The sequence below is a fragment of the Psychrobacillus sp. 05T411 genome, assembly GCF_056396485.1.
Map to the genome: position 1 here is coordinate 1 of NZ_JBFTLO010000025.1, position 44,188 is coordinate 44,188.

46 protein-coding genes, 1 pseudogene and 1 other annotated feature are annotated in these 44,188 nt (G+C 37.2%); of the genes and pseudogenes, 7 read left to right on the plus strand and 40 right to left on the minus strand.

Annotated features, from left to right (window positions below):
* Positions 1–291: 291 nt before the first annotated feature.
* The 33 genes and pseudogenes from ileS to AC1DFT_RS16355 form a co-directional block, all read right to left on the minus strand.
* Entirely contained in the window at positions 292–3,042 is a 2,751-nt protein-coding gene (ileS, locus tag AC1DFT_RS16195; protein ID WP_478159911.1) for an isoleucine--tRNA ligase, read from the minus strand.
* A gap of 77 nt (positions 3,043–3,119) precedes the next feature.
* Positions 3,120–3,344, minus strand: a binding site (T-box leader).
* 53 nt (positions 3,345–3,397) lie between these two features.
* Positions 3,398–3,907, minus strand: a complete 510-nt coding sequence (locus AC1DFT_RS16200; RefSeq protein WP_478159913.1) for a DivIVA domain-containing protein — start codon at positions 3,905–3,907, stop codon at positions 3,398–3,400.
* Positions 3,908–4,003: 96 nt separating this feature from the next.
* Positions 4,004–4,792 carry a YlmH family RNA-binding protein gene (locus tag AC1DFT_RS16205; RefSeq protein ID WP_478159915.1) on the minus strand — a complete coding sequence of 263 codons (789 nt, stop codon included), beginning with the start codon at positions 4,790–4,792 and terminating at the stop codon, positions 4,004–4,006.
* Positions 4,793–4,839: 47 nt separating this feature from the next.
* Positions 4,840–5,103 (minus strand): YggT family protein, encoded by a 264-nt coding sequence (locus AC1DFT_RS16210; protein ID WP_478159917.1) that lies wholly within the window; start codon positions 5,101–5,103, stop codon positions 4,840–4,842.
* A gap of 19 nt (positions 5,104–5,122) precedes the next feature.
* A complete protein-coding gene (locus tag AC1DFT_RS16215) occupies positions 5,123–5,599 on the minus strand; it encodes a cell division protein SepF (protein ID WP_478159919.1) in 477 nt (158 codons plus the stop codon).
* On the minus strand, positions 5,596–6,288 hold the full coding sequence (locus AC1DFT_RS16220; RefSeq protein ID WP_478159921.1) for a YggS family pyridoxal phosphate-dependent enzyme: 693 nt from the start codon (positions 6,286–6,288) through the stop codon (positions 5,596–5,598). Before AC1DFT_RS16220 ends, AC1DFT_RS16215 begins: the two co-directional genes overlap by 4 nt.
* A 77-nt stretch (positions 6,289–6,365) precedes the next feature.
* Positions 6,366–6,605: a YlmC/YmxH family sporulation protein gene (locus AC1DFT_RS16225; protein ID WP_478159923.1), complete on the minus strand. Its 240-nt coding sequence runs from the start codon at positions 6,603–6,605 to the stop codon at positions 6,366–6,368.
* A 106-nt stretch (positions 6,606–6,711) separates the two neighbouring features.
* Positions 6,712–7,494 (minus strand): RNA polymerase sporulation sigma factor SigG, encoded by a 783-nt coding sequence (gene sigG / locus AC1DFT_RS16230; protein WP_478159925.1) that lies wholly within the window; start codon positions 7,492–7,494, stop codon positions 6,712–6,714.
* A gap of 90 nt (positions 7,495–7,584) precedes the next feature.
* The gene (gene sigE / locus AC1DFT_RS16235) at positions 7,585–8,292 is read right to left on the minus strand and encodes an RNA polymerase sporulation sigma factor SigE (RefSeq protein WP_478159927.1); all 708 of its coding nucleotides are present in this window, start codon (positions 8,290–8,292) and stop codon (positions 7,585–7,587) included.
* Entirely contained in the window at positions 8,292–9,134 is an 843-nt protein-coding gene (locus AC1DFT_RS16240) for a sigma-E processing peptidase SpoIIGA (RefSeq protein ID WP_478159929.1), read from the minus strand. Before AC1DFT_RS16240 ends, sigE begins: the two co-directional genes overlap by 1 nt.
* 988 nt (positions 9,135–10,122) lie before the next feature.
* A complete protein-coding gene (gene ftsZ, locus AC1DFT_RS16245; RefSeq protein WP_478159931.1) occupies positions 10,123–11,283 on the minus strand; it encodes a cell division protein FtsZ in 1,161 nt (386 codons plus the stop codon).
* A 42-nt stretch (positions 11,284–11,325) separates the two neighbouring features.
* Entirely contained in the window at positions 11,326–12,618 is a 1,293-nt protein-coding gene (ftsA, locus tag AC1DFT_RS16250; RefSeq protein ID WP_478159933.1) for a cell division protein FtsA, read from the minus strand.
* Positions 12,619–12,729: 111 nt separating this feature from the next.
* Complete coding sequence (locus AC1DFT_RS16255; protein ID WP_478159935.1) at positions 12,730–13,080, minus strand: small basic family protein; 351 nt, start codon at positions 13,078–13,080, stop codon at positions 12,730–12,732.
* A gap of 3 nt (positions 13,081–13,083) precedes the next feature.
* Entirely contained in the window at positions 13,084–13,803 is a 720-nt protein-coding gene (locus AC1DFT_RS16260) for a DUF881 domain-containing protein (RefSeq protein WP_478159937.1), read from the minus strand.
* A gap of 21 nt (positions 13,804–13,824) precedes the next feature.
* Positions 13,825–14,415: a DUF881 domain-containing protein gene (locus tag AC1DFT_RS16265; RefSeq protein WP_478159939.1), complete on the minus strand. Its 591-nt coding sequence runs from the start codon at positions 14,413–14,415 to the stop codon at positions 13,825–13,827.
* A 109-nt stretch (positions 14,416–14,524) separates the two neighbouring features.
* The gene (locus AC1DFT_RS16270; protein WP_478159941.1) at positions 14,525–15,325 is read right to left on the minus strand and encodes a cell division protein FtsQ/DivIB; all 801 of its coding nucleotides are present in this window, start codon (positions 15,323–15,325) and stop codon (positions 14,525–14,527) included.
* A gap of 1 nt (position 15,326) precedes the next feature.
* Positions 15,327–16,382, minus strand: a pseudogene (locus AC1DFT_RS16275) (FtsW/RodA/SpoVE family cell cycle protein); the annotation flags it as partial.
* Between the two features lie 55 nt (positions 16,383–16,437).
* A complete protein-coding gene (gene murD / locus AC1DFT_RS16280; RefSeq protein ID WP_478159943.1) occupies positions 16,438–17,793 on the minus strand; it encodes a UDP-N-acetylmuramoyl-L-alanine--D-glutamate ligase in 1,356 nt (451 codons plus the stop codon).
* A gap of 1 nt (position 17,794) precedes the next feature.
* Positions 17,795–18,766: a phospho-N-acetylmuramoyl-pentapeptide-transferase gene (gene mraY / locus AC1DFT_RS16285; protein ID WP_478159945.1), complete on the minus strand. Its 972-nt coding sequence runs from the start codon at positions 18,764–18,766 to the stop codon at positions 17,795–17,797.
* Positions 18,767–18,831: 65 nt separating this feature from the next.
* Complete coding sequence (locus AC1DFT_RS16290; protein ID WP_478159947.1) at positions 18,832–20,697, minus strand: penicillin-binding transpeptidase domain-containing protein; 1,866 nt, start codon at positions 20,695–20,697, stop codon at positions 18,832–18,834.
* A 112-nt stretch (positions 20,698–20,809) separates the two neighbouring features.
* Positions 20,810–22,975, minus strand: a complete 2,166-nt coding sequence (locus AC1DFT_RS16295) for a penicillin-binding transpeptidase domain-containing protein (protein WP_478159949.1) — start codon at positions 22,973–22,975, stop codon at positions 20,810–20,812.
* Positions 22,976–23,010: 35 nt separating this feature from the next.
* Positions 23,011–23,379: a cell division protein FtsL gene (gene ftsL, locus AC1DFT_RS16300; RefSeq protein ID WP_478159951.1), complete on the minus strand. Its 369-nt coding sequence runs from the start codon at positions 23,377–23,379 to the stop codon at positions 23,011–23,013.
* Positions 23,380–24,330 carry a 16S rRNA (cytosine(1402)-N(4))-methyltransferase RsmH gene (gene rsmH / locus AC1DFT_RS16305; RefSeq protein ID WP_478159953.1) on the minus strand — a complete coding sequence of 317 codons (951 nt, stop codon included), beginning with the start codon at positions 24,328–24,330 and terminating at the stop codon, positions 23,380–23,382.
* Positions 24,331–24,343: 13 nt separating this feature from the next.
* Entirely contained in the window at positions 24,344–24,775 is a 432-nt protein-coding gene (gene mraZ, locus AC1DFT_RS16310; protein ID WP_142608601.1) for a division/cell wall cluster transcriptional repressor MraZ, read from the minus strand.
* Positions 24,776–24,963: 188 nt separating this feature from the next.
* Positions 24,964–26,580, minus strand: coding sequence for a bacillithiol biosynthesis cysteine-adding enzyme BshC (gene bshC / locus AC1DFT_RS16315; protein ID WP_478159956.1), 1,617 nt, complete (start codon positions 26,578–26,580; stop codon positions 24,964–24,966).
* Positions 26,581–26,753: 173 nt separating this feature from the next.
* Entirely contained in the window at positions 26,754–27,143 is a 390-nt protein-coding gene (locus AC1DFT_RS16320; protein WP_478159958.1) for a DUF3397 domain-containing protein, read from the minus strand.
* Positions 27,127–28,017: a ketopantoate reductase family protein gene (locus AC1DFT_RS16325; protein ID WP_478159960.1), complete on the minus strand. Its 891-nt coding sequence runs from the start codon at positions 28,015–28,017 to the stop codon at positions 27,127–27,129. The genes AC1DFT_RS16320 and AC1DFT_RS16325 overlap by 17 nt, the downstream gene beginning before the upstream one ends.
* Positions 28,018–28,076: 59 nt before the next feature.
* Positions 28,077–29,618 carry an acyl-CoA carboxylase subunit beta gene (locus AC1DFT_RS16330; RefSeq protein ID WP_478159962.1) on the minus strand — a complete coding sequence of 514 codons (1,542 nt, stop codon included), beginning with the start codon at positions 29,616–29,618 and terminating at the stop codon, positions 28,077–28,079.
* Positions 29,619–29,657: 39 nt separating this feature from the next.
* Positions 29,658–29,870 carry a biotin/lipoyl-containing protein gene (locus AC1DFT_RS16335; protein WP_478159964.1) on the minus strand — a complete coding sequence of 71 codons (213 nt, stop codon included), beginning with the start codon at positions 29,868–29,870 and terminating at the stop codon, positions 29,658–29,660.
* A 221-nt stretch (positions 29,871–30,091) separates the two neighbouring features.
* A complete protein-coding gene (locus AC1DFT_RS16340; protein WP_478159966.1) occupies positions 30,092–30,490 on the minus strand; it encodes a transcriptional regulator in 399 nt (132 codons plus the stop codon).
* A gap of 64 nt (positions 30,491–30,554) precedes the next feature.
* Positions 30,555–31,310: an enoyl-CoA hydratase/isomerase family protein gene (locus tag AC1DFT_RS16345; RefSeq protein WP_478159968.1), complete on the minus strand. Its 756-nt coding sequence runs from the start codon at positions 31,308–31,310 to the stop codon at positions 30,555–30,557.
* 348 nt (positions 31,311–31,658) lie between these two features.
* The gene (rpmF, locus tag AC1DFT_RS16350) at positions 31,659–31,832 is read right to left on the minus strand and encodes a 50S ribosomal protein L32 (RefSeq protein WP_093263953.1); all 174 of its coding nucleotides are present in this window, start codon (positions 31,830–31,832) and stop codon (positions 31,659–31,661) included.
* 24 nt (positions 31,833–31,856) lie between these two features.
* Positions 31,857–32,396, minus strand: a complete 540-nt coding sequence (locus AC1DFT_RS16355; RefSeq protein WP_478159971.1) for a YceD family protein — start codon at positions 32,394–32,396, stop codon at positions 31,857–31,859.
* A gap of 124 nt (positions 32,397–32,520) precedes the next feature.
* Here AC1DFT_RS16355 and AC1DFT_RS16360 point away from each other — a divergent pair, with 124 nt between their 5' ends.
* Complete coding sequence (locus AC1DFT_RS16360) at positions 32,521–33,735, plus strand: nucleotidyltransferase (protein ID WP_478159973.1); 1,215 nt, start codon at positions 32,521–32,523, stop codon at positions 33,733–33,735.
* 4 nt (positions 33,736–33,739) lie between these two features.
* On the opposite strand, the gene AC1DFT_RS16365 is transcribed toward AC1DFT_RS16360, so the two are convergent.
* Positions 33,740–34,786: a SepM family pheromone-processing serine protease gene (locus AC1DFT_RS16365; protein ID WP_478159975.1), complete on the minus strand. Its 1,047-nt coding sequence runs from the start codon at positions 34,784–34,786 to the stop codon at positions 33,740–33,742.
* 93 nt (positions 34,787–34,879) lie between these two features.
* Here AC1DFT_RS16365 and AC1DFT_RS16370 point away from each other — a divergent pair, with 93 nt between their 5' ends.
* Entirely contained in the window at positions 34,880–35,755 is an 876-nt protein-coding gene (locus tag AC1DFT_RS16370; protein WP_478159977.1) for a hypothetical protein, read from the plus strand.
* Between the two features lie 82 nt (positions 35,756–35,837).
* Here AC1DFT_RS16370 and coaD read toward each other — a convergent pair whose 3' ends face one another.
* From coaD to AC1DFT_RS16385, 3 genes are read right to left on the minus strand one after another with little or no spacing between them, the layout of a single operon-like run.
* Positions 35,838–36,323 carry a pantetheine-phosphate adenylyltransferase gene (coaD, locus tag AC1DFT_RS16375; RefSeq protein ID WP_478159979.1) on the minus strand — a complete coding sequence of 162 codons (486 nt, stop codon included), beginning with the start codon at positions 36,321–36,323 and terminating at the stop codon, positions 35,838–35,840.
* Between the two features lies 1 nt (position 36,324).
* The gene (gene rsmD, locus AC1DFT_RS16380; protein ID WP_478159981.1) at positions 36,325–36,894 is read right to left on the minus strand and encodes a 16S rRNA (guanine(966)-N(2))-methyltransferase RsmD; all 570 of its coding nucleotides are present in this window, start codon (positions 36,892–36,894) and stop codon (positions 36,325–36,327) included.
* Between the two features lie 16 nt (positions 36,895–36,910).
* Entirely contained in the window at positions 36,911–38,329 is a 1,419-nt protein-coding gene (locus AC1DFT_RS16385) for a hypothetical protein (RefSeq protein WP_478159983.1), read from the minus strand.
* Positions 38,330–38,372: 43 nt separating this feature from the next.
* Between AC1DFT_RS16385 and AC1DFT_RS16390 the strand changes: the two genes are divergently transcribed.
* Complete coding sequence (locus AC1DFT_RS16390) at positions 38,373–38,768, plus strand: DUF7147 family protein (RefSeq protein WP_478159985.1); 396 nt, start codon at positions 38,373–38,375, stop codon at positions 38,766–38,768.
* Between the two features lie 12 nt (positions 38,769–38,780).
* On the opposite strand, the gene AC1DFT_RS16395 is transcribed toward AC1DFT_RS16390, so the two are convergent.
* Positions 38,781–39,053 carry a YlbG family protein gene (locus AC1DFT_RS16395; protein WP_478159987.1) on the minus strand — a complete coding sequence of 91 codons (273 nt, stop codon included), beginning with the start codon at positions 39,051–39,053 and terminating at the stop codon, positions 38,781–38,783.
* 135 nt (positions 39,054–39,188) lie between these two features.
* Here AC1DFT_RS16395 and AC1DFT_RS16400 point away from each other — a divergent pair, with 135 nt between their 5' ends.
* Entirely contained in the window at positions 39,189–40,091 is a 903-nt protein-coding gene (locus AC1DFT_RS16400) for a glycerophosphodiester phosphodiesterase family protein (RefSeq protein ID WP_478159989.1), read from the plus strand.
* 41 nt (positions 40,092–40,132) lie between these two features.
* Here the strand turns inward: AC1DFT_RS16400 and AC1DFT_RS16405 are convergent, their stop codons facing one another.
* Positions 40,133–40,582: a YlbF/YmcA family competence regulator gene (locus tag AC1DFT_RS16405; protein ID WP_478159991.1), complete on the minus strand. Its 450-nt coding sequence runs from the start codon at positions 40,580–40,582 to the stop codon at positions 40,133–40,135.
* Between the two features lie 85 nt (positions 40,583–40,667).
* Between AC1DFT_RS16405 and AC1DFT_RS16410 the strand changes: the two genes are divergently transcribed.
* Positions 40,668–41,165 carry a PaaI family thioesterase gene (locus tag AC1DFT_RS16410; RefSeq protein WP_478159993.1) on the plus strand — a complete coding sequence of 166 codons (498 nt, stop codon included), beginning with the start codon at positions 40,668–40,670 and terminating at the stop codon, positions 41,163–41,165.
* Here AC1DFT_RS16410 and AC1DFT_RS16415 read toward each other — a convergent pair.
* Entirely contained in the window at positions 41,114–42,520 is a 1,407-nt protein-coding gene (locus tag AC1DFT_RS16415; RefSeq protein ID WP_478159995.1) for a UDP-N-acetylmuramoyl-L-alanyl-D-glutamate--2,6-diaminopimelate ligase, read from the minus strand. The two genes, AC1DFT_RS16410 and AC1DFT_RS16415, sit on opposite strands and share 52 nt — an antisense overlap.
* A gap of 162 nt (positions 42,521–42,682) precedes the next feature.
* Here AC1DFT_RS16415 and AC1DFT_RS16420 point away from each other — a divergent pair, with 162 nt between their 5' ends.
* Both AC1DFT_RS16420 and AC1DFT_RS16425 read left to right on the plus strand, forming a co-directional pair.
* Complete coding sequence (locus AC1DFT_RS16420) at positions 42,683–43,414, plus strand: amino acid kinase family protein (protein ID WP_478159997.1); 732 nt, start codon at positions 42,683–42,685, stop codon at positions 43,412–43,414.
* A 585-nt stretch (positions 43,415–43,999) separates the two neighbouring features.
* Positions 44,000–44,188 (plus strand): hypothetical protein (locus tag AC1DFT_RS16425; RefSeq protein ID WP_478159999.1); only part of this gene is annotated, 189 nt, incomplete at its 3' end.

The window sequence follows — 44,188 nt, forward strand, 5'->3', positions numbered from 1 at the left end:
GCCAACGCCAACACGATGTTGGTCACGAAGGCGTTGCCACACGATGTGGCGTTCTTAGCCTTTGTTCCTCTGCCTGAGTAAGATGAGACTTCACAACGTACGCGCAAGCGGCGGTGAAGGCTCATCACTCACCCCACGGAAAGCGTCCGTCCTGCTGCGAAAATCATAGCGGTCGCTAGTCAACGCACTACCACGCAGTATCCCTACACCGTGCTTAATATAAAATATATGCTTTACAATTTCTTAGAACATAAAAAAACGTGGTCCTACTAAAAGGACCACATTTACTAATTACATATAATTTTCTTCTACAACATCTGCACAGCGCGTACATAATGTTGCATGTTTTTCATTTGTACCAACCGTTTCCGAAATAGTCCAGCAGCGTTCACATTTTTCGCCATCTGCTTTTTCAACTAATACCGAAGCATGCTCCAGTACAAGACTATTTTCAGCAGCAGTTTCTACTAACTCAAATTTTGATACGATAAACAACTGTGCAAAATCAATTGCATCTGTTTCAAACAACGATTTATATTCATCTTTCACATATAAAGTTACTTTTGCTTCTAATGATTTACCAATTGTTTTTGCATTACGTGCTTCTTCTAATGCTTTTAACACATCGTCACGTAAGTCCATAATCTTCGTCCATTTAGTAGCTAGTTCTTCGAAATCTGGATATTGTACCGCATCCGGCATATCCGTTAATTGAATACTTGCTTCTGTTTCATACTCTAAATAAGACCAAAGCTCATCTGTCGTATGCGGTAAAATCGGTGTCATTACTTTTAACAATGTAAGTAAAGTATCATACATTACTGTTTGCATCGCACGACGATCTGGATGATTTTCTCCGTAAATGTATACAACATCTTTCGCAACATCTAAATAGAAGGAGCTTAACTCACCCGCAACAAAATTGTTTACAGCGTGGTAAACTGCTGCAAAATCGTAGCGATCATATGCCGCGCGAGCTGTTTTTAATACATCCTGCAATCGCATGAACACGTATTTATCCATTTCGCGTAAGTTTTCATATGCAACACGATCTGTTGTAGGGTTAAAGTCTGTCACGTTACCATGTAGGAAACGGAATGTGTTACGAATTTTACGATATACTTCTGAAACTTGTTTCAACATGTCCATTGAAATTCGAACGTCGCCTGTATAATCGACCGATGCAACCCATAATCGTAAAATATCTGCGCCGTATTGGTTCATTACTTTAGATGGAAGAATTACATTTCCAACTGACTTACTCATTTTGCGACCTTCTCCGTCTAAAACGAAGCCGTGAGAAAGCAATCCTTTGTACGGTGCGTATCCATTAATCGCAACACTTGTAATAAGTGATGAGTTAAACCAGCCACGATATTGGTCAGATCCTTCTAAGTATAGGTCTGCTGGATATTTCAGACCACGCTCTACGAGTACTCCTTGGTGAGAAGACCCTGAGTCGAACCAAACGTCCATAATATCGTTTTCTTTCGTAAAGTGACCATTTGGACTACCTGGGTGTGTAAACCCTTGTGGTAATAAATCTTTCGCTTCTCTTTGGAACCAAATATTAGAACCATGCTCGCGGAACAATGTAGAAACATTCGCAATTGTTTCTGGCGTGATGATTGGCTCTCCGTTTTCCGCGTAGAAAATTGGAATCGGCACACCCCATGCACGTTGACGAGAAATAACCCAGTCTCCGCGGTCGCGAATCATATTGTACAGACGTGTTTCACCCCATGCTGGTGTAAACGCTGTTTCGCGAACTGCTTGTAATAATTCATCACGGAATGCATCAATAGAAGCAAACCATTGTGGTGTTGCACGATAAATAACTGGTTTTTTCGTACGCCAGTCATGTGGATAAGAATGCGTAAAGAAAGTTAGTTTTTCAAGTCGTCCTAGTTCTTTTAATTTTTCTGTTACGACTTTGTTTGCATCGTCATAAAATAATCCTTCAAAGCCAGGCGCTTCATCTGTATAGCAACCGCGATTATCTACAGGGCTTAAAATATCTAGACCATATTGTTTTCCGATTAAATAGTCATCTTCCCCGTGGCCAGGTGCTGTATGAACGCAACCAGTACCAGCATCTGCCGTTACATGCTCCCCTACCATGACAAGAGAATCACGATCATAAATTGGATGCTTGGCTACAACGTATTCTAGGTCTGAACCTTTTACTTCTTGTAGCACTTCATATGCTTCCCACTCTAAAGTTTCCGCTAATGATGTTAGTAAGTCTTTTGCTACAATGAACTTATTGTCCGCGACTTGTACTACAACATAAGTGAATTCTGGATGCACGGAAATACCTAAGTTTGCTGGAATTGTCCAAGGAGTTGTCGTCCAGATGATGAATTTTGCATCTGCTGGTACAACATCTTTTGCATCTTTTACTTCGAAGCTTACATAAATAGATGGTGATTTTTTGTCTTGGTACTCAATTTCTGCTTCTGCTAGTGCAGATTCCGAAGATGGTGACCAGTAAACTGGTTTTAAGCCTTTATAAATATAGCCTTTTTCAGCCATTTTACCGAATACTTCAATTTGGCGAGCTTCGAATTCTGGTTTTAATGAAATATAAGGATTTTCCCAATCACCGCGAACACCTAGACGACGGAATTGTTCACGTTGGTTGTCGATTTGTTCATAGGCATATTTTTCGCAAAGTTCACGGAATTCTGCAACGGACATTTCTTTGCGTTTTACCCCTTTATTAGTTAACGCTTGCTCGATTGGTAATCCGTGGGTATCCCAACCTGGAATGTAAGGCACGTGGTAACCAGTCATAGAACGATGACGAGTGATCATATCTTTTAACACTTTGTTTAATGCATGCCCGATATGAATATCTCCGTTCGCATATGGAGGACCATCATGTAGGATGAATTCTGGTAGATCCTTTGTACGTTCTAGTTGTAATTTGTTAATGTCCATTTCGTTCCATTTTTCTTGCATTTTTGGCTCATTTGCAGGTAGATTTCCACGCATTGGGAAATCTGTTTTCGGCATTAATAACGTGTCTTTGTATTCCATTTAAATTCCTCCTAATTTTAAGAAAAGCGCAAGCGCATTTGTAGTTGGGCTAAAAAACAAAAAAACTCCTCATCCCAAAAAGGGACGAGAAGTTTGAACTCGCGGTACCACCCTACTTGCGATTTTATGAAAAAATCGCCGCTTAGTATGCCATAACGGGACATAAACCGAAGACACTTACTTTCTTTTTTCGGTGTCCTTGCTCCAAAGTGATAATCTAAATAATTTTATTGCTTGAGCTTTCACCATCCTCAAGTCGCTAATTCGAAAATTATTTTAGACGTCTTTTTCAACGCATATTTTATATGATATGAAATCATTATAGAAAATGTAAGTCCATCAGTCAAGAATTGTATTAATCTTCTGTTGCTGAAACTCGATCAAGGCTCTCGGTATCCACATCATACTCCATTAAATGATTCCAGTCATCTGTATTGATCAAATCGAGTTGTGCTTCTACTAGCATTTTAAAACGATTACGGAAAACTTTGGACTGCTTTTTCAAGTCCTCAATTTCAATTGCAACTCTTCTTGCTTTGGATAGTGCCTCATTGACAATTCGGTCGGCATTTTTTTCTGCTTCTTTCACGATTAACTTCGCTTCTTTTTGCGAGTTTCTTCGTACTTCTTCCGCAGCTTCCTGTGCTACAACGATAGACTTATGTAAAGTCTCTTCAATCGATGTGAAATGCCCAACTTTTTCGCTTGAAGATTTTAATTTGGTTTCCAGATCTTTTTTTTCTTTTAATAAGATTTCAAGATCTTTCATTATTTGATCAAGGAATTCGTTTACTTCATCCTCATTATACCCTCGAAATCCTTTACTAAATTCCTTGTTATGTATATCAAGTGGTGTTAGTGGCATTTGTTCCATCTCCTTTGACTAGACTATCATTCTTTTCTCTATTATACATTTACGAATGAGGGAAAACATCTAAAATTCGAAGTTTCTTGTATAAATTTATTTTTTTTGCTCTAAACGACCTATTTGAAGTCGTATTTTATCTTTTTTTGTTCTTCCTTCAATMATTAATAATTTAACTCGTCCCAATCCGCGAACAGAAAGTAAGTCCAGTTCCTGTAATTCCATAGACGTCTGATCTTTCTCTGCCCAATTTACTTTCACTTTTCCGCTTGAAATTAGGTTAGCTGATTTTTGACGGGAAATATTGAAAACAGCAGAAAGCACCGTATCTAAACGTAAAGAGCTTACCGTCAATGTCTCGGTTAGCCATTCTTCTGACTGCCCGAAATAGTTAAGTGGATCCTCTACCATTTCTATTTGTACTTTCACTTTTCCAATAGATGTAAAGTTCGCTCGAACATAGTCTAAAACTTCTGCAGCAACGACAAATTGAATGGCACCTTCCACAACCCGAATATCCCCAAATTTACTCCGATCAATGCCTAAAGACATCATAGATCCTAAAACATCCTTATGCTTTAATGTAACGAATTTCGTCGGATATTTCACTTCTACCACACACATAGAAAAATCTTCTGTCGTAGGTACAAAATAAGAAGGATACAATAATACTCTTTTTCGTTCTGCAACATCTAGTGCGCCGCTTGCTGTTGATTCGATTCCTTCATATTGTCTTCGAATCGAATCGACGATAAATTGCTGTCTTGGATCTAAAAAGTCCAATAACTTCGGGGCATACCTATGTTCTACTTCATGCACCATACTTACTACCTGCTCTATAAAAGGCTGCTCTTCTTTCCTAAAATGCTGTAATACATGTTCCATTTGAGTTTATCTCCTTATGTATAATAAAAACCCCACAAATGTGAGGTTTAAATAAATGCTAGAAAAAGATACGATACTCCACTCATTGCAAGTCGTAAAGCAAAAATAGCGACAATTGGAGAAATATCAATCATACCTAGTGGAGGGATGATTTTACGGAATATATCTAAATAGGGATCGCAAATTCTTCCGAAAAACTTTCCGACAGCCGATTGTTGGATACTTGGTACCCATGACATTAAAATATAAATAATCAATGCATACGTATAGATGGTTACTGCGTTACTTAGTAAATATAAAAATAAAACCATAGTTTAAATTGCTCCTCTATTAATCTAAATCGTTATAATAATAATCCGAAATGGCTCCAGCTACTTCGACAGAATCAGGTGCACACAGGAAAATATCAGTCCCAACTCGTTGGATATCTCCACCTAAAGCATATACGGTTCCGCTTAAAAAGTCGATGATTCTGATTCCTTGATCTTTATCGATACGTTGTAAGTTTACGATAACCGCTTTTTTACTTTTCAAATGCTCTGAAATATCCTGTGCTTCCGCATACACACGTGGCTCTATTAACATTACTTTGGAAGACTTTTGCACATTTTGAATGCTTACTAAATTTGGTACAGTCATTTCTTTAGGTGTCGTATTAAATTTACGCTCTTTTGCAGGAGACTTAGCCGGTTGTTGTCGCATTTGACTTTCTACTGGTTGTTGCTGAGGTTTAGGCTGCTGTGTTGCTGAAGTTTCTTCCTCTTCGTCTAAGTAGAAGAAATTTTTCATCCAGTCTTTCATGCTCATTTAATTTCCTCCCTCTCTTTACCTACTAATGCTGTACCAACTCTTATAAATGTAGCACCTTCTTCAATTGCAATTTCATAGTCTCCGGACATTCCCATCGATAATTCTGTACAAGGAGCATGGGTTAACTGTTTGGCTGCAATCTTTTCTTGTAGTGCTTTTAGCCTACGAAAGACTTTACGTATAACCGAATCATCATCCGTATTAGGGGCCATTGTCATCAATCCAATGACACGAATACGGGAATAGTTTTCTAACTCATTTATAAAATTTTCTGCTTCTTCGATAGAAAGACCATGTTTTGACTCTTCTTCGGATACATTTACTTGTACAAAACAATCTTTCGTCAATGTCGCTCTTTTTTCTATTTCGTCTGCTAAACTAATGCGGTCAAGCGAATGCAAATAATCTACTTCGTTAATAACTGACTTTACTTTTCTAGTTTGTAACGTTCCTATGTAATGCCATTTGACATTGTCTGAAATGGCATCTAATTTGTTCTTAAGTCCATCTGGTCTATTTTCTCCCAGATGGGTTATGCCAGTAGCGATTACTTCTTTTGTACGGTCCACAGAAACTTCTTTCGTCACTGCAATAATCGTAACATCTTCCATTTTTCGGTCGGAACGGTTACAAGCATCTTGAATACATTGTTTTATTTGTTTTAAATTTTGTTCTACGTTTGTCATATGAAAACCAACTTTTCATCATCAATATTTTCTTTATTGTATCAATGAAACGCTGATTTATCAATGATGAAACTTGCCTATTCTATGTTTCTTGAAACAATTATTACATCTTTTCCAATTATAGCTATATTTTCAACAGCTATTTTTTTAGTTTCTCTTTTTTTATTAAAGAAAGTCGGATATGCTCCACTGGTCTCCACGATAAATGAAACAATACGCCCGCTTTCTTTATCAATTTCCGCATCGACAATAAATCCTAATAATTGGCCGCTGCTCGCTTCAATTACTTCTTTCTGCTGTGCATCAGAAAACTTCATTGTTAACCTCCTTTTAACACATTGTATGAATGAAATCGGAAAAAAACGCTTCTTCTATGCAGAAAAAGCGTTTCGTCTATTTTTCGTCTTAACTATTGAACAGGAATCATTTAGGGTTTAAATGGCTTTGGATTGTAGACAAAGCACTTTTTTCCAAACGGGAAATTTGGGCTTGAGATAATCCTAAATCCATGGCGATTTCTGTTTGTGTTGCTCCGTAGTATATTCTTTTCGTTAATATTTTCTTTTGTCTTGCATCCAAGTTTTGGAAGCTTTCTTTTACTGTAAAGTAGGTTACCCATTGATCTTCTGATACATCATTATCACATAATTGGTCCATCATATAAATAGCGTCCCCTCCATCACTAAAAATAGGTTCTTGGAGGGAAACTGGATCTTGAATAGCATCCAAAGAAAGTAATATATCTTCCACTGGTATTTCTAATATTTTCGATAAGTCTTCCAATGTTGGTTCTTGTAAATGTTCATTTATATATTGTTCTTTTGCTTTCATCGCTTTATAGGCAATATCTCGTAACGATCTAGAAACACGCACAGAGTGATGATCGCGTAAATGTCTTTTAATTTCTCCAATAATCATCGGAACAGCATACGTAGAAAAACGAACGTTATGCTTAAGGTCAAAATTTTCAATAGACTTAATCAAACCGATACATCCAACCTGGAACAGATCATCTGCTTGTTCGCCGCGATATGCAAATCGTTGAACAAGACTTAACACTAGCCTTAAATTACACATAACCAGCTCTTCCTTAACCGACACTTCACCTGCTTGTAACCTGATAAACAATTCTTTCATTTCTTCATGCTTAAGTAAAGGAAGCTTAGATGTATCAATGCCGCATAATTCTACTTTTGTTCTCGTCATAGATCTTCCTCCGGACTTTTTAATTGGTTCTTAGTCAGTTTGTCCGCTAGAGTGAAGATTATTCCGAGGTGTAGAATCCAATTTCAACCATTATGCAATTGGTTCATTTAACAGCTCTTTTAAATCTAATATTATTTTCTTTTCTAAGCGAGATATATAAGACTGTGAAATGCCTAAATGATCCGCTACTTCTTTTTGCGTCATTTCTTCTTTTCCATTAAGCCCGAAACGACATTGCATAATATATTTTTCCCGATTTCCAAGTAAATTAATCGCTTCAAACACATGTTGTCTTTCCAGCTTTTTTTCCACATCTTCTATGATTAAATCTTCACTTGTTCCTAAAATATCGGATAAAAGAAGTTCATTCCCATCCGAATCAGAGTTTAATGGTTCATCAAAAGAAACTTCTGATTTCATGCGATTTGTTTTTCTTAAGTGCATTAATATTTCGTTTTCGATACATCTGGACGCATATGTAGCTAGTTTAATTCCTTTATCGAGATTAAAGGTTTCGACTGCTTTAATCAGCCCAATAGAACCGATACTAATGAGATCCTCGATATTTGTATTCGTTTGATCAAATCTTCGTGCAATATACACGACAAGTCTTAAGTTTCGTTCGATTAATACATCTCGCGCATGCTCGTCTCCATCCATAAAAGCTAAGAGCATTTCACGTTCTTCTTCCCTTGATAGCGGTTTTGGTAATGATTCATTGCCACCAATATAATGTACTCCGCTTCTTTTAAATGATAATATCCAATAATATAATCGACGCCATAATCTCAACAGCATTATCTAACACTCCTTTTCTTTAAATGGAAATAAGAAGAACTATGCAAAATTCCGTCTGCTCCATGTGGAAATTTATCTTTTACCCTTGTCATGACGATATAACCTTTTGGTAAGGGCAGGTCATTTACAATCCATTCCTCGTACTTTATCCCAATTACCCAAGTTTTCTCTTTTTGTATAGTCGATATTGGTATTAAACGTAATTTTGTTGCATATTCTTTGGAGAGTTTGTCCAGTCCTTTATCTTTTTCGAACTCCCACTTGCTAATCGTTTCAAACAATTCAGTTGGTAATACATCTTGTAATACTTCTGCCGCAACAAAATGTACTGGATCATTCGAAAGTGGTTCTTTACATACATTCCCTGAGTCTATAAAAAGAGTTAGCTCCTTTGTTTCCCCAAACAAAGTTATATGAGATGCGTATAATAACTCTCTTTCTGCACTTGAAATATTTAAATGAAGCACATGTTTCGTTAAGAAGTACAGTCCACCAATTGCAATTAACGCGAAATTTACAATCATAAATATGTTACTACTATTGCTATACATTGGTGCGATTGCGGTTAATAAGCCACCTGCGAAAATGCTCGCTAGTAATGTTAATGTAATTGCTTTTACGATTTGTGTTCGTTTCTTCCAAAAAGCAATGCCGATCATCACAAAAAAAGATAAAATAACTGTACTTACATGATGAGAGAAAATGACTGTAATCACTCCTGCAGTAAACGCCGAAAGGAACAAATATCTTTTTTGGTTTTCTATCCAACCAATTTTGTTTGCAAATGCTAACACGGTATAGTTGAAAAAAGTATTAGTTGCAATCATGACTTCCGCGTACATGATTCTCCCCCCTTTTTTACTAAATGGTACCATGTCACTTTTAAAAACTTTGTCAAAAGAACGGTGGAAAAGCGTCTTTTTTAACGACAAAAAACATAATAAAAAAACTACCTATATAATGGATAGTTCACTATATTGGGAAACTGCGACGTAGTGACCGCTAGAATTTCCGCTGCAGGGCGGACGCTTTCCACGGGGTGAGCGATGAGCCATCGCCGCCGCTTGCGCGTACGTTGTGAAGTCTCATTATGCTCACTCATCCCGTAGGAGTCGCCGCCTTTCCGCAAAAATCAATCGAAAATATTAATTTATGAAGTGACTATATTAACAAAAAGTGGTTGAAAACGACAAACTAATCTAGAAAGTATTAATCTCGCTAGTTGGACGGTCATTTATACATATTACCCCAATAATGGGTTGAAATTATCGTCGTCTCGTCCCAAGTCAACTTGCTGTTTTGAGAATTGGTTGCTTTCACTGGCGATTTGGTTGCTCTCATGTTGGTTTGATTGCTTTCGGAATAGAATTGATTGCTTTCAGGGACCTATCTGTTGCACTTAGCCATTTTCTGGATGCGTGAAATGAATAAATTGGATAATAACCTGTTTTTGGCAAGTCGATACTGAATAGGTAAGCAATATCCATTTATTTTCGCTGCAGGCGTCGACTCCTACCGGAGGCCAACAGGATGTTGGTCACGAAGGCGTTGCCACATGATGTGGCGCTCTTAGCCTTTGTTCCTCTACCAGAGCAAAATGAGACTTCACAACGTCCGCCTAAGCGGCGGTGAAGGCTCATCGCTTACCCGGTGGAAAGCGTACGACTGCAGCGAAAATCCTAGCGGTCACCTAATAGGTCTTTTACGATGCATTATCCCTATACTCTGTCCCATAGAAAATGACATGCTCTATGAAACTTTCTAAACAAAAAAGCTATCTCCCATTCGATGTTGTTCGAATTGGGAAATAGCTTCATCTAAAATTATATATTAACGACGTTGACGATTTCTCAAGAACGTTGGAATGTCTAGTGCATCCTCTTGCGAATGGTTAGGCACTTGACGTTCTTGGCGTTCATGTTGTACTGGTTGTTGTATTTCTTCTTTACGTTGTTCACGGATTGGAGTAGTTGGAGCAGCTTGTTGTGTTCTGCTTCCTCCAAAGCCTGAAGATCTTGGTTGTTTTTGCATAATTAGTTCTTCATTGAAACCAGTTGCGATTACTGTTACAACAATTTCATCTTTCAAATTATCATTAATAACCGAACCGAAGATCATGTTCACTTCTTCATCCGAAGCAGATGCAACAATATCAGCAGCCTCTTGTACTTCGAACAAACTTAAATTAGAGCCACCAGTAATATTCATCAATACTCCAGTTGCACCGTCAATAGACGTTTCAAGAAGTGGACTGGAAATTGCTTTTTTCGCTGCTTCTGCTGCACGATTTTCACCGGAGGATATACCAATACCCATAAGTGCTGCGCCTTTATCAGACATAATCGTTTTAACATCGGCAAAGTCTAAGTTGATAAGTCCTGGAACGGCTATTAAATCAGAAATACCTTGTACCCCTTGACGTAATACATTATCTGCTTCTCTAAATGCTTCTAGCATCGGCGTATTTTTATCTACGATTTCCAATAAGCGATCATTTGGAATAACGATTAACGTATCCACCGCTTCTTTCATCATACCAATACCACCTACCGCTTGGGTAGAGCGTTTACGACCTTCAAAAGTAAATGGTCGCGTTACAACACCGACAGTTAATGCGCCTAAATCACGTGCAATTTGAGCGATTACAGGGGCAGCACCAGTACCAGTTCCTCCACCCATTCCAGCTGTGACGAATACCATGTCAGCGCCTTTTAATGCTTCCTCAATTAGTTCCTTGCTTTCTTCTGCTGCTTTTTTACCGACTTCTGGATTTGCACCTGCTCCTAATCCGCGAGTGAGCTTACCACCGATTTGTAATTTCACTTCAGCTTCTGACATTTTTAATGCTTGCGCATCTGTATTAACAGCGATGAAATCTACTCCTTGAACTCCATGTTCAATCATTCGATTTACTGCATTGTTACCGCCGCCACCTACTCCAATAACTTTAATAACGGCTAATTGATCTTCACTTGTTTCGAATTCTAACATGCTATTGCCTCCTATATTCTCTTGAGCTATGATAAAGGTTTGTTATTCAAAAAATTTGTCGAAAAATTTCTTCGCTTTTGACATTGCGCTCTGTTTGTTTTCATTTGTCGAATTTTGAACAGTTTGTTTTTGTTTTTTAGGACTTGAAACTGCTTCACTACTAGCCATTTGTGCTAATGCTTGGCTATTACCAATTTTACCATAGAAAAGATCTTCTTTATAGGCATATCTTATAAGACCAACAGCAGTCGTGTATTGTGGTTCACGTACCCCAATATAATCTGGTGTATACAATCTCACTCTTGTTTGTAGAATATGTCTGGCTAATTGAGCTATTCCATCCAATTTAGAAACGCCACCAGTTATAACGACACCACCAGGTAGATCTAGGAGACCCATTCTATAAAACTCTTCTAACACCAATTCAAATAATTCTTCTAGACGAACACCGATGATCTCTGCAATATAGCGCTGAGAATACTGCTCTTTCATATCTGCTCCAATTACTGGGACTTCAAACAGTTCATCATCAGAAGCATCATCATAAAAAGCATGTCCATACTTCAACTTAATCATTTCCGCTTGTTCCGTTGGTGTCTTTAATACAATCGATAAATCTTTTGTAATATGATCTCCACCTACAGGGATAACAGATGTATTAATCAAATGCCCTTCGTTGAAAATGGCAATTGTAGTAGAACCACCACCGATATCAATATAGGCAGTACCATGATTTTTTTCATCTTCTGTTAAAGCGAAATGCCCACCTGCAAGTGGTTGCAAATAAATCTCTCTAATTTGCAGACCAGCTCTTTCCACACATCGCAACACATTATGTAAAATTGTTTTCGATGTAGTCATCATAATACCGTCTAGTTCTAATCGAGTCCCGATCATCCCGCGAGGATCTTTTATTTCTTCTAGATGATCCACGATAAATTGCTTCGGTGTAATATTGATCAATTCTCTTTCAGGAGGGATAGACATTACTTGAGCAGACTCAATGACACGTTCTAAATCACCATCTGTAATTTCTCTATCTTCTCTATTAACGGCTACTACGCCTTTTACATTTTGTATATTTGCTAGATTCGCTGGAATTCCTAGAACGATTTCATGAATAGACATTCCAATCATTCTTTCCGCTTCGCTTATTGCTTTTTTAATAGACTGAACTGTTGCGTCTATATCAACAATGGTGCCTTTTCGAATACCATTTGATTTTACATTTCCTACACCTATTACATGCAGCGAGTCGTCATTCATTTCGCCGATTAATACTTTAATCGAAGACGACCCGATATCTAGTGATACGTACAATTCTGATTGATTCAACCCGTGGCACCTCCTATTTACTCTTTAACTATTATTCTAGTGTAAAAACCGCATAAAGTCTAAAACTTTATAAGGTAATAGATAAATATTCTAATTTTTCATACATATTACTTAAATATTTTTTCTTTCCGACCATTTTGTCAATATAATACGGCGTATAACTGCTATATTTTGGAACAACCGAACACCAAATGCAAAAATGGCGGCCAAATATAAATCTACCCCAAGATGAACCCCTAAAAACGCAAGAGCAGCTGCGAGTCCAATGTTGAAGAAAAATCCAGAAACAAAAACCTTATCGTCATATACATGTTGTAATTGTGCTCTAATTCCCCCAAAAAGCGTATCGAGCGCAGCTAATACAGCAATAGACAAATAACTTTCATATATTTCAGGAATTTGGATATCTGTTAAAAGACCAAGTGAAATCCCGAGTATTAAACCTAATAATGGCAACCACATACGTTACTCTCCTCCTGGATTCTCTTTTAAAAATTGATTATTGATCGTTTGGTCGTAACCAGAAATAGTAAGATTGTTTACCGGATTCCCGATTTCTAACGTTAGATTATCGATGTAAAAGTCGTCTCCAATAGCAGAAGCCGCTAATTGATTATACATTTTTTTAGCATCTTCGAATGATGATGTTCCAATTTTAATCGTAAAAGGTGCATTTCGTATCGCTAAATTATTGACGGTAGTTTTGCCATTCACATCTCTTATCGCGGACGAATAAATGATGCGTTTCCCGTCTATATCCACCACTTTTGCTTTAAACCGATTAATTTCATTGACCAACCGAATAAGTAATTCAGGAGAAATACCTTCGACAGCTTGTCCTACTGCGATACTTTCTAATGATGGCTTAACAGTAATTGTAATTCCCGGACCATTAAACTCCTCTAATCCGATATCTTTCTTCAATTGATTTACTGTATCGTTTAATGCGATTTCAGGACTTTCATTTCTCATGTTTTCGTATTTACCAATTGTTTGTTCTAGCATACGTACTTCCGATAACAATTCTGAATGTAATTCCGTTTCTCTAGCTAGTTCTTGACGAATAGCCCAAACGTCTCTTGTATCTCTCGTTTCTGGATTTTGTACCGTATTATATTGAACGGCTATCATAAAACCAACTATTAACAAAATGATTGTAAACCGAATATAGACGGCTTTTTTCATTATTCGGCCTCCTTTATTTTGTCAGCTTGTTTCATCCCGTAATGCTGGCATCGTTATTTTCCCTTTTTCCTCCACCGTCACGACAATATGATCACTTGTTAGCTGGTCTAAAACGCCTCCACCTAGTTGGACAGATGCAAGTAGGACAGCTGGATCTCCTACTGCTTCAATTATAAATGGTGCTGGGAATGCCTTCCCATCTATCGTTATAACAGGACCAGTACACCGGATAAACGAATTCGCTCGAAGTCTTTGTCCATTAATAGAAATTGCTTCTGCTCCTGAAATCTTCAATTCGTTCACTACTTTAAATACATGACTTTCATGAACAATATAATCATTGGGATTTTCTTGAGACGGGTTATACGCACCATCTTCTAATGAAACGGATATCCCCTTTCCTTGTGCCGGAATATCCCCCAATAATAACCTTAACTTTTCTGCTTCTTTTACAAATGTCTCTACACTTTCTTCACTACTTGCAAATGATTTTTCCAAGTCACGAATCACTTGCTGTTTTTCATTTATTTCTTCCGATAGTTCCTTATTTTTCTCTTTTTGTTCAATTAAATCTTCTCTATATTTGCTCTGTTCCACAAAACCTTGACTCATTATATTACTTTCAGATTCATTTTCTACAGCCATACTGTAGGAGTAGGCAAGTATAAAACCTAAAACTAAACTAACTAAGGATATAAGTATTCTACCTCGGGAAGGAATCTTAAGGTGTTTGCGGTTCTTCTTCAAGATCCATCACCTCTTCTTCTGTTTGTTCATTGTGTAACTCTTTAAATGGTTGGAAGAACGAGCCGACCTCTAGATCGATAATGCCTTTAACGTCGGGATCTAACTGCGATACGATGGATGGATAATAATTCATCTTTTCGGCAAATGACGGGATAATTGCTTTAATTTCATTGCCATCATTCATAAATACTTGTATGGAATAGGCATCATTTTCTGTTGGTGTGTATATGATTTGAGAAATAGTTAGCAATACTTCTGGTTGTAAGATGGCTAATTCTTTTATTAATCTTAAACGAACTTTTTCTTCTTTAAACCCTGAAAAAATTGGTCCTTCCAGTGGCAACACTTGTCCGTCTGTCTCAATCACTTTGGCATTTTCCAAAATGATCTGAAGCATTCCATCTTTTTCCTCGTATCCTATTTGTTTGTATTCCTCGACTTGAATATGTACTTCCGTCAACCAGTTGCGTTTTACTTCAGCAGATTTTACCCACTCATTTTGTTCTAATGTTTTTTCAATATTTTTTTCCTTAAATCCCCACATCGAATCGCCTAATTTTAATGCACTTTGTTCGATATACTTTTCTTTTGGAACGAGCAGCGCACCTTTGAGCTCTATTGCCTGTACTTGACTATAGGCAGATTGAAAGTAGAGAACGATTAAGAGTGTCGTGACAAAGAGAAAAAGTAGAATGGAAAACTTTTTGTTTGTCCTACGTCTCCTACGTTCTTTAAAAGTAGGTATGCGCTCTTCAATATCGATGATTTTTTCCATTCTACCGCCTCCCTTCGTTTCTTGATGTATTTGCCAAATTGAATATAATCCCAATAATAATCCAAGTCATAACAAGTGATGACCCACCATAGCTTATAAACGGCAAAGTAACACCCGTTACAGGAAGTAACCCTGTCACAACGCCCATATTTAAAAACGTTTGAACAGTTAACAACGAAGTGAATGCAATAATCATTAACTGCGCTTCTCTCGTTTTGGCTTTCGCAGCCATCATAAAGCTCGTCGTAAAAAAAATAAGAAATGCGCTGATAACGATTATACCGCCGATAAAACCTGTCTCTTCTAATAAAATAGAAAAGATAAAATCATTTTGTGGTTCGGGTAAATATAAAAACTTTTGTCTACTATTCCCATAACCAAAGCCAAACAAACCAGCTGGTCCTATCGCTAGTAACGATTGAATCGCTTGGAATCCCGAACCTAAAGGATCTTTCCAAGGGTCAAGAAAAGCTTGAATTCGAACAAGTCTATATGGTGCTGAAATGATCAATGCCACAAAGCCAATAACTCCAACAGCCCCTATTGCTAAAAAAAACTTGATCGACAAACCTGCAGCAAACAATAAAAAGAATACCGCTACAACTAACACAAACGCAGATCCAAAATCCGGTTGAAGCATGATCAAACTGATAGGCAATAAAAGCAAAAGGGCACTTTGAAAATAGATTATCTTTTTCGGCTTTTTCTCATTTGCCAAAGCACTTGCTAATACTCCTAAGACAGCAATTTTAGCAAGTTCCGCTGGTTGGAAATTCATAAAGCCTAGCGGAATCCAACTTTGTGAACCATTACGTACGACGCCTATTCCTGGGATTAATACCCCTATTAATAATACGACAGAAATTAAATATAAAACTTGCCAAAATGTAGGAATGCGGATAATGCTTTTATTTCGGATAAAAAAGGCTACCGCAATACCTACAATTAAATAAGCAGCTTGCTTCACAGCGAATGGCATTTGACCTTTATAATGTACCTCACTCCAGTAAGAACCTGCAGAATGTACAAATAAAATGCCAATAATCGATAAAAATAGGACGGAGGAAACGAATAGTACTTTACTTTTGTCTTCCGATTATTTCATCCTTTCGTTACTCTTTTAATGCCATCACTTTTTCGATAAATTCATCCCCACGCAACTCGAAGCTCGCGTATTGATCCCAGCTTGCGCATGCAGGTGACAATAATACGACATCCCCTGCCCCCGACGATTTGATCCCTTCTTCAATAGCTTCTACTAAATTATTCACTCGAATAACTGTCGGAATAGATTGTTCCTCTCCAAACTTTTGTAAACGCTCAGCTGTTTCTCCGTAGTGAACCAACGCTTTAACATGATGTAAATGAGGGATCAGTTCATCAAATGAGTGTCCCCTATCCACACCGCCAGCGATTAAAATAACTGGTTCTGAAAAGCCTTCTAGTGCACTTTTCGTTGCAAGTGCATTTGTTGCTTTCGAATCATTATAAAACTTCCGATTTTTCCACTCCCGAACAAATTGCGTTCGATGTTTTACGCCGTGAAAGGTAGAAAGAACTGCCATAATATCTTCCAAAGTACAATTCATTAATAGTGCTGTGGCAGTTGCTGCTAACACATTTTCTAAATTATGTTTTCCACGAAGCGCGATGGAAGATCGGTCAAATAACTTTTCGCCATTCCAATATACGAATTGTTCATCCGCGCTAATGCCATCATTCGTCTTCTTGCTCACATAAAACGGCACTTTAATCGCATTACTGTTTTCTGCGTAATCCAATACAAGCTGTTGTTCCCCGTTAAATATAAACCAGTCGGACGCATCTTGGTTTTTCGTTATATTAAATTTAGCATCCGTATATTCTTGGAAATCGGCATGATAATCTAAATGGGCTTCGTACAAATTCATCAAAATGGCAATTTTCGGCTTTAATTGTTCTGTCCCCATTAGTTGAAACGATGAAAGCTCCGTTACGATCGTATTTTCTTTTGTAGCATCCCTCGCTACGCTGCTAGCTACCGTTCCGATATTCCCAGCGATCAATGGGTGTTTATCGCCTTGTTTAAGTATTTCAAAAACAAGCGTAGTCGTTGTTGTTTTTCCATTTGATCCTGTAATACCAATCATCGGGGCATCACTTATGCGATACGCCAGCTCCACTTCCGTCCAAACGGGGATAGCTCTTTTTTTCGCTTCAGTAATTACGGGATTCGTGTAGGGAATACCAGGGTTCTTTACTATAAGACTGAATCCCTCGTCTAAAAGATCCTCGGGATGACTTCCGCATATAACCGTTAGCCCTTTAGAAAGTAAATACTGAGCATTTTCATTTTGATCAAAAGGTTTTGCGTCATTAACTGTGACGAAAGCTCCTAAATCATGCAAAATTTCAGCTGCTGCCGTACCACTTTTAGCCAAACCTAATACGAGTATTTTTTTATGATAGACAATTGGTAACTGTTTCACTTTACAAAACCTCCATCAATACAACAAACATAGCGGCAACAAAACCAACTGCCCAAAATACTGTAACAATTTTACGTTCACTCCAACCAACTAATTCAAAATGATGATGTATCGGGCTCATTTTAAAAATACGCTTTCCAGTCGTTTTAAAACTAATTACTTGTAAAATAACGGATAATGTCTCTACTACAAAAATAATCCCAACGATTACCAACATCAATTCCTGCTTCACTAAAATAGATACCATTGCAAGAGAACCACCTAATGCTAGTGAACCTGTATCTCCCATAAATACTTTTGCTGGGTTTTTGTTGAATAATAGAAATCCTAAAAGTGCACCAGCCACACTAAATGCGAAAATAGCTATATCCGTTTGTTCAAATGTAAGCGCAAGCACCGCAAATGTAACAAAAGCTACGGATGCGGTTCCAGATACTAAACCATCTAACCCATCCGACAGATTTACTGCGTTAGAAAATCCGACTAACCAGAAAATGAGGAATGCCACATAAAATTGGCCAAAAGATAGATCGATGTCCGTAAATGGAATAGCAAGTGTTGTATCAAAAGGACCTAATTTCAATAAGAAGTAGGCAACAATGGATATAACAATTTGACCGATCAATTTCTGAATCGATGTTAATCCAAGATTTCGTTTAAGTACGACTTTGATGAAGTCATCTAAAAATCCAATAGCCCCGAAACCAACTAAGATGATGAGCAAAACGATCGATTGTGTCGTTAACTTATCGAAGTAAAACGACAAACCTACCGTGGAGACGATGATGGAAGTGATAAAAATAAGTCCACCCATCGTCGGCGTTCCTGCTTTTTTTTGATGTGATTGAGGTCCTTCTTCTCTAATACTTTGACCAAACTTCATTTTCCTTAAATAAGGTATAACGATTGGTGCGAGAATGACCGATAATAGAAAACTAACAAAAAGTGTTATAATCGTTGCAGATAATGTCATGAATAAATCTCCTTAATTGCCATCAACTATAGCTGAATATTCCATAGTTATATATTTTTTTATGGTTATTTCGTGTATACATGTATCGTGCCATCAATAGGTATGAGCGTATCTTCTTTTGGTAGCTGGGTAAGTATTTCTTCTCCCTCACCATGCCAAACTATTGAAAATGGATACATATAGGACGTTACTTCTTTTTTCTTTATTCCTACTAAATTTGGAACGCGAACTTGTTCGACGTCACCCCATCTGTATTCTTTTTCTAATTGTTCACCGCTGTTTGTGATTTCCAACGTATCCTCGATTATTTGCCCGACAATCGGTGCTGCAATAGTAGACCCAAATACCGTAGAATTTTTGGGATTATCGATTGCAACGTATACAACGATTTCCGGATTATTGGCTGGTGCAAAACCGATGAAAGATACGATATATTCACCATCCATATATCTTCCATCTTTCACCTTTTGGGCAGTTCCTGTTTTTCCACCGATTCGCAAACCATCTCTATATGCATACCTTCCTGATCCTAACGCTACAACATGTTCTAGCGCATCTCGAACTTTTGCAGATGTTTCTTCACTAATAACTCGTGTTTTCATCTCAGGTTCTGTACTAGATAAAATGTCATTCGTTTCCCCGTCTAGTACATTTTTGACAATATACGGTTTATATAAATAACCACCATTTATGGCTGCAGAAACCGCCTGCACTTGTTGAATTGGTGTTACCGAAATCCCTTGACCAAATGATGTTGTCGCATGTTCCACAGGACCGTATCGATCTTTACTAAATAGAATGCCCGTTGATTCTCCAGCCATGCCCGATTCGGTCGATTTTCCAAAACCAAAGTTGCGAATATACTCTTGAAGCTTTTCAGGACCAACTCTTCTGCCCAGCTCGACAAAACCGGGGTTACAGGAGTCTTGCACGACTTCTAAGAAAGTTTCATCTCCATGTCCTTGTCTTTTCCAACAACGAAGTCTAGCACCTTCTACCATTACGTATCCTGGATCAAAAAAATGATCATTTTCCAAATCAACAACATTTTCTTCTAACGCAGCACTTAGTGTAATTATTTTAAATGTCGAGCCCGGTTCAAACGTCATCCAAACTGGTAAATTACGATTATAAATGGTAGAATCCACATCTTGATAATTAGCAGGATCAAAGTTTGGAGCAGAAGCGAGTGCAAGTATTTCTCCCGTGTTAGGGTTCATTGCTATACCGATAGCTTGAGTCGCATCATACTGCTTCATCGCCTGGGAAAGTTCCCTTTCCACTACTTGTTGGATGTTCATATCGATGGTTAACTGTACATGATTTCCTTTAACTCCACTTTTCCAACCATCATCTACATGCGGTAACGGAACACCCTTTGCATCCGTATACATTCGAATAGCGGAACCTTTTCCCATCAATACATCATCATATTGATATTCAATCCCCGCAAGTCCTTGTGTATCGTAACCAGTAAAACCTAGTAATCTAGAAAGCATCTCCCCATGTGGATAATCTCTTATGTAGTCGACACCTGCATACAAACCTTTAATATTCTTATCTTGTATTTCCATTGCTAGTTCAGTAGAAATKTTTTTTCCAGCTGGTGCAATTTTCACAATCGACTCTCTTTTGTTTATTTGTTCCAATAGCTTTTCGTTTTCCATTTCTATAAGTGGTGCGATTTGGTCTGCTACTTKCTCGGGGTTATCATTTTGAGATGGCATGTAAAATAATGTCGGAGCCAGCTTATTGCCTACGATTACTTCTCCGTTTCTATCCAAAATATTGCCGCGGAGCGATGAATAAGGAAGCTCTCGATCCCAACTCTCTTTTGCTTTCGATGTCAATTCATCAAATTGAAAAAATTGTAGCTGGATTAGTTTAGCTCCAACTAACACAAATAAAATAATTGTAATCAGCCAAATCATTCGTAGACGGATCATTTGTTTTATTTTAGAAATGCCATTTTCTCCTTTTACTCGTTTTAGATAAGATATGAGAAAATGGCAGCAACTATTCTATCCCTCTTTTACAACTCTACTAATCCTGTGGCAGTTCTTCCAGTAATTCTTCTTCCTCAGGAACCGCATTATTTGTTTCCTCGGGAGTCGCTAATTGGACAACGATAGGTGTTTCACTAGTTACTAGGGAACCTGCTGTCAAACTTTGCTCTGTGACAAATCCTTCTCCAATAATTTCTATTGGAAGATTCGCTAATGATTTATATAACATTAAATTCCGCTTAGACCAACCAGAAAAATTTGGTAAATATATGTCACCCTGTCCTTTAATAAACACAGTGCCACTAGAAATGATAGAAGTGCCAGCAGTCGGATATTGTTCCAATACGTTTTCCGCCTGCCCAATTATAACAGTTTTCAGTCCTTGTGACTCTAGCATACTTTGACTCTCTACAATATTTTGACCTACTACATTTGGCATTTCAATAGGCGTAGCAAGTTCCAGGTTTTCAGGTTGAACATTTAAGTATTTTAAACTTTTTTCTGTTACTGCATTAAATATATCTGCAACCGGTTGAGATCCAGCTTCCGTTAACTCTAGATGAGGTTTGTGAACAGTTACATACACGATTAGTTGTGGGTCTTCCACTGGTGCCATTCCTAAGAAGGAATATAAGAAAACTTCGCGACCCCAGTAATAACCTCCACCTGGTTTTGCAATTTGCGCGGTGCCGGTCTTTCCAGCCGTTGTATATTCATCTAACTTAAAACGTTTCGCGGTACCATATTCAGATGTAACCGTACTAGCTAAAATTTCCTTTACCTTTTCCGCTGTTTCCGCTGAAATAGGGGATTTTTTTTCAGTCGGCTTATGATTGCTTAATACTTTACCGGTATTTGGATCGACAATTTTATCGATTACGTATGGTTGCATCATTTTTCCGTTATTTGTTATGGCAGTCATCCCTTGAACCATTTGCATAGGTGTTACAGTTGTACCTTGACCGTAGGTAGTCGTTACTCTATTCATTGGATATGTGTCAAGAATTGTACCGGTAGCTTCGTTTGGAAGATCGATGCCCGTTTTTTCACCAAAACCAAAGCGATGAATATAGTCGATGAATGTCTCATCACCTATTCGGTTCAGGAGGTATGCCATGGATACGTTAGAGGATCGTTGGAAACCTTCCAAATAACTAATTTGGCCCCACCCGTATACATTGTGATCTCGAATCGTATCACCATATAATGTGTAAGAACCTGATTTAAAGGTAGCATTTGGTTCCCATACACCTTCTTCAATAGCCGCTGCTAAAGTGAAGATTTTCATCGTCGAACCAGGTTCAATTGTTTGTTCGGTTGCCTCATTTAACCAATTTGTCGACAGACCTTCCCTGGTATTGGGCTCAAATGTAGGTCTTTGGGACATTGCAAGAATTTCTCCTGTTTTGGCATTCGCTACAATAGCAGTCATTTTCTCTGGATTATATTTTTCTTCCGCGTTATTTAAGGCATCTTCTAAAAAGTTTTGAATCGTTTTATCAATGGTCAAATAAATATCTTGCCCATCCTGTGGTTCTGTTACATTTTTTTTAGCATTTGGCAATAAAAATCCTTTTGTATCCCCTTTAAACTCAACTTTACCTGGGGTTCCAGTTAACTCTTTATCGTATATATATTCGAGCCCCATTTTCCCTACCGTCTCTGCTTTTCCATCATCGTTCTCTTCCTTTAATGCAAACCCGATTAAATGCGAAGCAAATTGCCCGTTAGGATAAAGTCTTTTTAAATCTTGTACGAAAATGATACCAGGTAGTTTATGTGCTTTTATTTCATTCATTTCTTTATGACTAATATCCCTACCTGCTTTTCCAAACTCGACTTGATATCTTTCTTTTTCTATATTTTTGTTAAGTAGAGCAACTATTTCATCCTTTGTCATATCAATATATTCCGATAATACTTGAGCCGTTTTTTCTGGATCAATTACATGTCTAGGAGCTTTGATATCTTCAGTAGCTTTTGGGCTAATAACTGCAATCATCTTATAACTTAGTGTATCTTGGACAATCACTTCCCCATTCCTATCAATAATTTTCCCTCTACTCGCCTGCAAAACTTGTTCTCTATTATACTTTGATTCTGCTTTTGCTGATAACACTTGTCCTTCCGCAACACCGGTAGTTTGAATGAAAACAAATCTACCTAGCAATAGAAAAAAGAGCCCTCCATAAAATAAAAACATTAGAAAGGCTCCCCATTGAAAACGAAATTTCTTATTCATTGTCCTGGTACTACCTTCACGTTTTGCTCATTCAGTTTCAAACCGAGCTCTTCCGCCTTTTTCCAAATGCGATCATAGGTAGACAATTCGCTTACTTGYATGGACAAATCTGTATTTTCTTTTGAAGTAGTATCGATTTGTTTTTCAATTTGAGAAATGTCCGTAGTTGTAGAACGAACGGCGGTTTGCGTTTGGATTACCATTATAGCGAGTAACGTTACAACAGAAAGCAGGCAAATGAGTAATATTTTCTCGCCTTTTGATAAAAATTTATTATGTTTTTTAACCGGATTTTGTATTTGTGGTTGTTTTGGTAAAGAAGGACGACTTATGTATGTTTCTGATTGATGATTACGTAAAGCCATTTAGACACTTCCTTTTTCAATTAGTTTTTCCACAATTCTTAGCTTTGCTGAACGTGATCGGTTATTCACTTCTAGTTCTTCTGCTGAAGGCAATATCGGTTTTCTTGTTACTAGCTTTAACATGGGCTCCATTCCAGCTGGAATTACTGGCAAGTTTGGAGGTAAATCAGGTAATGACGATGCTTCTTTAAAAATTGTTTTTGTAAGTCTATCTTCGAGTGAATGGAAAGTAATAACACTAACTCTTCCGCCCACATTGATCAGTTGGATAGCATCCTCTAGAGAATCTTCCGCTGCTCCAAGTTCATCATTTACAGCTATACGGATTGCTTGAAAAATTCGTTTTGCCGGATGTCCACCTGTTCGTCTCGCTGCAGCTGGAATCCCCGCTTTTATTAATTCCACCAATTGGAAAGTGGTCTCGATTGGCGCTAGTTCTCTCGCTTGCTCAATTTTTCGAGCAATTTGTTTAGAGAACTTCTCTTCTCCGTAACGGAAAAAGATTTTCACTAACTTTTCATATGCCCAATCATTGACAACATGAAAGGCAGTTAACTCGCTCGTTTGATCCATACGCATATCTAATGGAGCATCATAGTTATAGCTAAAACCACGTTCTGGCGTATCTAGTTGTGGGGATGAAACCCCTAAGTCATATAAAATGCCATCCACTTTTTCAATCCCAATGTTAGCAAGCTCTGTTTTCAAATAACGAAAATTCGCATGTACAAAGGTTACTTGTTCTAGGTATGGGGCAAGCTTTACTTTTGCGTTTTCAATCGCTGTCATATCTTGATCGAAACAGATTAACTTACCTTGCTCATTTAATTGTTTTACTAAGTATTCGCTATGACCTGCCCCACCTAATGTGCAGTCCACGTAAATACCATCTGGACGAACAGCAAGTCCATCTACCGTTTCTTTTAATAATACTGTTGTGTGATGAAACAAGCCTTTTCCTCCTCTAAATATCGAAGCCGATCATATTTTCTGCAATGTCATTGAAAGAATCCTCAGATTCCTCAAAGTAATTTTCCCATGCATCTTTCGCCCAAATCTCCAGGCGGTTCGATACACCTAGTACGATACATTCCTTGTCCATCTTTGCATAACTGCGAAGATTACTTGGAATATTGATACGACCCGTTTTATCAATTTCAACTTCAGTAGCACCTGAAAAGAAAAAACGCGTGAATGCTCGTGCATCTTTTTTCGTGACAGGAAGTTCTTTCAATTTTTCTTCGAGTTTTCGCCATTCATCCATAGGATAACCAAATAAACAATTATCAAGACCACGTGTTAAAACAAAACAGTCTTCTAAGTGTTCACGAAATTTGGATGGTATTATTAACCGTCCCTTCGCATCAACGTTATGTTGATATTCGCCCATGAACATGCTACTCACCCCACTTTATGTCATTAACATACCACATCCCCCCACTTTCCTCCACCCATTTTTTAAAAAATGAGCATTAAATTTTTCAAAATGTGTAAATAGTACTTGTTGAGACAAAAACAGTGCAAAAAAGCTATATTTCTCCTCATACAAAAGCCCCCACATAAACTGTGGGGGCTAGCTTTTTTTTATAGATAGACTACATGATGTTTACCATTAAACTCATAAGGAACTTCTAAAAGCTCTTGGATAAAATCTGCTCCTACTTCATTTACTAATTGAAGTGGGGAATAAATTCTCTCTTGCAATCCCCCATTTGGAATTAATTCCATAATAATTCGATCATAGCGATGAATAGAAGCATCTAACTTACCTAGAAGCGTATCATCAATTGCGTGTTCGATATAGGTTAATTGATTTTCATGATAACGCAAGTTTTTCTGGACTAATGGACTTAGTTTTAGATTATCATCTTTTAAGAGTAGCTCTAACTTTTCATACTTAGCAGCAAGTTCCTGTCTTATCGTTTCGATTAACTCGGGAATTTGCTCATTTCGATTGCTGTTAATGTACTGAAGTTTCGCTTCTTCCACCGCTCCATCCCATACATCTTGTATCGTGAACGAAAGTTTTTCGAGTAATGTTTGCGTTTTTGTATTTACAACCGTCACACTTAATCTCGGCATAATGACTGGCATCTTCATCTGAAACAATTCAAATGCCGTTTTTAGTGTCCCCCAGTAAGCAATTTCTCCGGGTCCCCCGATAAAACTTAATACTGGAAATACCATTTCTTGCATAATTGGTCTCGTTACAACGTTGTTACTTAATCTCTCCGGATGATTAACTGCAATTTGAAGCAACTCTTCTTTTGTAAAAGAAAGCCCTTTTGCTTCGTGGATGAACTGACCATCTTGTCTTTCTAATAAATATCGTTCCCCAGATTCCACATAAAATAAATGGGCAGCTGAATCCTTTGTTTGAATAGGCGTACCAAATCCGGCTTTTTCAAATTCTGTTTCCTTTTCGAAAACAATTTCTGCAAGCTCCGAAGACTTCTCCACAAAGAGTTGAAAATATTCGCTTTCTAACTTTCGAAGCGGCTCGTAAGCAGCATCTATTAAAAGTAAACCTTCTTCTTGGAAGAAATCATTCATAAGTGCTGCGAAGAAATCGGAATAGGTATTATTATTTTCTAAGTGATACACTACTTTAGAAAAAAGTTCTTTTGTGTATAAGGTTTCCGGTAAACTTTGAAAAATTTCAGTCAAGTAATTTACCATTAACGGCTTATCAAATAATGTCTCTGAAGCCATTTTCTTTATTTTCGTGTTCTGCGGATATACGAATTTTTGAAGTTTTCTACTTCTTTCTATGTAAATATGGTTAATCTCGTCAATATCATGATCTTCTCCAGCAATCCAAAAAACAGGAATAACCGGCACTCCAAGTTTCTCCCTCTGCTGTTTAGCTAATGTAATAACCGATATCGCTTTATGGATAGAATACAAAGGCCCTGTTAATATACCGGCCTGCTGTCCACCAATTACGACGACTCCATTGTCTTTCAACTCTTCTAAATGTTCGTTGCTTTTTTCTGAAAGCCCAAACTTACGCATATACGTTGTTAATACTTCTACAAGTTCCATTCTTTTAGTTTTGCTAAAATTAGTTTCTTGTAGTCTTTTATTAAGTGCCTTTTGATTCCATTCATAATGAAAAAAAGAAGATAAACTAGCCGTATTCTCCAAATATTTCTTATAAAAAAGGCTCGTGAATGGTTGTGTATGTTGCTCTAATCGCACGATTTTTCCACCTCTAATTATCAATTTCATCTCGGCGTTTTTTTCGTAGCTTCACAAAAACAATATATTCGCCGTCGATTATTATCCTAATCCAACAAAGTTCTTTACATGCTACTGAATTAAGACAAATACTTGTATGAGTATATCATTACAGGAGAATGCGTGGAAAATTATTAGCCTATATAACCTAATACATATCGGATAACTCCGATTATCCAAAGAAGCGCATAAAATAGACATAGCAATATAAATAACAATCTCCAAATCTTTCGAAGTAGTGGACGAACTTCCATTTCTTTTTTTGTACGCCAATCAAGGAAGGTTAAGATTGTTGCTAATAGTAATGAACAAATGATTAAAATGAAGCCGATATTTTTAGAAAAAATAACCGAATAAACATGTGAAACAGAGAAAAATAATAGAAATGTCGTTACATCTGCAGCAATACCGATCGACTTTTTCCCTTTATGTAATAAGAATTTAGAAACGCTGAATACTAAAATAAATAGTGCGATAGGGTATAATAGCAAAAATGAAATAATCGTATTAAAGATGTCGTTCACCTACTTTATTCTTTTCAGCCAATAATAAATAAAATGTATGCAATATCGGCAATTTCTTATTTCTTTTAGTCGCTTCCTCTATAATTGCCCCAACAATAGTATCAAGTTCCATCAAACGGCCATTTTCATAGTCTTTTAACATGGAAGAATGATTATATTGCGTATTTGTGCATAGCGCGACTACTTCATCCCATGAAAATCGACCTCTCCACTCTTCAAATGCATTTAGCATTTCATCGTAAATAGTTTTAGTAATCGTTTTATAAGCTATATTTTGTACAACCGCGCCATTCGGAACATGTGCAATTGTAGTCAAAGGATTAATCAAACTATTTAACATAGCTTTTTTAAACAACACATCTTCTATTTTAGTGGACATTTCTAACGGAAAATGCGCATTAGGAGAAAGTAATAATTCCTCTATCCTTGCCCATTCTCCTTTCCAAATACCAATCGTCGTAACCCCTACTCCAAGATGTTGGACTGTATGTGTATCTTTTTTCGTTGCTCCATGTAAAACAGAACCAATCAAGATAGTGTCTTGTTTTAATGTAGTAGCAAACGCGAGGTGGAGTAACCCATTTTGTAAAAATAGCAACGGTATATGTTTTGGCAATGCATCTATTTCATCTTTTAAGGCTTGTAAATGATGATATTTCACCGCTACAATGATTAAATCCATTTCGTTTAGCTTGTCCATGCTATAAACAAGATTGCTAGGGATCAACTGCTTAGTTGTATTCCTTTTTTCTATGTAGAACTCATTTGATGTATTAGGATTTCGAACTAAAAATGTAATAGTATGCTTTGCTTCTGCTAAATAGGCACCAAATAACATTCCGATAGACCCGGCGCCTACAATTCCAATATTCATATGAATCACCTCAGGTTTTTAAAAAGGTCTACCGGTAATGGTAGACCTTTTTAAAAAGATTATACAGGAAGCACTGGGTGTTTTCGAGGTGCTTGTGCAATTTCTTTGTCTTCATAATAACGAAGACGATTGGAAAGCTCCTGGCGTAAATCACTCGGTGCAACAATTTCATCAATAATCATTTCAGAAGCTAACTTATAAATATCAATTTCTTCTTTATATTCTGCGTGCTTTTCTTGTACAAATTGCAGTCGTTCTTTCGGATCTTCTATTGCTTCAATTTTATTGGAATAAACAGCATTTACAGCTGCTTCTGGACCCATCACCGCAATTTGAGCCGTTGGAAGTGCAATACATACGTCTGGTTCAAAGGCTGGCCCAGCCATCGCATATAGTCCTGCCCCGTAAGCTTTACGGACAATGACCGAGATTTTTGGCACAGTTGCAGAACTCATCGCTGCGATGAGCTTGGCACCATGTCTTATAATCCCAGCTCGCTCCACTTTCGTTCCAATCATAAATCCTGGAACATCTGCTAAAAATACGAGTGGAATGGAAAAAGCATCGCAAAGTGAAATAAATTTTGCTGCTTTATCCGCCGAATCTACAAAAAGCACCCCACCTTTTGCTTTGGGCTGGTTCGCGATTATTCCTACCGCTTGACCTTCAATGCGAGCAAATCCTGTAATAAGTTCCGGTGCAAACAGTTTTTTCACATCAAAGAATGTACCTTCATCTATTATCGCATCAATTGCCTCATACATATCAAATGGCGCGTTTTGGTTTTCTGGAATAATTGCTTCTAAGGTTCTTCCTTCTTTGTTTGCTTTCGCTTCTACTTTTTCGGGCTTCTTCGTGAAGTTTGCCGGGAAAAAACTTAAATATCGTTTTGCTTCTTCAATTGCTTCTTCTTCAGAAGTGACAAGTACATCCCCTACTCCACTAACTGTGCAGTGCATTCGCGCACCGCCCATCTCCTCTAAAGTCACTTTTTCACCAATTACTTTTTCCGCCATACGAGGGGAGCCTAAATACATCGATGCATTTCCTTCGACCATAAAGACTACATCACAAAACGCTGGAATGTATGCCCCACCTGCTGCAGACGGACCAAATAATAAACAAATTTGTGGGATGAAACCCGAAAGTCTTACTTGGTTGTGGAATATTTTACCGGCACCTCTGCGGTTTGGAAACATAGCTAGTTGATCAGTAATTCGAGCACCAGCGGAATCTACTAAATATAATAATGGCACTCTATTTTTTTCTGCTATTTCTTGTATACGTATAATTTTTTCCACCGTGCGGAATCCCCATGAACCTGCTTTCACGGTAGAATCATTTGCCATAACACAAACTGTTTGTCCATTTACTTTACCAGTCGCTGTGACAACACCATCTGCCGGTAAATCTCCTGCTTCTACATTTGCAAATCGACCATCTTCTGCATACTCACCGTTATCGAAAAGTAGTTTTAGGCGATCCCGTACAAATAATTTATTTTGTTGTTTCATTTTTTCATGATATTTTTCGTGACCACCTGCATGAATCGATGCTATTTTTTCTTCTAATCGTTCATTATACCCTTTTACTTCTCCCATTTTGTAAATCCCCCTTATTAGAAAAGCGCAAGCGCTAGTTTATTCAAACGTAATTAGAACGTCTCCTTCGTTAACAAAATCGCCTTCATTTGCATTGATAGTTGCTACTTTACCAACCACTTCTGCTTCGATAGGAATTTCCATTTTCATTGACTCTAGTACCATTACAACTTGTCCAACAGAAACTTCCTCTCCAACTGCTACGTTTACTGTAAATACCGTTCCTGCCATTGTTGATGCTAAATTTTTCATTTTGATATTTCCTCCCTTTGCTGTTCCTACCATTCCCCTTTTAGGGACACTCGCGTATATTCCATTTTTCGAAGCTTACTGTTTGTAAGAATTCATTGAAAAGTGGAATATTTGTTTTACACCTTCTATTTTAGCAGAAGAAAATACTTTTTGTGCGTTCTTTATTACTACTCTTCTATTTTCTGCATTAAAAAAAGCCTCTAATGGAAGAGACTTCTTAGTTACTGCCGTTCTAAATGCGTAATTCCTTGTTTGGCCCAATTTAATAATTGCTCGTAATCTTTTTTCAATAAATTATAAGCGCTAGAGATTTCATCATATGACTGTTTCATCTCATCATAACTTTCCATCGCTAACTGTAAATGATTTTGTAAAGTGGAAGAGTCTGCCACATCTCTTATTACATGTTCTTTCGATGAAGTTTCTTTTTTAAATATTTGAGGGCGTAGGTTTTTATTCCACCTGAATGCGCAAGCTTGTTTGGAGCGACCTAACAAAATGCTTGCTTCTTCAAATCCAGAAATTTGCGTGAGGCCTTGCTCTATTTTCTTTAAGACTATTTCTTTTAAAAGATTGTCTTCTTCCGCACTCCAACTATCTTTTCTAATTTTAACATTCATGTTTTTCACCCTTTGCTTTTTTACTAATATATGCAAAGTGGGTACAAATAGACTCTAAAAACGGTTATCTTTTTAAAAAAGCATCAACCGCTTCATGATGGGCATCCTGTTCCCAAAGAACCGAACAAGTCGATACTTCCGCCATAATCCGTTCATATAATTGGGTGTTTTCCCATTTTTGAATAACTTGTTTTTTGTATGCTTTTAAAACAGAAGCATGTGGGACACTCATTTTCTCGATAAACTTTCCTAAAGCACCATATTTATCACCCTCAAAAACTTCAGTTGCCCAACCGATAGATAGAAGATAGTCAGAAGTATATGGCACGGCTTCTGTTAGCATTTGCAACGCATGATCATGCCTCATCCCTTTTTCCAATAAATATGAGCCTCCGCCCCAACCAGAAGTAATTCCCAATTTCCCCTGAATAAATCCACATTTTGCTTCTTTTTTCACTAAACGAAAATCACATAATGTAGCGATTTCACAACCTCCACCTACAGCAGTCCCGTTTAACAAAGCAATTGTCGGAATATCTAATGTGGCAACTTCATATAAAACTTGCGCTGTTTCACTTAACATTACATAGGCTTCTCGCTCTGTTTTGAGCCTATGAAAAACGGAGAGATCTCCGCCTGAACAAAAAGTTTTTTCACCCACTCCTGTTATAACCGCTAGTTTAATGGAATTATCTGTTTTCACTTTTTGTATTAATTGTTTAAAACCTTCTACGACTTCCCCGTTAATCGCATTATGGATTGCAGGTCTGTTTATTTCAAAGATAATAATTTCGTCTCTTTTTTCAATTGTATATGCCATATCCATTCCCCTTTGCAATTTTCTATATCAAGGGTACCATACCAATTGATGAACAAGAAGTATGATTAGGAGAGAATCCAGTAAATGGATTAGGGCAACCATTCGGTCATCGATAGCAACCAATTCATAAAATAACAAGTTGACTCGGGGCGATACGACCAGGAATTGGACGCATTATTTACAAACATTGCGCGAAGACTAAAGGTCACTCTACGACGCATTGCCCCAATATAAAGACAGACCTTCTGCTGTTGATTGAAAGCTATCTACATACAATAATTTTATAAAACAAAAAACTACCAAAGAGCCATGGTCTCTTTGGTAGTCTTTTATGGAACAAATACTGAATTATTTGCTCACTACTTCTTTCCCTTTGTATTGACCGCATGATTTACAAATACGGTGAGCCAATTTCATTTCACCACAATTTGAACAAGCAACCATACCAGGTACGGATAATTTAAAATGTGTACGACGTTTTCTTTTTACAGTTTTAGAAGTTCTTCTAGCTGGTACTGCCATTGGTGGCACCTCCTTACAGATCTATTATTCGTCTGTTTGATCAAAATACTTAGCTAAATCAGCTAGTCTTGGATCCAATTTTGGTTGTTCATCTTCTTGCATATCGTTCAGATCTTCATCAGTTGTATAACTCCAACCATTCCCACCTTCATGTTTAACGTGGTCTGCACCTTCTTTAAACACTTGCAATGGAATTTCTAGAATAATTAACTCTTCTAGAATTGGGTCTACATGAATGACATCTCCTTCTACAACATGAAAATTATCATAGTTTTGAGCAGAAGCAGCTGCAGTCTCAGACCAGTTGAAAATTTCATCAGATTGAATCTCAAATGGATATTCTACATCTTCCCAAGTGCGAGCACAAGGTAATATTAGAGTTCCTGAAAGCTGAAAATGACAAGTCATTTGCGCTGCACCAAACGTGCAATGCCCTGTTACATGAACGGGTGAAATATTTCGAACGTCCGGGTTTAGTTCCTTCACTTTTTCAAGTGTAACGAACTCATCAAACGGCATCCCGTTTTCACGATATTTTGCTAGTTGACTAATTGCCCATTTCATACGATTATCACCTCAAGACAACAAAGTTGATTATATAATGACTGAATTTAGATGTCAAGATAATTTCTTGTCACTACAATATAATAACACTATAATTTGATTATGGAAAGGATTTGATTGGAATATGAAAGCTACTGGAATTGTTGTGGAATATAATCCATTTCATAATGGCCATCTACATCATTTACAGCAGTCACGACTGAAAACAAATAGTGACGTGATGATTGCTGTAATGTCTGGTAATTTCCTACAGCGTGGTGAACCGGCGCTTGTAGATAAATGGACACGAACGAAAATGGCTCTTTCTGCTGGTGTTGACTTAGTAATTGAGCTACCTTACGCATTTGCAACTGCTCAGGCTAGCGATTTTGCAAAAGGAGCGATTTTTTTATTAGATGCCTTAAAATGTACGTCATTTTGTTTTGGGAGCGAGGAGGGCTCTTTAAAGGCGTTTGAGCATACCTATGATTTATTAACCGAAAATACAACTGCTTATAATTCAGCTATTTCTACACTCATGAAAAAGGGAATTAGTTACCCAAAAGCGTTAAACGAAGCTTATCAAATTGTTTCTAGAGATGTGACTGTGCCATTAGTTGACCTGTCGAAGCCAAATAATATTTTAGGCTATCACTATATAGAGGCGGCTAAAACATTACATATGGAAATTCAACCCCAGACAATCCAACGTGTAGTCGCAAATTATCACGACTCAGCCAAAGCTTCGGAAACTATTGCAAGTGCAACCGGAATACGAAAACTATTGTTTGACAATGAGGAATTAGGCGCTGTGCAAACCTATATGCCAATAACTAGTGTAGAGGCATTATATGAATGGCAAAGCATAGCCAAATCTTTTGGAAATTGGGATCAATTTTATCCTTTACTTCGATTTATTATTTTACGTCATACGAAAGAAACATTGGCGCAGTTTGCAGAAGTGACAGAAGGTATGGAAAATGCTATTTGGAATGCAGCGACCACTAGTATTACTTTCCAATCTTTTATGGAGAAGATAAAATCGAAGCGATTTACATGGACTAGAATTCAGCGAATGTTAACGCATATTTTTAATGAATTTACATGGAAACAATTGAAAGAGACCAAGTTACCGACTTATATTCGCCCATTGGGGATGAACGAAAGAGGACAGGCCTATTTACAATCGATAAAAAAAGACTTGCAGCTTCCACTTGTAAGTAGAGTAGCCGCAAGTAAAGAAAATAGATTACTTCAGTTAGATATAAAAGCAGCCAATTTATATTATCTCGGTTTACAAAGTTCGTTTGGGCAACAAATGGTTGGGAGCGACTTCCGTATTGCTCCGATTCGAATATAATACCTTATTTTGGCTCTAGTTTATCTAAATATGCTAGCGCATCGTCAATTGTTTTTACAGGTACAATTTTCATTTTTGTGCCTATTTTTTTTGCCGATTTTAGTGCTTCTTCATAATTGGATGTAAGATCCGGGTTTTTCTCTAAAATTGCAGGATCAATCTCATCGTCAGGAGCGAACATGATTTCCATTCCCTCTCGATCTGCCGCAATTACTTTTAAGTCAATTCCTCCGATACGTCCGACCGTTCCGTCTGGAAGCATCTCCCCAGTACCAGCTATATTATGCCCTTTGGTAATATCTTCTAGAAGTAATTGATTTAATATTTGAAGTGTAAACATGAGTCCAGCAGAAGGACCTCCAATATCTTCCGTGTTCATATGGACAATGGGGGTAGTTTCAACGATTTTATCTTCTTTATAGGAAATACCAATACCGGGTTTATCCAGAACGCCAGGAACCACTTTAAGTGTGACCTCTTTTATTAGCTCTTTACCCTCTCGATCGACTAGTAGTTGGATCGTGTCTCCTTCTTGTTTGTCCGTTAAATATGTTTGAATGGAGCTTTCGGTTAAATCCTTTATATTATCTATTTCTAAAATTTTATCACCAGCTTCTAACACATTGTCAGCCGCGCTGCCGTCCACTACATTAAAAATAAATATTCCGTTATTTGTTATCGTATAAGGCTTACCCGCTCGATTATATGCAACCGTAATAGCATTAAATTGAGAATCAGACATAAGCTTTAATTGACGGACATTATATTCTTTATCGTCTTCATCTTCTTGGCGAATTTGATTGGCTTTATATATTTTTTGATTATCCACTAGTTTAGCGTATGCATATGTAAGTGGTGTCGCCTTTGCAAGCGCAATCGTGAGTAGACTCATTGTTCCAACGTCATCCTCATCTCCACCCTCCACTTCGACAAATGGAGAAAGCTCATAGGCACCTCCTGGTTTGGAAATATAGGATTCCATTGGATAAAAGGCAAGTACCAGCGCAATCGCAAATACGAAAAGAAGGATTACAGAATTTCTCTTCTTCATAAGTTCTCCCTCTCTTTCTTAACTATATATGAGTATTAGTTTATCACTTCCATTTTTTTCTGACAAAACAATTGAAAAATAAAGGATGAATTTATGCATATTATAATCACGATCGGAAGCTGGGCATTAATCATATTATTATTTCTACAACCTGGTACGGCCCATAGGGGTGCCGTGGAAGGGATGCGTATTTTTACGACGTCATTACTTCCTTATTTGTTGCCTTATTTAGTTATTACGCAAATGTTTATAAGGTCGCAAAATACTTTTTTACATACAACGAATAAGTTTAAATTGTATATGAATGTGTACATATTAAGCGCGATTGGAGGATTTCCAAGTGGAGCTGCGGTGATTTCTTCGTTGAAGGAGATGGGCACTTTAAACGAACGAAATGCGAGTTGGTTATTAGGGATTTGTCATGCACCGAGCCCAATGTTTGTGATCGGATTTGTTGGAATAGAAATTTTTCATGCAGAGTTTGCAGGCTTGAAATTGTTAATCATTATACATCTACTCAATTTACTATTTCTTTTAGTATTCATCTTTTTTTCGCAACCTATACAACAGAATGATTACAAACCATCAATTGCCGTTTCTCCGTTCCAGGAAAGCATAAAAGAAACCTCGCAAATATTATTGCTAATAGGTACTACGGTAATTTTTTTCACAACGGTGAGTATTATCGTTTTTGAATCTGTAAAAGAAGTGCTGCCATCCATTTCACCGTTATTATTAGTATTTGTCGCATCTTTTTTTGAAATGACTGGCGGAATTAGTTTAGCGGGGGAAATACTTGCTGGCAAAGCAATTCTTCCATTTATTGTAGCAATCATTATTGCTTTTAGCGGTATTAGTATTCACATGCAAATCATTGTGCTTGCTCAGAAAGCCAGAATACCTATCAAACGCTATATTCTATTTCGCTTCCTGCATATGCTCATCATCCCTTTATTTTTTATATTCTAAACTACTAGTATGACAGAATTGTTACAGGTGCCAGGCACCCGTAACAATTCTGTCATAAAAAAACCTTGCCGAGATGGCAAGGTTATGATTTTTTAAATTTTTGTCGTAGGGCAGCTTCTACTTGTGGAGGTACTAATTCTTCAATTTTCCCTCCATACTTGGCTACTTCTTTGACAATGCTAGAGCTCAAAAAAGAATATTGGTTTTTTGTCATGATGAAAAAGGTTTCGATTTCATCGTTTAATACGCGGTTCATCGATGTAATTTGCATTTCATATTCGAAATCGGAAACCGCTCGCAGACCTCGAATAATGGCGCTTGCATTTACACCTTCTGCATAGTCCATCAATAACTCAGAATATGTATCCACTTTCACATTGGAAAGATGACTCGTTGCCTCTTTGATCAGTTCCATTCTTTCTTCAACTGAAAAAAGAGGGTTTTTGGAAGAGTTGTTTAAGACAACCACATTAACTTGTCCAAAAACAGCCGCTCCTCTATTAATAATATCTAAATGTCCGTTCGTAATTGGATCGAAACTTCCTGGTACTACTGCAATTTTAACCAATTTAATACCCCTCTTCTTCTAAACGTCTACGATAAATAGAAATAATAGTACCACCGTATGTTTCTCGTCTAGCTAGAGTAAAAGCACCAAAATCAGTTGCCAAGTTTACCGTTTTATCATGTTCGCACACGATAATCCCTGTATCGCTCATACATCCAACTTCTACAATCTTTTCAGCTAAATTATAAAATGCAGTTTTATTATACGGTGGATCTACAAATAACAGCTCGATTTTTAACTCTCTTTTTTCAAACGCTTTTACCGCCCTAGATGCATCAATCTTGTATATTTCGCTCGAATCTTCTAAACGACATTTTTTTAAATTTTCGTTGATCGTTTGAATCGCTTTCTGATCTTTTTCGATAAATATACATAAATCGATCCCTCTACTTAATGATTCAATACCTAAGTTCCCGCTACCTGCAAATAAATCTACTGCAATCCCTCCATCAAAATAGGGACCGATTATGTTAAAAATAGATTCTTTTACTTTATCTGTCGTAGGTCGTGTATTCGTTCCAGGTACCGCTTTTAACGGCACCCCTTTGTTGACTCCTGATATTACTCTCATGTTAAGACTCCTAATGTTAAAGTGGTGGGGATTCCGTAATATTTATTCGATCTTCTTCTTTATCTAAATTCAATAAAAACAATCGAATCATCCACGCTTCTTCTATATAAAATTCTGCTCCAATTCGCTCGAACGGTTCTGACATTGCGTCATATCGTTTCTCATTCAATACATAAAAAGGTTCCTGTATGGGAAAACGAAATGCTCTGGAATCATTTTGTACGTATAACCCTTTATCTGTATAATTTAAAGTATAATCTAATTCAGTAAGCAACGGTTTAGCTGCATATAAAACTTTTCCATCTTTCATTAATAATTTCATCTCTTCTAATAGCACCCCATTTACATACAAAGGACGCTCATCTTCCAAGAGTAACGGAAACTGTTCCGATTCAGTTTGTTCATTCATTTGAAAGAATGAAGTTTTCAAATCGATTACTTCTGACAATAGCTTATCTAATCCTTTAGCATTTAATGGACGATTTTTTGTCAACATTGCTTTCCATTCAATAAGCTGACTTGTTGTCATATAATCACGAACTGTTTCATACATCCAGTTTGATTTTTCATTTCCAATCGGACGCTCCATCAAAAAACTACTAATTACTTCAGAAATCGATGGGTTTTCTCCGTTTAACTCATATTGTGATTGAACACTTTTTACGATTAAATCACGTTCAATTGAGTCAATATCTTTGCCTAATATAAATGCTATTCGGGATGACTTAATATTATTTTTATTTTCAGTGAAAAGCAAGGTCATATGCGTACTATTTGGAATATTCAAGTTATCTAATCGTGCACGCAGTTCTTCCGAAAGATCTTCAGTTGAATGAACAGTAAAATAATCGTTTTCATATTTCACTGGAATTATTTCTTGTTGCCAATATAAATCGGTAATATTTCCAACTCCATATGAAAGGGTATAATCGATTAGATCTAGCGATGTGGTGCCAATTACCGGCAATCCGCTAACCCACATCCCTCCTCTTTTCAACTCATCTGTCACATGAAGCGTTGTATAAGAAACTCCACCTTTTTCAATTTTCGCTAAAAAACCAGTTAATAGTTTTCCATCCATTAATCCATCAGCTAACGGAATTTCATACGAGATGCTCTGCTCGGGTGACTCCCCCTCATCGAACGATATTAAATCATCCGATAATCGATTACAGCTATCACTCGTACTTAAATTACAGCTTCTATTTTCACTTGAGATCGGCCATGAAATAGTCAATTGTTTTTGTGGCAAATGACGGAAATGTTGCTTTACAATCACTCTGTCGCTTTTAAATGACAGTTCGACTTCTTGTTCATAATAAAAAGATTGCGCTTCTTCTTCCAAACTAGAGGAGTAAACATGGTATTGAAATAAAAGCAATACACTATTTACAACGACAAGCGACATCGTTAAAAAACTTATAACAAATTTCATAGAATTTCCCTCCAACAAAGTGGTAAGATGGACTGGAAAGGAAGTGATACCATTGATTCAACGTTTTATAGAACTAGGTGAAGGCTATGGAGATGTATTTGAGCTTTGTGAACTTACTCGCTTAAATAAAGATCGTTTACACCATGCATTTATATTCACGTCTAAAAAAGAAGAGAAAGAGTACTTTTCCATTGCAGTTGCTTTAAAACCAATTAATAAGGCTAATTTTTTCCCAATATATATATGTCGAGAAGGAATACAAAAAACAGGACTGGTACCTAAAAGACTTTCTGTTTTTAAGGAGACGCTAGAAACGCTACAAATCAAGCCAATCCAAATTGATATGAAACATTCATCCACTTTTGTAGACACAAATTTATTTTATCAATATGTGATCGGCGTTTTACGGTTAAATAATTTAATACCACCGTTACAGTAGTTCTAGATTACATTACAAACCAATCTTATAATCGTATTCTTTCGCTTTATCTGGTTTACTATTTTCAAATTCTGTTTTTAAAAATGGGCGATACGATTCTAGTATTTCTTTCACAAACGGAAGTTTATTCATCTTCTGTTTGGCAATTTCAATTTGATCTTGATCACAATATAAGACGACATATTTCAATTTTTTAGATATATAGTGGACATGGCCATATTTTCTTAATGATTTGGCTTGTTTTAAATGATGCACATAGACAATTAATCCTTGTCTTTCTGTCATACTTTTTCCCCTCATTTCTTCCTCTTTAGGATAACATAACCGGGAAAATGATAGCAACAACAACTAGCTGACAGTTGTATGTCCAAAAGTTATAATTAGAAAAGTTAATAGTTAAAAAGGAGGTTAAATTGAATAATGGGTAAAAAAACAAATGTTGCGTTCGCTATAGCTGCGGCTGCAGGAGCAGCTTGGGCAAGCACAAAAGCTATTTCTAAACCACAAATTCGTACTCCAAAAGAAGCGCTTGAATACGAGCAGCCAATCATCCTTGCACATCGAGGGGGAGCGGCACTTGCTCCAGAATGTTCGCTTGCCGCTTTTGAAAATGCAGCAAAATTAGGTGTACACGGATTTGAAATAGATATACGATTAACAAAAGATGAAGAAATTATCGTTTTTCACGATGAATACCTAGACAGAGTGACAAATTTAAGTGGTAAAGTGGCAGATTACACATTCGCACAATTAAAAGAAGCCGATCTTGGCTACCACTTTGCCAATTTAGAAGGTTCTAAAATCTATAGGGGGTGTGGTGAACATATTATCACATTAGGTGAACTTCTCGATACATACCCCCAAATGCTTATCAATTTGGATATTAAAGATGCTCCGCAAACATATGAAGGTAGTTTAATGCCTTCCAAGCTTTGGAGACTTTTAGAAGAAAGACAAGCTTATAAGCGTGTTGTAGTTACTAGTTTTTACGATGAGCAAATAGATCGTTTTAACCTGTATGCACAAAATACAGTTGCCTTAGGTGCTGGGGAAAAGGAAGTAAAGAAGGCATATACTGCATACACAAGCCAATTTAAACATTTATATCATCCAAAGGCAGATGTGTTTCAAATTCCATTGAAATCCGGTGTATTTCCACTTGATAGTGTAGGGTTTATCAAGTTCATCACTTCTTTGAATATTCCTGTTCACTATTGGACTATCGATGATCCGGTAATGATGAAGAAATTAATCCAGAACGGTGCTAAAGGAATTGTCACCGATCGACCCGACCTAGCAATCGAAGCATTAAAACTAGACTAAAAAGGATGTGTGCAAGTAAATGCACACATCCTTCGTATTTCTTATGCAGAACACGAGCAAGCTCCACCGGTGCCACAACCACTTCCGCAGCTTGAGCCGCCGGATGAAAAAAATGGGTTGCTGACAGGAACTTTCACACCTTCTGAAACAGATTTACCGATTAGCAAGCTCACTTCATCTAAAAGATCTTGCAATTCATTTTCGGCAACCTTTAATGTTGCAACTTCATCTACCATATCCAGCTTTCGTTTAGTTACGCGAATATCTTTCATAACTTTCGAATAGTCAGGATGGTATTTTCCGAATCGTTGGACCTCTTCATATTGATCTTTTAGTTTTGTGAAATGATTAATTTCACGTACTAGATTCGAATTTGTATATACAGCACGATGTGCATTTAAATATTGATAAAATTGTTCAGAGGAAAGTACCATTGTACATAGTAGATCTGATTGGTCCATTATAGTGGCCCATTCATTGGTCATTATCATTTATAAAACCTCCAATCTCTGTATATCATAACAGAAATGGAGAAACAAATGCTAAATTATTAACTTACTGTGAGGAGAAAAAATAATGAATGAATTACAATTTTTGCTTAACCAAGTAACTGAAAACGCATCAGAAACGGATATGAATCTTCTAAAAGATTTTCTAATAGGGTTACAAAAAAAACAACACACGGATAACACTACTTATTTAAATGCCCTTCTACAGATGGACATACAATTTGAGCAAGATACATGTATGGTCACTTTTCCAATTACACCACTTTCCTATAACACTTTTGATAATCCACACGGGGGGATAATCGCAACTCTTATGGATAATGCCATGGGATATCTTGTGAACAAAGATTTACAACCAGAAGGAAAAGGCGCTGTAACGACGAATATGAATATCCATTATGTGAAAGCAGCTACGGAAAAATCATTGATCGCTACAGCGTCATATATACATAGAGGTCGCCAAACACTCGTGCTCGAATGTGTAGTCACACAACCAAACGGTAAAAGAATTGCTCATGCCACTGGATCATTTTTTGTTATAAATCCACCAACTTCTTCAAAATAATTACATACTACTTGATGATCAGAAAAAGGGACTATACTACCTTGAGCAATCTGTTCTTGCTCATGTCCCTTTCCTGCTATTAAAATGACATCCCCTTCTTGGGCAGTTTGTAATGCTAACTTGATCGCTTTTTTACGGTCAGGTTCAATCATTACTTTACTAGGGTCCACTCCGCTTACAATATCGGCAATAATGTCTTCCGGGCGTTCATTTCTTGGATTATCGGAAGTGATAATTGCTTTTGTCGCATATTTAGTCGCAACTTCTCCCATGCCTTTTCTTTTTTGTCTGTCTCGATTTCCCCCGCAACCAAAAACAACATAAATATCCTTTTTTGCATACGATGTAATGGTAGATAAACAAGCCTCTAAGGCATCAGGTGTATGTGCATAGTCAATTAGCACTTCCACTCCTATACTATTATGGATTTGCTCTAACCTTCCTTTAGGTAGCGTAAGAGCTTTTATTTCTCCAAACGGAATCTCAAGTGCTGTTAAACAGGCTATCGCTGCAGCTATGTTCATACCATTATAATAACCACTGTTCTTCATCTTTAAGTGCACTTCTTTATCTCTTACCCAAAACTTATAATGGACCATTTCGTTTGAATAATCGACGTTTTGATAAATAACGTCATTTGTATATTTTTCACCAAAACGGATAACTGGTAGTATCGTTTTTTCTGCAATGGATTGACACCACTCATCATCATCATTAATAACTAATTGTTTAGATATCGTTGCAAGGAGCTCTTTTGATTTCTTATATGGAACCATTCCCCCATGGAATTCTAGGTGATCCTTTCCTATATTCAAAAATACACCTAAATCGATTGGATACATTCCTAATCGATTGTCCAATAATCCTTGGGAAGAAGCTTCCAATACAATGTATTCCACCTTCTGTTCAAAACAGTATTTTACTACTTGCATGAAATCATAAAAAGGCAATGTTGTATTACTTCTAAAGCGTTGTTCTAATTTCTTACCATTTATAAAAACGCCAAGTGTACCAATAACGCACACTGTTTTTTGATGTTGCATCAATAATTGCCCAACAAAAGACGCTACGGTAGTTTTTCCATTCGTGCCAGTGATTCCAATTGTTTTTATTTGTTTCCCGTACAATTCATACGTCATATAGGAAATTCTCTCTTTTAACAAATGCATATCCGTCGGTAAAATAATTTGCGGAACACTGCAGTCTTGGATAAAATAATCGTTGAGTATTGCTGTCGCTCCGTTTTGTATTGCTTCTTCTATAAAAACTCTATTACCCGTTTCGGAAACGAACACATCCCCTTCTTTTATTTGCTTGGAATGATCAATAAATCTGTTTATCTTAAAGTCCTTCAAGTCTCCTGTAATCTTGTAGTCTAAACAATCCAATAGTTCTTTTAAAGGAAAAATAGTAACACACTCCCTACACCATTCTTGTGAGTTCGCATAAAGTAAAATGAATTCCTTGTATCGTATGAACGGAGTGTTTGAAATGTCACGAGTAGAGTGGTTGAAAATATGATAGTGCAAAAATTTGGTGGAATTGCAATGCAGGATCATCAGAACAGAAAATTGGTTATGGCAAGGATTAAAAAAGCAATAACTGTACATCAACAAGTATTGGTAGTTGTTTCAGCAATGGGAAGAAGTGGTCAGCACTACGCAACGGATACATTATTAGATTTAGTACCAAATGCTGTAAATAGTGTTGAAACGGATTTACTTTCGGCATGTGGTGAACTAATATCTGCATCTGTACTTTGCGCAGAATTAAAAAAAGAAGGAATTGTAGCAACTCTTTTATACGGAAAAAGTGCGGGAATTATTACAAATGATGCTTACGGGGATGCTCAAATAGAGAAAGTAGATACAACATCCATAGCTGCCGCCTTCCAAGATTTCCATTGTATTGTCGTACCAGGTTTTCAAGGAGTTGCAGAAGATACGCAAACTTTCACCACTCTTGGCAGAGGTGGAAGTGATTTAACTGCAGTCGTTTATGGACATTATTTAAATGCTGATGTCGTGGAATTTTATAAAAACGTTCCAGGTGTGATGACTTCTGATCCTTTTAGAAGTAAAAACGTCGAATTAATCACTTCAATGACTTATGAAGAATTACAACATAAAATAAATGGACCAGTAGAAGTCATACAAAAAAGAGCAGCCAAATTTGCTGCTCTCCATCATGTTCCTTTGCATATCCGCTCCCTATATGAAGATAAAGAAGGGACATTCGTTTTTAAGTAATTCGTGTTTCAAATCTGTAAATTAATTAGTTTTTTACCATAATAATTTAACAATAAAATCGATGAAGCGCCTGTCTTTGACCAGATTTAGCAAATGGGATTGGCAAATAACATGACGCACATTATAGGGATACTGCGACGTAGTGCGTTTACTAGTGACCGCTATGATTTTCGCTGCAGGACGGACGCTTTCCGTGAGGTGAGTGATGAGCCTTCACCGCCGCTTGCGCGTACGTTGTGAAGTCTCATCTTACTCACTTGATCCCACTGGAGTCGCCGCCTGCAGCGAAAATCAATGAAAATTGCTAAATTATTGAGATCCCATATTAACAATAAATGGTTGAACGAAACAATATCCACTGCGAACACGACAAACTAGTCGAGTAGATGCCGGCCAGGCGTGTTCAACGGGCTATAAGACATATAATTCCTATAATATGTTGGAATTATAGTTGTCTCACATTAAGTAAAGAGCCATTTTGAGAATTGGTTGCTCTCATGTTGATTTGGTTGCTTTCCATATAGAACTGGTTGCTCCCAGTGATCGGTTGGTTGCCCTAAGCCATTTACTGGATGGATGCATGCAATGGAAAAACTGGTTGAAATTTTGTTTTTTTATGGGATGGTATGGGTAATTGGGCAATTTCCACTGATTTTCGCTACAGGCGTCGACTCCTGCCGGATGAGTGGGCTAATGAGACATCCCAACGTACGCCTAAGGGCGGCGGGGATGGCTCATCGCTCACCCGGCGGAAAGCGTACGACTGTAGCGAAA

Excerpts from the sequence above, each read along its gene's own strand:
- ileS (WP_478159911.1), bottom strand. The coding sequence starts at position 3,042 with ATGGAATACAAAGACACGTTATTAATGCCGAAAACAGATTTCCCAATG.
- AC1DFT_RS16200 (WP_478159913.1), bottom strand. The coding sequence starts at position 3,907 with ATGCCACTAACACCACTTGATATACATAACAAGGAATTTAGTAAAGGA.
- AC1DFT_RS16210 (WP_478159917.1), bottom strand. The coding sequence starts at position 5,103 with ATGGTTTTATTTTTATATTTACTAAGTAACGCAGTAACCATCTATACG.
- AC1DFT_RS16215 (WP_478159919.1), bottom strand. The coding sequence starts at position 5,599 with ATGAGCATGAAAGACTGGATGAAAAATTTCTTCTACTTAGACGAAGAG.
- AC1DFT_RS16220 (WP_478159921.1), bottom strand. The coding sequence starts at position 6,288 with ATGACAAACGTAGAACAAAATTTAAAACAAATAAAACAATGTATTCAA.
- AC1DFT_RS16225 (WP_478159923.1), bottom strand. The coding sequence starts at position 6,605 with ATGAAGTTTTCTGATGCACAGCAGAAAGAAGTAATTGAAGCGAGCAGC.
- sigG (WP_478159925.1), bottom strand. The coding sequence starts at position 7,494 with ATGACGAGAACAAAAGTAGAATTATGCGGCATTGATACATCTAAGCTT.
- sigE (WP_478159927.1), bottom strand. The coding sequence starts at position 8,292 with ATGCTGTTGAGATTATGGCGTCGATTATATTATTGGATATTATCATTT.
- AC1DFT_RS16240 (WP_478159929.1), bottom strand. The coding sequence starts at position 9,134 with ATGTACGCGGAAGTCATGATTGCAACTAATACTTTTTTCAACTATACC.
- ftsZ (WP_478159931.1), bottom strand. The coding sequence starts at position 11,283 with ATGTTAGAATTCGAAACAAGTGAAGATCAATTAGCCGTTATTAAAGTT.
- AC1DFT_RS16255 (WP_478159935.1), bottom strand. The coding sequence starts at position 13,080 with ATGTGGTTGCCATTATTAGGTTTAATACTCGGGATTTCACTTGGTCTT.
- AC1DFT_RS16260 (WP_478159937.1), bottom strand. The coding sequence starts at position 13,803 with ATGAAAAAAGCCGTCTATATTCGGTTTACAATCATTTTGTTAATAGTT.
- AC1DFT_RS16265 (WP_478159939.1), bottom strand. The coding sequence starts at position 14,415 with ATGAGTCAAGGTTTTGTGGAACAGAGCAAATATAGAGAAGATTTAATT.
- AC1DFT_RS16270 (WP_478159941.1), bottom strand. The coding sequence starts at position 15,325 with ATGGAAAAAATCATCGATATTGAAGAGCGCATACCTACTTTTAAAGAA.
- mraY (WP_478159945.1), bottom strand. The coding sequence starts at position 18,766 with ATGACATTATCTGCAACGATTATAACACTTTTTGTTAGTTTTCTATTA.
- AC1DFT_RS16295 (WP_478159949.1), bottom strand. The coding sequence starts at position 22,975 with ATGTTTTTATTTTATGGAGGGCTCTTTTTTCTATTGCTAGGTAGATTT.
- mraZ (WP_142608601.1), bottom strand. The coding sequence starts at position 24,775 with ATGTTCATGGGCGAATATCAACATAACGTTGATGCGAAGGGACGGTTA.
- AC1DFT_RS16325 (WP_478159960.1), bottom strand. The coding sequence starts at position 28,017 with ATGAATATTGGAATTGTAGGCGCCGGGTCTATCGGAATGTTATTTGGT.
- AC1DFT_RS16330 (WP_478159962.1), bottom strand. The coding sequence starts at position 29,618 with ATGGGAGAAGTAAAAGGGTATAATGAACGATTAGAAGAAAAAATAGCA.
- AC1DFT_RS16335 (WP_478159964.1), bottom strand. The coding sequence starts at position 29,870 with ATGAAAAATTTAGCATCAACAATGGCAGGAACGGTATTTACAGTAAAC.
- AC1DFT_RS16340 (WP_478159966.1), bottom strand. The coding sequence starts at position 30,490 with ATGAATGTTAAAATTAGAAAAGATAGTTGGAGTGCGGAAGAAGACAAT.
- AC1DFT_RS16345 (WP_478159968.1), bottom strand. The coding sequence starts at position 31,310 with ATGGCATATACAATTGAAAAAAGAGACGAAATTATTATCTTTGAAATA.
- rpmF (WP_093263953.1), bottom strand. The coding sequence starts at position 31,832 with ATGGCAGTACCAGCTAGAAGAACTTCTAAAACTGTAAAAAGAAAACGT.
- AC1DFT_RS16355 (WP_478159971.1), bottom strand. The coding sequence starts at position 32,396 with ATGAAATGGGCAATTAGTCAACTAGCAAAATATCGTGAAAACGGGATG.
- AC1DFT_RS16360 (WP_478159973.1), top strand. The coding sequence starts at position 32,521 with ATGAAAGCTACTGGAATTGTTGTGGAATATAATCCATTTCATAATGGC.
- AC1DFT_RS16365 (WP_478159975.1), bottom strand. The coding sequence starts at position 34,786 with ATGAAGAAGAGAAATTCTGTAATCCTTCTTTTCGTATTTGCGATTGCG.
- AC1DFT_RS16370 (WP_478159977.1), top strand. The coding sequence starts at position 34,880 with ATGCATATTATAATCACGATCGGAAGCTGGGCATTAATCATATTATTA.
- rsmD (WP_478159981.1), bottom strand. The coding sequence starts at position 36,894 with ATGAGAGTAATATCAGGAGTCAACAAAGGGGTGCCGTTAAAAGCGGTA.
- AC1DFT_RS16385 (WP_478159983.1), bottom strand. The coding sequence starts at position 38,329 with ATGAAATTTGTTATAAGTTTTTTAACGATGTCGCTTGTCGTTGTAAAT.
- AC1DFT_RS16395 (WP_478159987.1), bottom strand. The coding sequence starts at position 39,053 with ATGACAGAAAGACAAGGATTAATTGTCTATGTGCATCATTTAAAACAA.
- AC1DFT_RS16400 (WP_478159989.1), top strand. The coding sequence starts at position 39,189 with ATGGGTAAAAAAACAAATGTTGCGTTCGCTATAGCTGCGGCTGCAGGA.
- AC1DFT_RS16405 (WP_478159991.1), bottom strand. The coding sequence starts at position 40,582 with ATGATAATGACCAATGAATGGGCCACTATAATGGACCAATCAGATCTA.
- AC1DFT_RS16410 (WP_478159993.1), top strand. The coding sequence starts at position 40,668 with ATGAATGAATTACAATTTTTGCTTAACCAAGTAACTGAAAACGCATCA.
- AC1DFT_RS16420 (WP_478159997.1), top strand. The coding sequence starts at position 42,683 with ATGATAGTGCAAAAATTTGGTGGAATTGCAATGCAGGATCATCAGAAC.